Below are 55,955 nucleotides of genomic sequence, written 5' to 3' on the forward strand. Positions count from 1 at the left end.
ATCGAAGCCGAAGAAGACCTCCTCGAAGGCCGGCCACTTGGCGTCCACCAGGCTGTGCTTGAGTCCGGCGCGAAAGATGCGCCGGGTCAGCAGCGACAGATAGCGGTCATCGCCCACGGACGCCAGGGTGGCAGCGTCGACCGGTTGCGGCAGCCGTGCCTCCAGGGCCGCTCGTGAGCCGCAGCGATTGAGAGCGTATTCGAGCAGCCAGGCATAGTCCCGCATCAGAGATTCATCACCTGGACGAAGCGCGGCGTGGCGCTGTCATCGATCCTGAGACTGGCGAAGTCGAACAGCTCGCGATCGGCCAGTTGCGAGGGCACCACGTTCTGCAGGGCGCGGAACATGATCTCGGTACGCCCCGGCGTCTTGCGCTCCCACTCCAGCAGCATCTCCTTGACCACCTTGCGCTGCAGGTTCTCCTGGGAGCCGCAGAGGTTGCAGGGAATGATGGGAAATTCGCGCAGGACGGCGTAGGCCTCGATGTCCTTCTCGTTGCAATAGGCCAGCGGACGGATCACCACGTTGCGCCCGTCGTCGGCGCGCAGCTTGGGTGGCATGGCCTTGAGCGTGCCGCCATGGAACAAATTGAGGAAGAAGGTTTCTACCATGTCGTCGCGATGATGGCCGAGCGCCATCTTCGTCGCGCCGATCTCGTCGGCGAAGGTATAGAGGATGCCCCGCCGCAGGCGCGAGCACAGCGAACAGGTGGTCTTGCCCTCGGGAATCTTTTCCTTCACCACGGAATAGGTATCACGTTCCAGAATGTGGTACTCGACCCCCAGTTCCTTCAGGTACTGAGGTAAAACGTGTTCAGGAAAGCCCGGCTGCTTCTGGTCGAGGTTGACCGCCACGATCTCGAAGCGAATCGGTGCGACCTTCTGCAAATAGAGCAGCATGTCGAGCAGGGTGTAGCTGTCCTTGCCACCGGACAGGCAGACCATGACCTTGTCGCCGTCCTCGATCATGTTGTAGTCGGCGATGGCTTCGCCGGTAAGACGGCGCAGGCGTTTCTGCAGCTTGTTCTGGTTGACCGAAAGGGTGCCCATGGATGAATCCGCGAAAGGAAAAAACGAAAGGCCGGCATTTTACGCGCAAAGCGTCCGCCGCCCTACCCCGAACGTCAGTCCATGGCGACCGGCAGCCATGAGCGAAGCCCAGGCGCTCATGACGGCGCTCCACCAGGAACTGCTCAAGGCCCAGTCCAGCCTGTCGGAGTACGAGTTGCTGCAGGCCTTGCGCCGGGCGGGATCACCGCTGATCCCGCCGCGCCCGGTGACCGACAACTACGAACTCTTCCGCCTGCACTTCCGCGTCTTCAACGCCCTCTATCGACTGCGCGATCAACTCCGCGCCGAGCAGCGCGCCGAACTGGTCATCAGCGCTCTGCGCATCGAATTGCGCCCCTATCTGCGCGCCCGTGCCGGGCTGGTGGTGGCCGATCCGCTACGCGCCTACTACCTCGATGTCACCCAGCTGGAGACCACCACCCCGGAAGACGTGGCCAACCTGCTCAATCACTTCTGGGCCCTGGTCAACGGTGAGTCCGAACTGCTGGAGGCCTTGCGCCTGCTGGGACTCGATCGCTCGGCGGACTATGGCCAGATCCGCCGCCGCTATCGCCAGCTCGCCAGCCGTCATCACCCCGATCACGGTGGCAGCACCGGCCGACTGCAGGCCATCAATGCCGCCATGGATACGCTGAGGCGGCACTACGGCCACCAGCCGACCGCGGACGCTAGGGCGCAGGCACAGGCTTCGGCATAATCACCCGCCTCGCCAGAGGTTGCCCATGCCTGAACAACTCACAGCCCGGGTCGAAGACTGCTATCGGCAGGCCGAGGCCTTCTTCAAACGCCGCTTCCCTCGCCCCGAGGTCAGCCTGGCCCTGCGTGGCCAGCGCGCCGGCGTCGCCCATCTCACCGAGAATCGGCTGAGATTCAACCGGCAGCTCTATCAGGAAAATCGCGCCCACTTCCTCGAGCAGACCGTCGCCCACGAGGTGGCGCATCTGGTGGCGCATCAGCTGTTCGGTGGCGGCATCCGCCCGCATGGCGAGGAGTGGCAGCTGATCATGCGCGGGGTCTATGGCCTGCCGCCGGATCGCTGCCATACCTACGAATTGCCGCAACGGGCGCGCACCCTGTACCTGTATCGCTGCAACTGCCCCGACGGCCGCTTCGAATTCACCGCCCAGCGTCACGCGCTGGTGCGCAAGGGACGGCGCTATCTGTGCCGGCGCTGCCGCGGTCCGCTGGACTTCACCCAGGAAGTCATCCGCGGCTGATCCTGCCGGCCCCAATCCGGGTTCCGGCAGGCAGGCCGCGAAAGCCTTCAGCCCTGGGCGAAGACTTCGTCGAACAGGTTGTGCATCGCCAGGAAGGCGCGCTTGGCCACCACCGGGTGGTACTGCTGCTTGCCCGGATTGTTGGCTTCGGGATCGGTGAAGGAATGCACCGCGCCACCATAGCTCAGCAGTTGCCAGTCCACCTGGGCGGCATCCATCTCCTGGCGGAAACCAGTGAGTTGCTCGTCCGGCACCAGCGGATCGGAGGCGCCGTGCAGCACCAGCACCGGGCCGGTGATCCGGGCGGCATCGGCCGGGTTGGGCGTATCCAGATTGGCGTGGAAGGTCACCACGGCGCTCAGCGCCGCGCCGTCACGCGCCAGTTCAAGCGCCGCGCAGCCACCAAAGCAGAAGCCGATGGCGGCGATCTGATGGACATCCACCGCCGCCGTCTCGGCCTGGGCGACCAGGGCCGCATAGGCCGCCTGCATGCGCTGGCGCAGCAGCGCGCGATCGCCGCGGATCGGCGTCATGGCCGCCAGGGCTTCGTCGGCGTTTTGCGGACGCACGTTGCGACCATAGAAATCCACCACCAGGTAGGCCAGGCCGTCGGCCTCGGCCAGGCCCTTGGCCTGCTCGACGGCGCCATGGGACACCCCCATCCAGTTGGGCGCCAGGAGCACGCCCGGGCGGGTGGGATTGCCGCTGGTGGCATACACCAGCTGGCTCTCGAACGGCTGGCCATCGATTTCGTAGGCGACGGGTTTTACAGTGACTTCGACCATGGGGTCCTCCAGAAGGTGGATAGAAAGAAGCCCGCCGAGGCGGGCTTCTTCGTTGTTAAGCGGACAATTCCACCAGCAGTTTGTTTAACCGGCGGACATAGGCGGCGGGATCCTTGAGGCTGTCGCCCGCGGCCAGCGCTGCCTGATCGAACAGGATGTGCGACAGGTCGGCGAAGCGGTCCTCGTCGGGCTCGCCATCGAGTTTCTCGATCAGCGGGTGCTGCGGATTGATCTCGAAGATCGGTTTGGAATCCGGGGCCTTCTGGCCGCTGGCTTCCAGGATCCGGCGCATCTGCAAGCCGAGGTCCTGCTCGCCGATGGCCAGGATCGCCGGCGAATCGGTCAGACGATGGGAGACGCGGACTTCGCTTACCTGGGCCTCCAGGGCCTGCTTGAGGCGCTCGACCAGGCCTTCCTTGGTCTTGGCGACCTCTTCCTGGGCCTGCTTGTCTTCTTCGCTGTCCAGCTTGCCGAGATCCAGATCGCCACGGGCGACGTCGACGAAATGCTTGCCGTCGAATTCGGTGAGATAGCTCATCAGCCACTCGTCGATGCGATCGGTCAGCAGTAGCACCTCGACACCCTTCTTGCGGAAGACTTCCAAGTGCGGGCTGTTCTTGATCTGCGCGTGGCTCTCGCCGGTCAGGTAGTAGATCTTGTCCTGACCTTCCTTCATCCGGCCGATGTAGTCGGCCAGGGACACGTTCTGGGCATCGTCGCCGTTGTGGGTCGAGGCGAAGCGCAGCAGGCCGGCGATCTTCTCGCGGTTGGCGAAGTCTTCCGCCGGACCCTCTTTGAGCACCTGGCCGAAGTGGCCCCAGAACGACTGGTACTTCTCCGGCTCGCTCTTGGCCAGCTTCTCCAGCATGTCCAGCACGCGCTTGGTCAGCGCCGACTTCATGGAGTCGATCACCGGATCCTTCTGTAGGATCTCGCGGGAGACGTTGAGCGACAGGTCGTTGGAATCCACCACACCCTTGATGAATCTTAGGTACAGCGGCAGGAACTGGTCGGCCTGGTCCATGATGAAGACGCGCTGCACATAGAGCTTGAGGCCCTTGGGCGCTTCGCGCTGGTACAGATCGAAGGGTGCGCGGGCCGGCACGTACAGCAGCGAGGTGTATTCGAGCTTGCCCTCGACCTTGTTGTGGCTCCAGGTCAGGGGATTCTCGAAATCATGGCCGACGTGCTTGTAGAACTCCTGGTAGTCCTCATCCTTGAGTTCGGTACGCGGACGGGTCCAGAGCGCGCTGGCGCGGTTGACGGTTTCCCACTCGGCTGCGGCCGGCTGCTCGTCCTCGCCACCCTGCTGCTCCTTGGGCAGCTCGATGGGCAGGCCGATGTGGTCGGAATACTTCTTGACCACGTTGCGCAGGCGCCAGCCATCGGCGAATTCGATTTCCTCGGGCTTGAGGTGCAGCACGATACGGGTACCGCGCTCGGGCTTGTCGATGGTCGCGACCTCGAACTCCCCTTCCCCCTTGGACGACCAGTGCACGCCCTCGGCGGCCGGCTGGCCGGCGCGACGGGTGTAGACATCCACCTGGTCGGCGACGATGAAGGCCGAATAGAAGCCCACGCCGAATTGACCGATGAGGTTGGAATCCTTCTTCTGGTCACCGCTGAGATTCTTCAGGAAATCAGCGGTGCCGGACTTGGCGATGGTGCCGAGGTGAGCGATCACCTCTTCGCGGCTCATGCCGATGCCGTTGTCTTCGAGGGTGACCGTGCCGGCCTCCTTGTCGAAGCTCAGGCGAATCTTCAGCGTATCCCCGCCTTCGAGCAGTTCGGGCTTGGACAGGGCCTCGAATCTGAGCTTGTCGGCCGCGTCGGAGGCGTTGGAAATCAATTCGCGCAGGAAGATTTCCTTGTTGGAATACAGCGAGTGAATCATCAGGTGAAGCAGCTGCTTCACTTCGGTCTGGAAGCCTAGGGTTTCCTTTTGAGTCTCCACACTCATGCTACGAACTCCGCTATCGATAGGTACGCACCAGATGCCTGGCGATGTCGCGGAGATGGGGGCGCGCGGTGACATTTCAACCTTGGCGCGCTCGGTTCGCGATGCAGGTAGGAATTTGCGCGATGCTGGAGCTAGACGCGGAACTTAACTTTTAACGGTGCGCTCGAACGGCTGTCGTGTAGTTCATAAGGAGAAAACACATGAAAAAGCCCTTCGCCATCGCCCTGCTCTTCACTGCCGCCTTCGGCCTCGCCGCCTGTGACAAGCCTTCCGAAAACAAGGCTCAGGATGCTGCCAAGACCGAACAGAAAGCCCAGGAAAACCTGAACAAAGCCGCTGAGCAGAGCAACAAGGCTGCCGAGCAGCGCAACGAAGCTGCCAACGAAGCTGCCAAGGAGCAATCCAAAGGCGAAGCCACCTCGGTGAGCCCGGCTACCGGGACTACCAACGGCACCGCGCCGGCTACCCAGCCCAAGCCGTAAGCCGATCGGATATGAAAAAAGCCCGCTGCTGCGGGCTTTTTTGTGGGCGACCGATTCAGGAGCGCGAAGGATCCGGCTCGGCTTCACTCTCGGGCGCGCGCCCGCCACGTCTCAGACTTTCCAGGACAAGGGCGGCAAGACCCACCACCACGGCCGGCAACAGCCAGCCCAGGCCCGAGTCGGCCAGCGGCAGCCACTGCACGGCACCACTCAGATAGGGCACCGTCAGGTGCGCGGCCTGCAGGCCATCGAGGATACCGAAGGCCAGGGCCACCAGCAGCACCGGGCCGAGGATGCGCCCGGGCGCCGCCCAGCGGGCAGTAAAGAAGCTCAGCACCACCAGGGCGATGCAGGGCGGATAGATGGCGGTGAGGATCGGCACCGAGATCTGGATCAGCTGCGTCAGCCCCAGGTTGGATACCAGCAGCGAGAAGGCCGCCAGCAGGACCACCAGACTGCGATAGCTGAACGGCAGGAATTCGCTGAAGAACTCCGCGCAGGCGCAGGTAAGGCCCACCGCCGTGACCAGACAGGCTAGGGTGATCAGCACCGCCAGGAAGTCGCTGCCGACGCTGCCGAAGGTATGCTGCACATAGGCATGCAGCACCTCGGCGCCATTGCTGGCATGGGGCACCAGCACCCCGCTGCCGGCGCCGAGCTGGAACAGACTCAGGTAGACCAGCACCAGCCCGACGCCGGCGATCAGACCGGCGATGATGGTGTAGCGCGTCAGCAGCTGCGGCGCGGTCACGCCCCGGGCACGAATGGCGTTGACGATGACGATGCCGAACACCAGGGCGCCCAGGGTATCCATGGTCAGGTAGCCGTTGACGAAGCCCTGGGACAGCGCCCGCGAGGCGTAGTCCGGCGCCGCCGTGACAGGTCCGCCCGCCGGCCAGAACAGCGCCGCACCGCCCAGTACCGCCAGCGCCAGGATCTTCAGCGGACCGAGAAAGCGCCCCACGGTGTCCAGCAGGCGTCCCGGATAGAGCGAGACCACCAGCACCACCAGGAAGTAGGCCAGGCTGTAGAGGAACAGCGGGATCGGACCATTGCCCAGCAGCGGCGCAACGCCGACCTCGAAGGACACCGTGGCGGTGCGCGGCGTGGCGAACAGCGGACCCACCGACAGGTAGCAGACGATGGCCAGGGTGCGGGCGGCGGTCTGGCCGAGCGGCTTGCTCAGGGCGTCCATGCCACCACCCACTCGCGCCAGGGCGATCAGCGTCAGCACCGGCAGGCCGACCGCGGTCAGCAGAAAGCCCAGGGCGGCGCTCCAGACGTGCTCGCCCGCCTGCAGACCGACGATCGGGGGAAAGATGATGTTGCCCGCGCCGACGAACAACGCGAACGTCATGAATCCAAGGGCCAGGACATCCCGGCTTTGCAAAGCTTTCATGGAAGGCAGTACCAGCAATGAGGAAAACGAGGCAGCCCGCCCTCATGGGAGCAGGTCTTGGTGGGGCCACGGTGTGGCCGTTGGAGCGGAAGGTTGCCATCCTAACGAATTACCGGCGAAAAGGCAGCCGGCAGCTGATGAGGCGTCATGGCAGCGCCCATGAAAAAGGCCGCCCGAAGGCGGCCTTTTCTGCAGTCGGTCAGGCTCAGGCCTTCTTGACTTCCCAACCGGTCAGCTCGGCCAGGGCCTTGCCGATGTCGGCCAGGGAACGCACGGTCTTCACACCGGCGTCCTGCAGGGCGGCGAACTTCTCGTCCGCAGTGCCCTTGCCGCCGGAGATGATGGCGCCGGCGTGGCCCATGCGCTTGCCGGGCGGTGCGGTGACACCGGCGATGTAGGACACCACCGGCTTGGTCACGTTGGCCTTGATGAAGGCCGCGGCCTCTTCTTCAGCGCTACCGCCGATCTCGCCGATCATCACGATGGCTTCGGTCTGCGGATCTTCCTGGAACAGCTTCAGGATATCGATGAAGTTCGAGCCCGGGATGGGGTCGCCGCCGATGCCCACGCAGGTGGACTGGCCGAAGCCGGCGTCGGTGGTCTGCTTCACGGCTTCATAGGTCAGGGTGCCGGAACGCGACACGATACCGACCTTGCCCGGCAGGTGGATGTGACCGGGCATGATGCCGATCTTGCACTCGCCGGGGGTGATGACGCCGGGGCAGTTCGGGCCGATCAGGCGTACGCCCAGCTCGTCGCACTTCACCTTGGCATCCAGCATGTCGAGGGTGGGGATACCCTCGGTGATGCAGACGATCAGCTTGATGCCGCCGAAGGCCGCTTCCAGGATGGAGTCCTTGCAGAAGGGAGCCGGAACGTAGATCACCGAAGCATCGGCGCCGGTGGCTTCCACGGCTTCCTTGACGGTGTTGAACACCGGCAGGCCGAGGTGGGTGGAGCCGCCCTTGCCGGGGGTCACGCCGCCGACCATCTGGGTGCCGTAGGCGATGGCCTGTTCGGAGTGGAAGGTACCCTGGCTACCGGTGAAGCCCTGGCAGATGACCTTGGTGTCTTTGTTGATCAGGACGCTCATTACTTACCCTCCGCGGCCTTGACGACCTGCTGGGCAGCGTCGGTCAGGCTGGTTGCCGCGATGATGTTCAGGCCGCTTTCGGCCAGGACCTTGGCACCGAGTTCGGCGTTGTTGCCTTCCAGGCGAACCACGACCGGCACCTTCACGCCGACTTCCTTCACGGCACCGATGATGCCTTCGGCGATCATGTCGCAGCGCACGATGCCGCCGAAGATGTTCACCAGAACGGCCTTCACGTTGCTGTCGGACAGGATGATCTTGAACGCTTCGGTCACGCGCTCTTTGGTCGCGCCGCCGCCAACGTCCAGGAAGTTGGCCGGCTTGCCGCCGTGCAGGTTGACGATGTCCATGGTACCCATGGCCAGACCGGCACCGTTGACCATGCAGCCGATGCTGCCTTCCAGGGCCACGTAGTTCAGTTCCCACTTCTGCGCATGGGCTTCACGGGCGTCGTCCTGCGACGGGTCGTGGAAGGCGCGCAGCTTGGGCTGACGGTAGATGGCGTTGCTGTCGATGTTGATCTTGGCATCCAGGCAGTGCAGGTTGCCGTCCTTCTTGATCACCAGCGGGTTCACTTCCAGCAGGGCCAGGTCGTAGTCCTGGAACAGCTTGGCCAGACCGACGAAGATCTGGGTGAACTGCTTGATCTGGTCACCTTTCAGGCCCAGCTGGAAGGCCAGGTCGCGACCCTGGTAGGGCTGAGCGCCCACCAGCGGATCGATGGTGGCCTTGAGAATCTTTTCCGGAGTGTCGTGAGCGACCTTCTCGATGTCCACGCCACCTTCGGTGGACGCCATGAACACGATGCGGCGGCTGGAACGATCGACCACGGCGCCCAGATAGAGCTCCTTGTCGATGTCGGTGCAGGATTCGACCAGGATCTTGCTGACCGGCTGACCGTTGGCGTCGGTCTGGTAGGTCACCAGACGCTGGCCCAGCCACTTGGCGGCGAATTCCTTGGCTTCTTCCTTGCTCTTGACCAGCTTCACGCCACCGGCCTTGCCACGGCCACCGGCATGTACCTGGGCCTTGACGACCCACTCGTCGCCGCCGATACGGCCGCAAGCCTCGTAGGCCTCCTGGGGGGTGTCGACAGCGTAGCCTTTGGAAACGGGCAGGCCGTATTCAGCGAACAGCTGCTTACCCTGATACTCGTGGAGATTCATGCTTGTCTACCGTCTTCGTTGGGTATTGCGCATTAGACGCTGTGCGTTATCCGTGCCGTCCTCCGGACGGTCGCGGGCACCGCGCCACCTGTGACCCCTGCCCTCGCAAGGGTCCGAGGCGCCTTCCTGCGGTGGAGCCCTCAGGGCCCCACGGCGGTCGGCGACCCCGTGGTTCCGTAAATCTCTTACCGCTTCTTGCGATTCACTGCGTGGATCGCATGACCGTTCACCGCCAGGGCCGCTTCGTGCAGCGCCTCGGACAGCGTCGGGTGCGAGAACACCATCATGCCCAGGTCTTCGGCGCTGGTGCCGAATTCCATGGCGATGGCGCCTTGCTGCACCAGCTCCGCCGCGCTCGGGCCGACCACATGGACGCCCAGGACGCGATCGGTCTTGGCATCGGCCACGACCTTGACGAAGCCGGCGGTGTCGTTGGCCGCCAGGGCACGACCGCTGACCGCGAAGGGGAAGGTGCCGACGTTGACTTCGACGCCTTCGGCCTTCAGGGCCTGCTCGGTCTTGCCGACCCACGCGATTTCCGGGTGGGTGTAGATCACCGAGGGGACCAGATCGTAGTTCATCTGGGCCTTGTGACCGGCGATGCGCTCGGCGACCATCACGCCCTCTTCCGAGGCCTTGTGGGCCAGCATCAGACCGCGAACGCAGTCACCGATGGCGAACACGCCCGGCACGCTGGTGGCGCAATGGTCGTCGACGTAGATGTAGCCACGCTCGTCGCTTTCCACGCCGCTGTCGGAGGCCAGCAGGTCGGTGGTGACCGGACGACGGCCCACGGCGACGATCAGACGATCGAAGGTGATCTGCTTTTCTTCACCGGCTTCGGTGTAGTGCACGGTGACTTCTTCGCCGTTGACCTGGGAACCGGTCACGCGCGCACCCATGCGGATGTTCAGACCCTGCTTGGAGAGGATCTTGTAGGCTTCCTTGGACACCTGCTCATCGGCGGCGACCAGGAACTTGTCCAGGGCTTCCAGCACGGTGACTTCGGCGCCCAGGCGGGCCCAGACCGAACCCAGCTCCAGACCAATGACGCCGGCACCGATCACGCCCAGACGCTTGGGCACGCTCTGGAATTCCAGGGCGCCGGTGGAATCGACGATGACCTTCTGGTCCACCGGAGCCGGCGGGATGTCGATGGGACGCGAGCCGGACGCCAGGATGACGTTCTCGGCCTCGACCACCTGGACGTTGCCGTCCAGACCGGTGACTTCGACCTTCTTGCCGGACAGCAGCTTGCCGTTGCCTTCCAGCAGGGTCACGCCGTTCGCCTTGAACAGGGTGGCCACGCCGCCGGTGAGGTTCTTCACGATCTGGTCCTTGCGGCCGATCATGGTGGGCACGTCGATGGTGACGTTCGGCGCGTCGATGCCGTGGACCTTAAAGCCCTCGTGGGCCTCATGGTACTTGTAGGAGCTGTCCAGCAGCGCCTTGGAGGGAATGCAACCCACGTTCAGGCAGGTGCCGCCCAGGGCGACCTTGCCTTCCTTGCCCTTGTAGCGCTCGACACAGGCCGTCTTCAGACCGAGCTGCGCGGCGCGGATGGCGGCCACGTAGCCACCAGGGCCGGCGCCGATCACCACTACGTCGAATTTGTCGCTCATACACTAATCCCCTTGGAGCAGCTTCAGGCAGGAAAACTTGAAGCGGTGCGCGGCCCCTGCCCCGCACCGCGAGAGCCGGATCAGATGTCCAGCAGCAGACGAGCCGGGTCTTCCAGCAGGTCCTTCATGGTGACCAGGAAGGTCACGGCTTCCTTGCCATCGATCAGGCGATGGTCGTAGGACAGCGCAAGATACATCATCGGCAGGATCACTACCTGGCCGTTCACCGCCATGGGGCGTTCCTGGATCTTGTGCATGCCCAGGATCGCGGTCTGCGGCGGGTTGACGATGGGGGTGGACAGCAGCGAACCGAAGACACCACCGTTGGAGATGGTGAAGGTGCCGCCCTGCATGTCTTCCATGGTCAGCTTGCCGGCCTTGGCCTTCTTGCCGAAGTCGGCGATGGTGCCTTCCACTTCCGCCAGGCTCATGAACTCGGCGTTGCGCAGCACCGGAACCACCAGGCCACGGTCGCTGGATACGGCCACGCCGATGTCCTGATAACCGTGGTAGACGATGTCGTTGCCGTCGATGGAGGCGTTGACACCCGGCTGACGCTTGAGCGCCTCGGTGGCGGCCTTGACGAAGAAGGACATGAAGCCCAGGCGCACGCCGTTGTGCTTCTTCTCGAACATGTCCTTGTACTTGGAGCGCAGGTCCATGATCGGCTTCATGTTGACCTCGTTGAAGGTCGTCAGCATGGCCATGCTGGACTGGGCTTCGACCAGGCGCTCGGCGACCTTGGCCCGCAGGCGGGTCATGGGCACACGCTTCTCGGTGCGGTCGCCAGCGGCGGTCACCACCGGAGCGGCAGCGGCAGCGGGCTTGGCAGCCGGAGCGGCGGCGCCGGACTTCTTGGCCTCGACGGCAGCGACGGCGTCTTCCTTGGTGATGCGACCGCCCTTGCCGGTGCCGACCAGGGTAGCCGGGTCGACCCCGTTCTCTTCGGCGATCTTGCGCGCGGCGGGGGCCAGGATCGGATCCTCTTCACCACCGGCAGCCGGGGCGGCGGCCGGAGCGCTGGCAGCGGCCGGCTGGGCAGCCGGAGCAGCGGCGGCAGCGGCGCCCTCTTCCACGCGAGCGATGACTTCTTCGCTCAGCACGGTATCGCCTTCGTTCTTTAGGATTTCGGCCAGCACGCCATCGGCAGGTGCCACGACTTCCAGCACGACCTTGTCGGTCTCGATGTCGACCAGCAGTTCGTCACGCTTGACCGCTTCGCCGGGCTTCTTGTGCCAGGTGGCGACGGTGCCGTCAGCGACCGATTCCGGGAAGGTAGGGGCTTTGATCTCGATAGCCATTCTATGAATTTCCTTAGTGATCTCTAGTAGTCGCGTGGCGAATCAAACGGAGAAAGCATCTTGCAGCAGTTTTTCCTGCTGCTCGGCGTGCATGGAGGCATAGCCGCAGGCCGGCGCGGCGGACGCATCGCGACCGGCGTATTCCAGACCCAGGCCCTGCTTGTAACCGGACACGGCGCGGCGCATGTGATGCTGGCTGCAGTACCAGGCGCCCTGGTTCATCGGCTCTTCCTGGCACCAGACCACGCGCTCCAGGTTCGGATAGCCGGCCAGTACCTCGGCCAGGTCGTCCTCCGGGAACGGATAGAGCTGCTCCAGACGCACGATGGCGATGTCCTGGCGATTCTCGCTGCGGCGCTTTTCCAGCAGGTCGTAGTAGACCTTGCCGCTACACAGCACCAGGCGCTTCACCTGCTGGGCATCGAGCTGATCCAGTTCGTTGATCACGGTCTGGAAGGAGCCATGGGCCAGGTCTTCCAGAGTCGAAATGGCCAGCTTGTGGCGCAGCAGCGACTTGGGCGTGAGCACCACCAGCGGCTTGCGCAGCGGGCGGATCACCTGGCGACGCAGCAGGTGGTAGATCTGTGCCGGCGTGGTGGGGACGCAGACCTGGATGTTCTGCTCGGCGCACAGCTGCAGGTAACGCTCCAGACGGGCCGAGGAGTGCTCCGGACCCTGGCCTTCGTAGCCATGGGGCAGCAGCATGGTCAGGCCGCAGAGACGACCCCACTTGATCTCACCGCTGGTGATGAACTGGTCGATGACGACCTGGGCACCGTTGGCGAAGTCACCGAACTGGGCTTCCCAGACCACCAGCGCATTGGGCGTGGTGGTGGCATAGCCGTATTCGAAGCCCAGTACCGCTTCCTCGGAAAGGAAGGAATCGTAGATCTCGAACGACGGCTGATCCTCGGCCAGGTGCTGCAGGGGCACGTAGGGAACGGCGTCCTTCTGGTTGTGCAGCACCGCGTGACGGTGCGAGAAGGTGCCACGACCGACGTCCTGACCGGTGATGCGGATCGGATGGCCTTCGTGCAGCAGGGTGGCGTAGGCCATGGTCTCGGCGAAGCCCCAGTTCAGCGGCAGGCCGCCGGCGGTCATCTTCTGCCGATCCTCGAGGATCTTGCCAACCTGACGCTGGACCACGACCCCTTCCGGAATCTGCAGCAGCTTGTTGGCCAGGTCCTGCAAGGTCTTGAGATCGAAGCCGGTGTCGTGACGCGCGGTCCAGGCATGGCCCAGGTAGGGCTTCCAGTCGACGAACAGGTCGCGATTGGGTTCCTTGACCAGGCTGGCCACCACGTGGCGACCCTCGTCGAGGGCGCCGCGATAGGCTTCGAACTGCGCCTGGACCTGCTCGGCGGTAACGACGCCGGCCTGGGTCAGGGCATCCGCATAGAGATCGCGGGTGGTGCGCTGCTTGGCGATCTGCTGGTACATCAGCGGCTGGGTGCCACTCGGCTCGTCGGCCTCGTTGTGGCCGCGACGGCGGTAGCAGACCAGGTCGATGACGATGTCACGCTTGAACTGCATGCGGTAGTCGACCGCCAGCTGGGTGACGAACAGCACCGCCTCGGGATCGTCGCCGTTCACGTGGAAGATCGGCGCCTGGATCATCTTGGCGACGTCGGTGGCGTACTCGGTGGAACGCGCATCTTCCTGGCGGTTGGTGGTGAAGCCCACCTGGTTGTTGATGACGATGTGCAAGGTACCGCCGGTCTTGTAGGCCCGGGTCTGCGACATCTGGAAGGTTTCCATGACCACGCCCTGGCCGGCGAAGGCGGCGTCGCCGTGGATGGCCACGGGTACGACCTTGTCGCCGGTGCGATCGCCGCGGCGATCCTGGCGGGCACGCACCGAACCTTCCACCACCGGAGAGACGATCTCCAGGTGCGAGGGGTTGAACGCCAGCGCCAGGTGGACTTCGCCGCCCTGGGTCATGACGTTGGAGGAAAAGCCCTGGTGGTACTTGACGTCACCGGAGCCCAGCTCGACGAGCTTCTTGCCTTCGAACTCGTCGAACAGATCGCGCGGGTTCTTGCCCAGGGTGTTGACCAGCACGTTCAGGCGGCCACGGTGGGCCATGCCGATCACCAGCTCCTTGACGCCATAGGAACCGGAACGCTGGATGATCTCGTCGATCAGCGGAATCAGGCTCTCGCCCCCTTCCAGACCAAAACGCTTGGTGCCCGGGTACTTGGTGCCCAGGTACTTTTCCAGGCCCTCGGCGGCGGTCAGGCGCTCCAGCAGATGGGTGCGAACTTCCGGCGAATATTGCGGGCGGCCACGGACGCTTTCCAGGCGCTGCAGGAACCAGCGGCGCTCCTCGGAATCGACGATGTGCATGAACTCCGCACCAACCGTGCGGCAATATGTCTCTTGCAGCGCATCCCTGATTTCGCGGAGAGTTGCCTCCTCTTTGCCGATGAACAATTCACCGGTACGGAAGGTGGTATCCAGATCGGCGTCGGTCAACCCATAGTGGTTGAGCAGCAGATCGGCAGGCGGCTGACGCTTCCACAGACCCAGGGGGTCGAGCTGGGCAGCCTGATGGCCCTGCAGACGGAACGCCTGGATCAGACGCAGGACTTCAACCTGCTTCTTCTCGTGTTCGGAACTGACGGTACCGGCCGAGACCGGTTGAGCTCGCCGCTGGTTCTTGCCCAACAGCACGAAATGGTCGCGGATCGCGGAATGCGCGACGTCCGGCGAATTGCCAGTGACCGCAGGCAGTTTCTGGAAGTAGGTGCGCCACTCTTCCGGCACAGCGTTGGCATCGTGCAGAAACAGCTCATAGAGCTCTTCCACATAGGCAGCATTACTGCCGGACAGGTGAGCGCTGTCCCACAGTTGCTGCATCTGACTTTCGTGCATCTAGTTCACCCCTTCGGCAGAGATAGCATCAGCCGATGACCCGTCTCGACGCGAGACCTGGCCTCACTACGGCTGCGCCAATGCCCGGATCGTGTTCCGGGTATCCCTGAATGGACATTGGTTGAATCAAGCTATCAAGGTCGCTAACGAACCCGCCCGGCACAACAGGCCGGGCGGGACGTGGATCAGGTACCGCTCTGCAGCAGCATCGCCCGCACATGGCCGATGGCCTTGGTCGGGTTCAGCCCCTTGGGACAGACCGCCACGCAGTTCATGATCGACCGGCAGCGGAACACGCTGAAAGGATCGTCCATGGCGGCGAGGCGCTCCTGGGTCTTGGTGTCACGGCTGTCGGCCAGGAAGCGATAGGCCTGCAGCAGCGCAGCGGGGCCGAGGAACTTGTCGGGGTTCCACCAGAAGGACGGGCAGGACGTCGAGCAGCAGGCGCAGAGGATGCACTCGTACAGACCGTCGATCTTCTCGCGGTCTTCCGGGCTCTGCAGGCGCTCGATGGCCGGGGCCGGGGTCTCGTTCTGCAGGAACGGCTTCACCTTCTCGTACTGCTTGTAGAAGATGCTCATGTCGACGACCAGGTCACGGATGACCGGCAGGCCGGGCAGCGGACGCACGACCAGCTTGTCGTTCTTGACCACGGCCGACAGCGGCGTGATGCACGCCAGGCCGTTCTTGCCGTTGATGTTCATGCCGTCGGAGCCGCACACGCCTTCGCGGCAGGAACGACGGTAGGAGAAGCCTTCATCCTGCTCTTTGATCAGAGCCAGGACGTCCAGCACCATGAGGTCCTTCCCACCGGTATCGACCTGGAACTCCTGCATGGACGGCAGGCCGTCCTGATCCGGGTTGTAACGATAAACGCTGACTTTCAACATGGTGGTCACCTTTAGTAAGTCCGAACCTTGGGTTCGAACATCGGTACGGTCTTGGGCGCGAAGTTGACTCCACGCTTACTGACCCGCTTTTCACCGGGGAAATAGAGGGTGTGGCACAGCCAGTTCTCGTCGTCACGCTCTTCGAAGTCTTCACGGGCGTGAGCACCACGAGACTCCTTGCGGTTTTCGGCGGCGATGGCGGTCGCTTCGGCCACTTCCAGCAGGTTCTGCAACTCGAGCGCTTCGATACGGGCGGTGTTGAAGCCCTGGCTCTTGTCGTTGATCTTGACCTTGGCGATGCGCTCGCGCAGGTCGGCGAGCTCGGCGATGCCCTTCTGCATGTACTCGCCGGTGCGGAACACCCCGAAGTAGTTCTGCATGCAGGTCTGCAGTTGCTTGCGCAGGCTGGCGACGTCGTCACCGGTAGTGCGCTCGTTGACGCCGGACAGGCGCTGCAGCGAGGCTTCCAGGTCGCTTTCCGAAGCACCGCGGTGCTCGATGCCTTCCTTGAGCGCCTTCTCCAGGTGCAGACCGGCTGCACGACCGAAGACCACTAGGTCCAGCAGCGAGTTGCCACCCAGACGGTTGGCACCGTGCACGGACACGCAGGCCACTTCGCCCACGGCGAACAGGCCTTCGATGATCTTGTCGTTGCCGTTGGCGTCCTGAGTAATGGCCTGGCCATGAATGTTGGTGGCGATGCCGCCCATCATATAGTGGCAGGTGGGGATCACGGGCACCGGTGCGACGACCGGATCGACGTGGGCGAAGGTCTTGGACAGTTCGCAGATGCCGGGCAGACGGCTGTGCAGCACGTCTTCACCCAGGTGGTCCAGCTTCAGCAGCACGTGGTCGCCGTCCGGACCGCAACCGTTGCCGGCCAGCACTTCCTTGACCATGGAACGGGCGACCACGTCGCGGCCGGCCAGGTCCTTGGCGTTGGGCGCATAGCGCTCCATGAAGCGTTCGCCGTGCTTGTTGATCAGGTAGCCACCCTCACCGCGGCAACCCTCGGTGACCAGTACCCCGGCGCCGGCGATGCCGGTTGGGTGGAACTGCCACATCTCGATGTCCTGCACCGGCACGCCGGCGCGCAGCGCCATGCCGACACCGTCACCGGTATTGATCAGGGCGTTGGTGGTAGAGGCATAGATACGACCTGCACCGCCGGTGGCCAGCACGGTGGCCTTGGACTTGACGTAGACGGTCTCGCCGGTCTCGATGCAGATGGCGATGACGCCTACCACGACGCCGTCCTGGTTCTTCACCAGATCCACGGCGTACCACTCGTTGAGGAATACCGTGTTGTTCTTCAGGTTGCCCTGATAGAGGGTGTGCAGCAGGGCGTGACCGGTACGGTCGGCCGCGGCGCAGGTACGCGCGGCCTGGCCGCCCTTGCCATAGTCCTTGGACTGACCGCCGAAGGGACGCTGATAGATGCGGCCCTGCTCGGTGCGGGAGAACGGCAGACCCATGTGCTCGAGTTCGAAGACCGCTTCCGGGCCTACGGAGCACATGTATTCGATGGCGTCCTGGTCACCGATGTAGTCCGACCCCTTGACGGTGTCGTACATGTGCCAGCGCCAGTCGTCGTTCGGGTCGGCCGAGGCGATGGCGCAGGTGATGCCGCCCTGGGCGGACACGGTGTGGGAACGGGTCGGGAAGACCTTGGTGATCACCGCGGTCTTGTGACCGGACTGGGCCAGTTGCAGCGCAGCGCGCATACCGGCGCCGCCGCCACCTACGATGATGGCATCAAACGAAATATGACGAATTGTGGACATAGATCAAACACCCCAGAAGATCTGCACGCCCCAGACGAAGAACGCGAACATCGCGAACCCGCATACCGCCTGGAAGAGGAAACGCACGGCGGTAGCACCCTTGCCGATCGCCATGGTGGTCAGGTAGTCGGTGGAGATGGTCCACATACCAACCCAGGCATGAACGCAGATGGACACCAGCGCCAGCAGGCTGAAGATGCGCATCAGGGTGTGGGAGAACAGGCCGTGCCATTGCTCGAAGGTGAGCCCTGGGTGAAGGATCAGGTAGCCGATGATAAAGAGGAAGTAGACCGCGAGGACGACTGCCGAAACCCGTTGAGCCATCCAGTCATAGAGACCGGAACGCGAAAGATTGGTGACGTTGGTTACCATACCCAAACCCCTGCCAGAATGATCAGAACTGCGGAAATGACCAGCACGAGCTGCGCACCCAGCTTGCCGCCCTGCAGGGTTTCGCCGGCGCCACCATCCATGATCAGGTGCCGAATGCCGGCGACCAGGTGGTAGAGCAATGCAGACAGCAGACCCCAGATCACGAGCTTGACCAGCGGATAGGCCAGAAAAGCTTTCACTTGGCCGAAGCCTTCCGGGCTACCCAGCGACAGGTGCAGGCCATAGAGCATGACTGCGATGCCGAGGAACAGGATGACGCCGGAGATACGGTGAAGAATCGAGGTATAAGCTGTGATAGGTAGTTTGATGGTCCTGAGATCTAGGTTTACAGGTCGTTTGCTATTCACGGCTTCTTTCACACTGAGGGCCCAATTGCGGTCGGGCTAGTTATAGGAGATTCCACATCTGCTACACGCTTCCTGTCGGAGGCGTCTCGACCGCTCGGCATCAGCTCGCCGACCCGGTACGGTCGGGCGAGAATTATAGACAGTTAGCCTACTCATGACAAACGCGGATGCCCGATTCCGACGTCGCCAGCTGATATTCAGAAGCCTGCGTGTTAATGTCTTTTCGCCGCACAATCCGCCCAGAAAGAGCCTTTAGGGTGATATTTTCGTAAATTGACTTTCAAATTTATCCCTCTATAGTGGGCGAGGCCCTGAGTGGAGGGTTTATTGATGATTTCAAAGCAAAATAAGGAGGCCTAATGGCTGACAAGAAAGCGCAGTTGATCATCTCGGGAGCGGATCCGGTTGACCTGCCCGTTATGTCCGGCACCCTTGGCCCGGACGTGATCGATGTTCGCAACCTCACCTCCACTGGTGTGTTCACCTTCGACCCGGGCTTCATGTCCACCGCCTCGTGCGAGTCCAAGATCACCTATATCGATGGTGACAAGGGCATCCTGCTGCACCGCGGCTACCCGATCGAGCAATTGGCGGAGAAATCCGACTACCTCGAGACCTGTTACCTGCTGCTCAAGGGTGAATTGCCGAACGCGCAAGAGAAGGCGCAGTTCGTGGACACCATCAAGAACCACACCATGGTTCACGAGCAATTGAAGAACTTCTTCAACGGCTTCCGTCGCGATGCGCACCCCATGGCCATCATGTGCGGCGTAGTCGGCGCCCTGTCGGCCTTCTACCACGACTCCCTGGACATCACCGATCCGCAGCACCGCGAGATTTCGGCGATGCGCCTGATCGCCAAGATGCCGACCCTGGCAGCCATGGTGCACAAGTACTCCATGGGTCAGCCGATGATGTATCCCCGCAATAACCTGGGATACTCGGAAAACTTCCTGCACATGATGTTCAACACCCCGTGCGAGGAGAAACCCATCAGCCCGGTGCTGGCCCGCGCCATGGATCGCATCTTCATCCTGCATGCCGACCATGAGCAGAACGCCTCCACCTCCACCGTCCGCCTTGCCGGCTCTTCCGGTGCCAACCCCTTCGCCTGTATCGCCGCCGGCATCGCCGCCCTCTGGGGTCCGGCGCACGGGGGTGCCAACGAAGCCGTACTGAAGATGCTGGACGAGATCGGCGATGTCGCGAACATCGACAAGTTCGTGGCCAAGGCCAAGGACAAGAACGATCCGTTCAAGCTGATGGGCTTCGGCCATCGCGTCTACAAGAACTTCGATCCGCGCGCCACGGTGATGAAGCAGACCTGCGACGAAGTCCTGGCCGAGCTGGGCATCAACGATCCGCAACTGGAACTGGCCATGCGCCTGGAAGAACTGGCCCGCAAGGACCCCTACTTCGTCGAGCGCAACCTCTATCCGAACGTGGACTTCTATTCCGGCATCATCCTCAAGGCGATCGGCATTCCGACCAGCATGTTCACCGTGATCTTCGCCATGGCGCGGACCGTCGGCTGGATCTCGCACTGGCAGGAAATGCTGTCCGGTCCCTACAAGATCGGCCGGCCGCGTCAGCTGTACACCGGCGTCGCCCAGCGCGACATCCCGGACGATCGCGGCTGATCGATCCGTCAGGAAGAACCCCGCCTCGGCGGGGTTTTTTGTGTCCGCAGAACCTGAACCAGGGCCGGACACAAGAAACACCAGGCATGAAAAAGCCCGCACTAGGCGGGCTTTTTTGGAGTCTGGATCAGGCGGATTACTTGGCCTGAGCTTCGACTTCGGCTTCTACGCGACGGTTGACGGCGCGACCGGCTTCGGTGGCGTTGTCAGCAACCGGGCGGGATTCACCGTAACCAACAGCGTTCACGCGGCTGCCCTGCACGCCGTACTGGTTGACCAGGACGTTACGCACGGCATTGGCACGACGCTCGGACAGCTTCTGGTTGTAGGCGTCGGTGCCGACGGAGTCGGTGTGGCCTTCAACGGTGGTCGAGGTCTGCGGGTACTGCTGCATGAAGTCAGCCAGGTTCTTGATGTCGGCGTAGCTGTTGGGCTTGACCACGGCCTTGTCGAAATCGAACTTCACGTCCAGCTCGACGCGAACGGTTTCGGCGGCAGCCGGGCAGCCGGTAGCGTCAACGGTGACGTTAGCCGGGGTGTTCGGGCACTTGTCGACGTTGTCGCAAACGCCGTCGTTGTCGGAATCGGTGCAGACGTCAGCAACGGGGGCCGGAGCCGGAGCCGGAGCGACTTCTTTCTTGGTGGAACCACCGAAGTTCAGACCAACACCTACAGCAGCGCTCCACTCGGTGTCGCCGTAGTCGATGTTGTAGTTGGCTTGTACGCCGGTACGGGCATACAGGTTCTCGGTGAAGTAGTACTTCAGGCCGGCACCCAGGTTGGCGTAGGTGGAGTGATCACGACCACCTTCGTTGATGTCGCGGTTGCTGATGGACTGGTGAGCGAAGCCACCGGATACGTACGGACGCAGGCCGACGCCGGGCTGACCGAAGTGGTAGTAGGCGTCCAGAGCAGCCAGGCTGCCCTTGATGTTCTTGTGGCCCAGGTCGTGGTCGCCACGGGCGTTGTGGTACTCGCCGTAGGACAACGCCAGCTCAACGTCGTCGGTCAGGAAGTAGCCAACGGAACCGCCGTACAGGTCAGCGTTGGTCATGTTGCGCTGGCTGTCGGTGAACAGACGGCTGCCGAACAGCTCGGTCTCGACGGCGCCTTGACCTTGTGCCAGGGCGCTCAGCGAGGCGCTTGCCAGCAGGGAGCCGATCACGACGCCCAAGGTGCTCTTCAGTTTCATCCTTTGTATCCCCATTTTAGTGGTACTAATTCCGGCAATCTCCGGAGGCTTCGACAACAAGTTTTCGTGAAGTTCAAAAACTTACGGCTGACACATCCGGTCAGCCCTCAACTTCAGCTGCGAACTTGTCACGCAGTTTGTCGAGTGCCCGCTTGTACCGCATCTTGGTGGCGCTGAGGCCCATGTGCATGATGTCGGCGATCTCCTGGAACTCCAGCTCTGCGACGAAGCGCAGCACCAGGATCTCCCGATCGACCTGACCCACATGGACCAGCCAGCGATCCATCCCTCCCTTTTCTTCCAGCTTCGGCGCCCTTTCCTCGGAGGCTTCCTCCATCGGATCCAGACTTAATGCCTCCACCAGCCGCCGCTTGCGGCGTTCCTTGCGGTACTGAGTGATGCACTCGTTGTAGGTGATGCTGTACAGCCAGGTCTTGAATTTCGATTTCCCCTCGAAATTCTTCAAACCGTAAAGCACCTTCAGCATGATCTCCTGGCAGACATCGTCTGCGTCCCGGTCGTTCCCCAGGTAGCGGGCACAGACGTTGAACAGGGTGCGCTGGTAACGGCGCATCAGTTCTTCGTAGGCTCGCGTCACGTGGAAGAGTTCACCATGCGCGCGCTGGACCAGCTCTTCGTCACTGAGCGTGGTCGGGTCGTAGGCATGAGGGGCGGGCTTGTTCAAGACGGAGTTGGCTACCAAAAAGTGGCGGGCATGATAGCCATCTCCGCGTCGCCTGTCAGCGGCTGCGCACCTGGGCCTCCAGCAATAGACGGTTCGGAACCGAAACGATATCGCCCTCTTCGGTCATGATGAGAGTCTTGGCGGTGCCGATCTCCTCGATCTCGCCTTCGACGTCCGCCAGGGTCACCCACTGGCCGACTTCATAGAGTTCGCGCACATAGATGCCGGCCAGGATCTGCGACACCAGCCCACGGCTGCCGAGCCCCAGGGCCAGGGCCGCCGCCAGGGCGAAGGCGGTGAGCACGATGGCGATGACCAGGTTCAGCAGTTCGGTCTTGATCTCCAGCTGACCGACCGCGACCGAGATCGAAATGATGATGACCAGTCCCTGGGCCAGGCGCCCCAGGCCGGCCGCGTAATCCAGGCCGACGCCTTCGGCGGCGCCATGCACCAGACCGCTGACCAGTTGCGCCAGCAGCACGCCAACGATGAGCACCAGGGCGGCGCCAAAGATCTTGGGCACATAGAGCGCCATGACGTCCAGGGTCGAGGACACGCGCTGCAGACCCAGGGACTCGGCGGCCGAGACCAGGAACACCAGCAGGACGAACCAGTAGACGATCCGGCCGATCAGGGTGGTGACCGGCATGCGGATGCCGATCTTGGCCAGTTGCTTGGTCACCCCGGCTCCGGCGAGGACGCGATCCAGGCCGAGCTTGGCGAGTACCTTCGACAGCACGGTGTCGAGAATCTTGGCGACGGCGAAGCCGGCGAGGATCACCACAAGGGCGCCGAAGACGTTGGGAATGAAGCCGGCCACCTTGCTCCACAGGGTGGTCATGGCGGACAGCAGACTCTGGGTCCAGATATCGAATTCCATCTACTTCAGGATCTCCGGGAGAGATTCGCGACGCGCGGTACGGCGCGTGCGCGGCTTCAGGTGAGGGGCACCGTTGCCCAGTGCCAGCAGCAGCGCCGAGGCCCAGTGCCGCCCGATCAGATCGAACAGTGCACCTGCGCCAACCTGACGGTTGGCGGTCTTGAGCACGCGATGCAAGCGGGCCTGGTCGTCGCCCTCCTCGTCCTGAGCATTGGCCGGGGTATTGAGGAGCGCCTTGAGGGACGCTTCGAAGGGATCGTGCATAAGCACCTCGTTGGTCGTTTCCTCTTGACGCAGCGAGGTGGGGACGGGTCACAGCCAGCGCAGTCGACGGAACAGCCAGACCTGGAAGACCGCCACCGCGCCGATCACCAGGCAGGCGGCCACGAAGCCGAAGGCGGATGACGAACCCGGCATGCCGCCCATGTTCATCCCGAGCAGACCGGTGATGAAGCTGATGGGCAGGAAGAAGCCGGTGATGATGGCCAACAGATAGAGGGTGCGATTGGTCTTGTCGGTGGTCGCCCGCTGCTCGGCGTCCTGCAGCAGCGCGACCCGCTCGCGCATCACCTCGAGTTCTTCCAGGTTGCGCACCAGGCTGTTGTGCAATTCGCTCCAGTAGCCCTGGCTGGCCGCCTCGACGAACCAGGCGGGCTTGCCGCGGGCGAGATCGCCATAGATGTCACGCTGCGGAGCCAGGTACCGGCGCAGCCCGGTCGCGCGGCGCCGGAGGGTCAGCACCTGGGCGTGATCGGGCAGGCCGCCCTCGTCCTGGTCGACCTGTTCCTCGAGGCCGTCGAGCTGATCGGAGAGACCACGTACCAGGTCGTCGACCCGACTGGTCATGTAGCTGGCGAGGTAGAGCACCAGGTCTTCGGCACTCTGGGCACCGATGCCCGCCTCCAGGTCTTCCTGGACCTCGGCAGCGGCCTTCATGGGTCGCATGCGCAGGGAGATCACCCGGCGTTTGTCGACGAAGACCCGCAGCGACACCATGTCCTCGGGCACGGCGCCGGGATTCAGATTCACCCCGCGCAGGAACAGCAGCAGGCTGTCGTCGGGCTGATTGACCAGGCGCGGGCGGGTCGCCTCTTCCAGCAGCAGGTCACAGGCGAATTCGCTCAGGCCGCTGGATTGGCGGAGCCAGGCCTGAGCTTCGGGGACGCTACGGTCCCAGTGCAGCCAGAGCACCTCGCTCGGGCTCGGCTCCACCTCCGCCAGCTCGCGACGACTCAGGCGTCGTCCGCCACCGCGACCATCGAGGAGATAGCCATAGATGAGGCCTTGTTCCACATCGCTGTCGTACTGCTGCATCTGGGGTCTCTTGCAGGGATCGCGACCACGGTGGCCAGGCGATCCGGCGAAGGTGGCCCGAGACAGGGCGCAGGCGCTACCTTCGTGGGGAATGAGAGGGATTAATCCTGGAAAGGATCACCCCGCCGCTGGCCGGCGGGGCGATCCCTGGCCTCAGGCGTTGCCTTCGGCCAGGAAGAACCAGGTGTCGAGCACGGAGTCGGGGTTGAGCGAGACGCTCTCGATGCCCTGTTCCATCAGCCACTTGGCCAGATCCGGATGATCCGAAGGACCCTGGCCGCAGATGCCGATGTACTTGCCGGCCCGGTTGCAGGCGGCGATGGCATTGGCAAGCAGCTTCTTGACCGCCGGATTACGCTCGTCGAACAGGTGGGCGATGATGCCGGAGTCGCGATCCAGGCCCAGGGTGAGCTGGGTCAGGTCGTTGGAGCCGATGGAGAAGCCGTCGAAGTGCTCGAGGAATTCGTCCGCCAGCAGGGCGTTGGAGGGCAGTTCGCACATCATGATCACGCGCAGGTCGTTCTCGCCGCGCTTGAGACCGTTCTCGCCAAGCAGCTCGACCACCCGCGCCGCCTCGTCCAGGGTGCGCACGAAGGGCACCATGAGCTCGACGTTGGTCAGGCCCATCTCCTCGCGCACCTTTTTCATGGCGCGGCATTCCAGCTCGAAGCAGTCGCGGAAGTTCTCGCTGATGTAGCGGGAAGCGCCGCGGAAGCCCAGCATGGGGTTCTCTTCCTCGGGTTCGTAGAGCTTGCCGCCGATGAGGTTGGCGTATTCGTTGGACTTGAAGTCCGACAGGCGCACGATGACCTTTTTCGGCCAGAAGGCGGCGGCCAGGGTGGAGACCCCCTCCACCAGCTTCTCGACATAGAAGCCGACCGGATCCGAGTAGCCGGCGATGCGCTTGTCGACGCTCTCCTTAACCTCGAAGGGCAGGCTGTCGTAGTTGAGCAGCGCCTTGGGGTGCACGCCGATCATGCGGTTGATGATGAATTCCAGGCGCGCCAGACCCACGCCGGCGTTGGGCAGCTGGGCGAAGTCGAAGGCACGATCGGGGTTGCCGACGTTCATCATGATCTTGAACGGCAGCTCGGGCATGGCATCCACCGAGCTCTGGCGGATGTCGAAGTCCAGCTCGCCTTCGTAGATCAGGCCGGTGTCGCCCTCGGCGCAGGAGACGGTGACGGTCTGGCCATCCTTGAGCAGGCTGGTGGCGTTGCCGCAGCCGACCACCGCCGGAATGCCCAGCTCGCGGGCGATGATGGCGGCGTGGCAGGTACGACCGCCGCGGTTGGTGACGATGGCGCTGGCGCGCTTCATCACCGGCTCCCAGTCGGGATCGGTCATGTCGGAGACCAGGACGTCACCGGGCTGGACGCGATCCATCTCGCTGACGTCGCGGATGATCTTGACCTTGCCGGCGCCGATGCGCTGGCCGATGGCGCGGCCTTCCACCAGCACCTGGCCCTTGTCCTTGAGCAGGTAGCGCTCCATGACGGTGGCGCTGGCGCGGCTCTTCACGGTCTCGGGACGGGCCTGGACGATGTAGAGCTTGCCGTCGTCACCGTCCTTGGCCCACTCGATGTCCATCGGGCGACCATAGTGGCGCTCGATGATCAGCGCCTGCTTGGCCAGTTCGGTGACCTCGGCGTCGGTGATGGAGAAACGCGCGCGATCCGCCGGCTCGACATCGACGGTGCGCACGGAGCGACCGGCCTTGGCTTCTTCGCCATAGACCATCTTGATGGCCTTGCTGCCCAGATTGCGCCTGAGGATGGCCGGGCGACCGGCTTCCAGGGTGGGCTTGTGAACATAGAATTCGTCCGGGTTGACCGCGCCCTGCACCACGGTCTCGCCGAGACCGTAGGCGGCGGTGACGAAGACCGCGTCGCGGAAGCCGGATTCGGTGTCCAGGGTAAAGAGCACGCCGGCGGCGCCGGTCTCGGAACGCACCATGCGCTGCACGCCGGCGGACAGGGCGACCAGCTTGTGATCGAAGCCCTGGTGGACGCGGTAGGCGATGGCGCGGTCATTGAAGAGGGAGGCGAAGACTTCCTTGGCAGCGCGAATGACGTTGTCGACGCCGCGGATGTTGAGGAAGGTTTCCTGCTGGCCGGCAAAGGAGGCATCCGGCAGGTCTTCGGCGGTCGCCGAGGAGCGCACGGCCACGGCGAGATTGGGGTTGCCCGCCGAGATCTCGGCGAAGGCCCGGCGGATCTCGGCGTCCAGGCGCTCGGGGAAAGGCGCGTCCATGACCCACTGGCGGATCTGGGCGCCGGTCTTGGCCAGGGCGACGACGTCGTCGACATCCAGCGCGTCGAGGGCCGCGTGAATGCGATCGTTCAGGCCGCTCTGCTCGAGGAAGTCGCGATAGGCCTGGGCCGTGGTGGCGAACCCGCCGGGTACGGAGACGCCCGCGCCGGCCAGGTTGGCGATCATCTCGCCGAGGGATGCGTTCTTGCCGCCCACGCGCTCGACGTCGTGCACGCCAAGCTGTTCCAGTGAAATTACATACTCGTCCAAGGTCTTCTCTCCATCTTGTGTCTTTGTGGGAAAGCAGTACGCCTCGGCGCTCGCCCCATGGACAGTGGACGGCGGTGGGTTACAGTGCAGCGATCCCTGCCCCGTACGCCACCAGGACGTCCCTCCATGCAACGAACCGCCTTTTTCATTTCCGACGGTACCGGCATCACGGCCGAAACCCTCGGTCAGAGCCTCCTGGCCCAGTTCGGGGACATCACCTTCAGAAAGGTCACCCGCCCCTACGTGGATACGCTGGACAAGGCCAGGGCGATGGTACAGCAGATCAATGCCGCCGCCGTCCAGGACGGTGCGCGACCCATCATCTTCGATACCATCGTCAACCGTGACATCCGGGCCATTCTGGACCAGTCGAACGGGTTCATGATCGACATCTTCTCCACGTTTTTATCCCCGCTCGAAAGGGAACTTTCCGCCGAATCTTCGTATTCGGTAGGGAAGTCACATTCGATCATGCACAATAGTCACTACATGGAGCGGATCGAGGCCGTCAATTTCGCACTCGAAAACGACGACGGCGCCCGCACGACCCACTATGCGCAGGCCGATCTGATCCTGGTCGGGGTCTCGCGCTGCGGCAAGACGCCGACCTGCCTCTATATGGCGCTGCAATACGGCATCCGCGCGGCGAACTATCCGCTGACCGAAGAGGACATGGAGCGCCTGCAGCTGCCCGCCTCGCTGAAGACCTACAAGGACAAACTGTTCGGCCTGACCATCGATGCCGAGCGGCTGGCGGCGATCCGTCACGAGCGTCGGCCCAACAGTCGCTATGCGAGCTTCGCCCAGTGCGAATTCGAACTGCGCGAGGTGGAGAGTCTGTTCCGTCGCGAGAACATCTCCTTCATCAACACCACGCATTTTTCCGTGGAGGAAATCTCGGCGAAGATTCTGGTGGAGAAAGGCGTGGAAAGACGGTTTAAATAGTCGACCACCCCTCCTCTTCGGCGCCCGTGCGGCGCACCAGGCGACCGCCATGAACCTCGTCGATGCCCTGCTGTTCTTTCCGGTCGCCCTGCTCATCGCCCTGACCCCCGGCCCCAACAACTTCTGCTCGCTCGGCAACGGCATCCGCCATGGCGCGGTGACGGCGGGACTGGCGGCCCTGGGGCGCGACGTGGCCTTCGTGATCTTCCTGGTGATTTCGGCGGTGGGCCTGGGCGCCATGCTGCTGGCTTCGGAGACGGCCTTCACCATCATCAAGTGGATCGGCGCGCTCTACCTGCTCTACCTGGGCGTGAAGAGCTGGCGCAGCCGGGCCTTCGACGGCCTGGACCTGGCCGAGAGCGGCGCGGCGCAACCGCGGGCGCTGCACCGGCTGATGCTGCAGGAATTCCTCATCGGCATCAGCAATCCCAAGGCGATCCTGCTGTTCGCCGCGGTCTTTCCGCAGTTCATCGATCCCACTCAGCCGACGACCCAACAATTCGTCTACCTGGGCGGCACCCATCTGTTCGCGGAGCTGGTCGCGGCCGTGATCTATGGCCTATTCGGCCGCCAGATCCGCCGCTTCATCCGCGGACCCCGTGGGGTGCGCCGCCTCAATCAGGCCACCGGGGCCTTCTTTGCCGGCGCAGGCGGTCTGTTGCTGACCGCCCACCGCTGATTCAGGACGACACCAGACCGGACTGGGCGGCGCCCAGCTTGGCCAGGGCCGCTTCGATCGCCGCCCAGGGCTGTTCCCTGGGCGCTAGCGACGTGTCCATCCCGGCCTGGTGTGCGGTTCGCACCAGGGTGTTGAATTCGGCCGTCAGTGCCGCGGCCTGGGCCGTGTCGACAGCTCCGGAAAAGGCCGCGGGCGACAGCCAGAGGCGTTCCTGCAGGCGCTCGCCGACCTGACGGGCGAATTGCAGCCGCCGCTGCTGACCGATCGGCCCGGCTTTGGTGTCTTCCACCAGACCCAGCGACAGCGTCTTGTAGGCCGGCAGCCGATCGAGCAGCCCCTGCTGGGCCTGGACCGACCGCGGCCAGTCGACATGCAGCCCCTCTACCGGCAGACCGGCAGCCAGCCCCAGGTTGTCGAGCAACTCGCCCTGACGCACACCCAGCAGCTTCTTCAGCGGTTCGCGTTGCAGCAGGTTGTAGGCCCTCTCGAAGGCGGTGCGCCAGGCCAGCGGCAGTTCCAGCGTCAGCAAAGGCTCATCGAGCTGGACCCATTCCACGCCCTGGGCGGCCAACCGCGCGAATATCTCGCCATAGACCGGTAGCAGCGCTTCCAGCAATTCGAGGCGGTCGAAGGCCGGATCGAGCGAGCGACCGAGCCATAGATAGCTCAGGGGTCCGAGGATCACCGGCTTGGCCACCAGACCGAGCGCCTGGGCCTCGGCGACCTCGTCGAACAACTGCTCCCAGCCGATGGCAAAGGACTGGTCCGAGGTGAATACCGGGACCTGACAGGGACCGGCGAATAGATGATCGTCTGCCGCCTCAGTGCGAGCGGCGGCGCCGACCAGATACGAATGCGCCAGAACCCGATCGCCCCAGCCGAAGTCGCCTACCGCGAGCCACTCACAACCCGCGGCCTGCTGGGCGCGCCAAGCCTGCTGACGCTGCTGGCGCCCCTGGGCGATCAGGGCGGTCCGGTCGCAATCGTCGAGAGACGCCAGCGTCGCCAGGGACGCGTCACCCTGTTGCGCGCGCCGCGCGGAACCCTGGGAATGAATCTTGACCATTGCACACCTCCACCTGACAGGATGGAGATTGTCGTCGCGCATGAACCATGAAACAAACTCAGGTTTCTTGTGATGAACTCAAGTTTCTCTCATACACCGCGATCAGGGTTTGAAGCGCGCCATGCTGTAGGCGTTGACGAACACCCCATCGCGCAGGGCATAGCGACGCAGCAGCCCTTCCTCTTCGAAACCCAGCTTGCGATAGAGCGCCATGGCTGGCTCGTTGTCGCTGAAGACGGTCAACTCGACCCGATGCAGATTCATCCAGTTGTCGGCGAGGTCGAGCAGGGCCGTCAGCAGCTGGGTGCCTATGCCCTGCCCCTGGAAATCCCGGGCCACGCCCATGCCAAGGGCGCCACAGTGCTGGCGGCGAATGCGTTGCTGCTGTTCGAGACTGGCGCTGCCCACCACCCGCCCCTGCTGCAGGGCGACCAGTCCTATCCGCCCTTCGCGTTCGCCGCTCAGACGCTGCCGCCATTGTTCGGCGCTCTGATAGGGTAGCTGCAGCACCTGCCGCGCCACGGCCGGATCGCCATAGAGGGCAGCGAGGCCCTCGGCATGGCGGTCGGCATAGCGTTCCAGGTGGACGGTGGAACTGGACATGGGCGGCACTCCTTGGCGGAAGTCCGCAGCTTCGCCCAGGTCCGGGGGTCCGGACAAGGGCGAAGCGCAGGCGTCACGCGCCGGTCACAGCGTCCACTTCAGGCTGAGCATGACATTGCGGGGATCGCCGTAGGTGCCACTCCCGGTACCTGTCGGGATGCCCTGCCAGTATTTCTCATCGAAGATGTTGTTGAAGTTGACCCGGCCATCCCAATGCTCGTTGAAGCGGTAGCCGGCCATCAGCCCCACCAGGGCATAGCTATCCTGCTTGGCTTCGCCGGTACCGACGCGCTGGAAGGTCTCGCTTTGGGCCTGCAGATCGCCACCGATACGCCAGTTGCTCAGGCTACCCGTGAGTTGATAACTGGTGGCGGCCTTGAACAGGTGCTTGGGCTGCTCGGGCGCGAAGCGGCGATCCTCGTAGGTGACATCCTTGGTGTATTGGCTAAGCACCAGGGTATAGGCCGCAGACGCCTGCCAGTTTGGCGTCAGTTGGCCGGAGATTTCCGCGTCGATACCGCGACTGCGGACCTCGCCCGCCGCGCTGTAGCAGCTCTGGGCGGGATAGCCAGGGCAGAAGGTGGCCTGGTTGGCTGGCAGGTAGGCACGATTCTCCTGAATGGTGTCGAACAGCGCCACGGACGCGTTAAGCGCGCCATCGAAATAGGCGCCCTTGAGACCGATCTCGTAGCTTTTGCCAGTCATGGGCTCCAGGACCGAACCTCCGGAGTTCTGCTCGCTTTGCGGCTTGAAGATCTCGGTATAGCTGGCATAGACCGAATAGGTGTCGTTCAGGTCGTAGATGATGCCGGCATAGGGCGTGACTTCGCGGGTGGCCTTGTAGTCGTTGTCGCTGTAAAGGTTGTCGAAGTCATACCAGCTGACTCGTCCCCCGACGATGACGTGCAGCGGATCTATGGGGTTGAAGCGCGCCGCCGCGTAGATCGCCTCTTCGGTCGTGGTGTTCTTGCTGGCATAGGGCGTCAGCGTGTCCTTGGCCGGTTTGGGGATGCTGCTGGGACGGAAGTTGTAGATGTCCACCGGAGTGGCACCGGAATAGCCGCCACGCTGATAGAACTTATCCTGCCGCCGACTGATCCCGGCCATCAGTTCGTGCTCGCGACCCATCAACTGGAAGGGACCACTGACCGAGGCATCGATGTTGAGCTGATCGGAATCGGTGCGATAGGCGCCGGAAGCGGTACCAAAGTCACTGACCGAACTGTAGCTGAAGTCCGCGGCCGTCGACGTCAGGTAGTTGGAGTAGGTATCGGAATTGGCCCAGACCTGCTGCGCCGCCAGCTTGGCCTTCCAGCCGTTGTCGAAGGTGTGGGTGATGTCGGAGAACAGGGTGTAGTTGTCCTGATCCCAGTAGGCCCAGTCGCCGCTCAGGAAGGTGGAACGCGACAGGTGCAGGTTTTCGCCGTTGGGACCGCTGGGCAGGCTGCCCCAATCGGAGGTCTTGTCTTCACGCTGCTTGGACGCGCCGATGGTCCAGGTGGTGGCGTCGCTGAGATCCGCTTCGAGGACGCCATAGAAGGTCTGGCGCTTGCGCTCGCGCACGTCCTGGAAGCTGTTGCCGTCTTCGTAGGCGGCCACGGCGCGACCGCGCAGGGTGCCGGCTTCGTTGAGCTTGTTGGAGGCGTCGACCTCGGTACGGTAGCGGTCCCAGCTGCCGGCGCTGGTGGTGACGCTGACCTGAGGGAAGGCGGTCGGGCGCTTGCGAACCAGATTGAGGGTGGCCGAAGGATCGCCGGCGCCGGTCATCAGGCCGGTGGCGCCACGCACCACTTCCACCCGGTCGTAGATGGACAGGTCGGCCGAGGACAGACTGTCGAGGGTGAAGGTCCCGGCCGTGGTGGGTAGGCCGTCGTACATGACGTTGTCGATGCGGAAGCCGCGGGAGAGGAATTCCTGACGATCACCCCCGAATTTGCGTAGCGTCACGCCCGGGGCGTAGCGGACCACATCGTTGAGATCTGTCATGCCCTGGTCTTCCATGCGCTGCCGGGTGATGACGCTCACCGACTGGGGCGTTTCGCGGATGGACAGCGGCAAGCCGGTGGAGGTGCTCATGGCGCCGGTGGTGTAGGAGCGGGTCCCTTCGGTGGTCGTCCGGCCCGTCAGGGAGCCATCGTCCGCGCTGATGGTGGTGGCATCCAGGGCCACGCTGCCGGCCGCCGCCTGGGTGGCCACCGGGGCAACGGTCGCGACCGAGCCGCTGACCGAGGCCGCCAGGCCGCTGCCCGCCAGCAGACGTTGCAGGGCGACATCCGGCTCCATCCGCCCCGCCAGTGCCGGCGCCCGCTTGCCCACCAGGGCGGCGGGATCGTAGTTCACCTGCAGGCCGCTGGCGCGCGCGAAGCTCTGCAAGGCATCGGCCAGCGGCTGCGCCGGTTGCGACAGCGCCACGGGAGCGGCCTGGGCGAGGGTCGCCACGCCCAGGGAAACGGAAAGCGCGATGAGGCGAAGGGAGAAGAGCTGCATGTCGTTGGTCGTCCTCTAGGGAAACACCGACCCGTCCGTACCCCACGTAAGGACTCGCTGGAGATTTTCCAGGGACCGGTATCCGATGCCGTCTTGCGCGGCGGAACGCAGGCTATGCAACCTGGATGCATCTGTAAATGCAAATTAATATCATAAGCGACCGCAAGTCGATGACTGTACTGCCCGAAGCGGTCAAGGACGGGGATTTCCAGACATCAGCCTTCCATCGCTCTGATTCGGCAATTTTCGAGGGAATGTTTCAAGAAATGAGCGGCTGCCCTCCCCGCCTTGTGCAGCGGTAGGCAAACCAGCCGGATGACGAGCTGGATGCCGGCGAGAGGGAGAAGGCACCAGGAATCGAGGAGCGAGGCGGCAGGAAGGGGGACGGATTCAAACCAGACGCCGGGTCCCTCCCACCCCTTCATCGTGAAAGCGCTGGGCGATGGCGCAGATCTGCGGTTCGATGGCCAGGAAGGCATCGAGCACCAGGGGATCGAAGGTGCTGCCGCGCATCTCGCGCATCATCTGCAGCGAGTCTTCGTGGCTGAACGGCTCCTTGTAGCAGCGCCGGCTGATCAGGGCGTCGTAGATATCGGCCACCGCCATGATCCGCCCCGCCAGCGGGATATCGGTACCGGACAGTCCGTTGGGATAGCCGCTGCCATCCCACTTCTCGTGGTGGGTGCTGGCGATCTCGGCGGCCAGGGCGAGGAAGTTGTCATCCTCCAGGTGGCTGGCGGTGCTGAGGATGATCTGCCGACCGAATTCGGCATGCCGCTGCATCACCTGCATCTCCTCCGGCGTCAGCCGCCCGGGCTTGAGCAGGATGGCATCCGGCACCCCGACCTTGCCGATGTCGTGCAGGGGCGCGGACAGGAACAGCAGCTTGATGTAGTCCGGCGTGAGCAATTCCGGCGCCTGGCCGGCACGGCGCAGCTCCTCGGCGATGGCGCGAACATAGTGCTGGGTGCGCTTGATATGGGCGCCGGTCTCGGGATCCCGGGTTTCGGCCACCGCCGCCATGGACTCGATGGTGACCTGGCGCGAGCGTTCCAGTTGCCGGCGCCAGCGCTCTTCGTGCTGGCGCGCCAGCACGATCCGCGTGACCAGCGCCAGGGCCGTGAGCAGCCCTACCAGCACCAGGGGTGCGGCCAGCGGCAGGAAGATGTCATGGCGAACGAACAGCCAGGCGCCCAGCAGCTGCGGCAGGACGATCGACGCCGCCGCCAGGAGGACGAAGCGCCGCTGGCTGCGGTTGAAGAAGAAGCCGGCTGACAGCAGCAGGCCGCCCAGCAGGCACAACGCCATTTGCAGCACACCGGAGAATTGCGGGACCCGTACCAGGGCATCGTCCAGCAGGTCCTGGGTCAGGGCCGCCTGCAGCCTGACGCCGGAAAAGGTCTGTCCCAGCGCCGTGGCGTGCAGGTCGTTGAAGCCTGCGGCCGAGACGCCGACGAAGACCACCTTGCCCTTGAGCGTGGCCGGTGCCACCGCGCCGCTGAGCACCGCCAGGGCCGAGACCTCCGGATAGTGTTCGGCGGCGCTGTGCAGCCGCAGCAGCGCCTGGCCTTCGCGATCAAGCGGCAGGCGGTGCTCGCCAAGCCGCAGTATCGGACCCGCCAGGCTGGTCTCCACCACGCCCTCGTTCAGCCCCAGGGCGCGCAGGGTGGCGGCCAGTGCCAGACTCGGATGGATGATGCCCTGATAGCTGAGCAGCAGCGGCACGCGCCGCAGGATGCCGTCGCTGTCGCGCTGGCTGTTGATGAAGCCGCTGAAGCGCGTCTGGCTGGCGATGGGGGCCACACTGTCCAGCGCGCCGCTGGCCTTGGGCAGCCTGAGGGCGTCAAGGGCGCCGCTGAAGCCCACCCCTGGCCGCAGCGCGGCAGCGACGGGTTGCTGCAGATCGAGGAAAAAGAAATGGGCGCCGACGGCGCCCGTCTGCCCCATGACGTAACCGAGATAGCCGTCGTTGTCCTGCAACTCCGGCGGCACACCGGAAAAGCTCAGGTGCATGCCGAAGTCGTCCTGGAAACTCTGTTGCAGGGCCTTGAGCGAGGTACGGTCCGGCTCGCTGAACAGGACGTCCACGGCGATCGCCGCCGGCTCGGCCTCGGCGATCCGTGAGAGCAGCTGGGCAACCCGATAGCGCGGCCAGGGCCACTGCCCCAGCGCCGCCAGGCTGGCCTCGTCGATGCTGACCACCTGGACGTCGCGGGCGTCCTCGTTGCTGGCCGCCAGGCGGCTGAGCTGGTCGTAGGCCAGGCGATCGAGGTACTGCAGTGGCGTCCATTGCAACAGCGCGGCGAGGCCGAAGGCCAGCGACAGGCCAAGGCTGACCAGGAACATCCAGGGCGCGCGCCGGCGCAGCAGGGTCGCAACGGAGTTCATGCCCGCGACCCTAGAGAATCAGGATTTCGACACGCCGATTGCGCGGCTCGGATTTGCCGGGACGGGTCGGAACCAGGGGCACGGTATCGCCGAAGAATTCGACGTTGATGCGCAACTTGGGATCGAGTCGCTGCAGCAGACCGGCCACCTTGCGGGCACGCTGCCCCGAGAGGTCGAGGTTGTAGGAAGGCGCACCCGAGCCGTCCGCATGGCCGAATACCGAAATCTCGGTAGGGATGCGCTGCCGTGCCGTTTCCAGCACCTCGGGCAGCAGCGCCTTGGACTGCGGCGTGAGCTCCATGCTGTCGGAGAGGAAATTGAGGATGAAGGTCTTGGGCGGCGACGGCTGCGCCGCCAGCACCTGACGATGCTGCTGTTCGAAGAGGGGTTGGGCCACCGCCTGGGCCGCGGTCGGCGCCTGACCCGGGCCGGCCACCGTGACCTCGGCGAACCCCTGGTCGATGGCCTGGCGGCCCGCCGGGCTGGTCACCGAGACGGCGCCGACATGCCCATCGGCGTCGGGCATCAGGATCACCCGCGTCTGCGGTGGTGGAGGGCTGGCACAGCCGCCCAGCAGCAGCGTGGACAGCAGCACGCTCAGCAGCAGACGACCAGGGGACGCGACAGCGATCAGGGCAGTCATTGGGCCTGGACCAGGAAGCGGGTGCCGCGCACGCCTATGGTGGCGGTCGGCGTCTCGATCTTGACCGTGTCGGGCGCGACCTTGCCGATCTTGCCGGACGAGTAGATGGCGGAGCCCTTGGTCAGGTACAGCGAGAAGCCGTAACGACTGCTCTTGGGTTCGAAGAGATAGTCACGCAATTGCACGTCGGCGCCGTTGCCCAGGGTGAGCAGGGTACCGTCGAGAAAGACGATGGCCGCGGTGGCGTCCGGGCCGGCCTGCAGGCGATCGGCCACCTGCAGGGTGGTACCGGCCTGGGCGTCCAGGCTGGCGGTCTGGCGCAGCACCTTGACGCTGCCCGAGACGCTCTTGATCAGGGCCACGTGCTCCTCCTCCGCGGCCGTGACCTGCGGGGAACCCAGCAGCTGCAGCCCGAGCAGCGCCAATGCGAACAGTGTTGTCTTCATGCTTTCCTGGTCCCTGGATGGAAAGGCGTGGCCGTCGCTGGGGCGACGGATTGCCGGCAGGACCTCGGATGGCATCTTGAAGCGGCCTGCTGCGCAGCGGTCAGGGCTCCAGACTCGTGAGCCCAATCACCTTCTACCAGATAAACAAGCCAAGCGGCACGCAAAGTAGTACGAATGGCACCTGGCCACTACCCATGCCATCACGACCCAGCGAGACGAACGGCACGGGCAGTGGTCTAGTGAGCATCTTTCCCAGGTAACCTTTTCATGCAGATCATTCTGGTGCGTCACGGCAAACCCGATCTTTCCAGCAAGGCTCGCTGCACCCCGCGGGAGATGAAGGACTGGGTCGCGCGCTACCAGAAAGCCCCGGTGCCCGCCGGCCTGGAGCCCGCGGAGACGCGGCGACTGGCCCAGGAAGCGGGCTATGTGGTGAGCAGCCCCCTGGGCCGCTGCGTGCGCTCGCTGGAGTACCTGATGGGGCGTTCCGGCAGCCCGGTCGATGACCGCTATGCCGAAGCCCATCTGCCCTATCTGGAACTGGATGCGCCGCGGCTGCCGGTCAAGGCCTGGCGCCTGCTCTTCAGATCCGCCTGGTTCCTGGGTTTCGCCGCCCACACCGAATCCATCGGCAGCTCCTCGGTGCGTGCCGGCCAGGCGGCCGATCGCCTCATCGAACTGGCCGAACGCCATGGTTCGGTGCTGCTGCTGGGGCACGGCATCATGAACGTGCTGATCGCCTGGCAGTTGCGCAAGCGTGGCTGGCGCGGGCCGCTGCATCTGCTGCTCAAGGACTACTGGAAGCCGAGTATCTATCGCAAGGAGAGGCGTTGAGTTCGATCAGCGGCTCGCCTTGGCGCGGGCCTCTTCCAGCTCACGGCGGGCCTCGGCCAGCTTTCTGCTCCGCACCCGGATCTTGTCGGCGTCGCCCTTGGCCTGGGCGTCGCGCAGATCCCGTTCCCGTTCGGCCACCTCGCGACTGCGGGCCTGGATGACTTCCAGCCGCTGCTGGCGCAGGCCGGTATCGGTGCAGTGCGCCTGCACCGCGTCGAGTGCTCGCCGCAATCCTGTCAGCCGTCCGGCATCGCCTTGCGCCTGAGCCTGGGCGATCTGCCGTTCCAGCGTGAGGCGTTTCGCCGCGCAGCCCCCGTCGGCTACAACTGCCACGCCAGGTAGCAGCAGGCTTGCCGCCACGAGCACTGCCTTGGCTCGGTTTGTCATATGTCTTCCTCCGGGCGTTGAAATCCGCCAGCGCCTGACTCTTCCCGTTCAACCGTCCAGCGACGGTCCGACCAGGGCGGCGAGCTGGTCGTAGACGCCAGGCGCCGCAACCAGCAGCGGATTGCCATTGACCAGGCCGTCGTTGCGCAGGAAGGCGTTGTGACGACCGCCCGCCTCCCGGATCAGGACCAGGCCCGCCAGGCAGTCCCAACCATGGATCAGGGTCTCGTAGTAGCCGATCAGCCGGCCGGCGGCGACGTAAGCGGTCATCAGCGCGCCCGAGCCATTGCGGAAGAACTGCCCCCCCTCGGCCAGCAGGCCGGTCACGAACGGCAGGAAGTGTTCCTTGCCGCGTCTGTGGGTGGTGCCCAGTCCGGTCAGGCCCTGGCGGATCTCGGTGGCCGCATGGACGCGCAGCGGCTGGTCGTTGACGAAGGCGCCGTGCCCGCGCAGGCCATGGAAGAGTTCGTCGTGATTCGGATCCATGATGGCGCCGAGCAAGGGATCGCCCTCGTGCATCAGGCCGATGGACACGCACCAGTTGTGCAGGCCGTTGAGAAAGGGCGCGGTGCCGTCGATGGGATCTATGACCCAGAGGTAGGGCGCGGAGAGGTCGGTGGCACCGCCCTCCTCGCCCAGCAGGCCATCTTCCGGAAAGCGTTCGCTCAGGCGTTGGCGGATGAGGTCCTCCAGCGTCTTGTCGGCGATGCTCACCACGTCCTGCAGGTCGCTGCCCTTGTGGTCCACCTGCAGCGCCGCGCGCCGACGATAGAAGTCGAGGCCGAGCTGCGCCGCCTCCCGGGCGATGTCCTGGACAGCGCGGTAGCGTTCAGCGATGGCGGGGGCGATGGCGGTCATGGACACTCCTGGAACGGGGAAAAGGCGCCAGGGTGCCAGTTCCGCCTGAGGAAAAGAATAGTCGCGAGCCTGGCGCACACCAGGGTTGCAGCGGACCGCTGTCAGGCCGCGGCGGCACCCTAGCCATTTTTGGCCGATGTCGGCAAAGGTCCGACTAGAGGCCCCTGGTAATGGCCGTGTCATCTCGGGAGCGCAGGCTGTCGGGTATTGGCAGTCAGGACGGCGAAATGCAGCGGCGGACCGCACCAAATCCGCGCGCGGCCGTCAGAACTAGTGAGAGCTCGTTGTACCGGGAGGACGCCATGACCGCACAAACTTCGCTATTCCACGGCAATGGTCAGCTGCAGCAATTGCGGCGACTGATACCTAGACAGCATTTCGAATGTCTGGAACGCCACCTCGAGTTGCTGTCGCGCGAATTTCCGCTGTTCGATCATCCGCCGCTGAGCATCGACTGCGCCGTCGCCGAAACCCTGGAAAACCTCGGAATCCGCGCCTTCCAGTGGCAGGGCAGTTGCAACCTGCCGCAGCGAATGGCCCTGGGCAGTGCGCTGATGGGCGAGGGATTCATGGCCCAGTCCAGCACCCCCGAATACACCCTCTATCTTAATGCCCGGGGTGAAAAGGTGCTGTTGCGGCAAGAGCCCGCCGCCGGCCAGACCCTGGTCAGCCTGGTGTCGGATTGCCCGCCGCTGTTCGCCTATCTGGCGGCCAAGCACCGCGACGCGGTACCCGTCGCCTAAGTGACGCGCCATCGCCTTGTCAGTCGTGTGATCCGCTCGAAAACAGAATGACGAACAGGATCACAACTGCGCTTTAACGTCGGACTAACCGGGAACCAAATAGGCAGTGGAATGGTAGATTCGCGCTTCGGATCTACCAGGAGACCCAAGGAATGGGAATTCGTATTCTGGCCAGTGTCGTCGTGACCTTTGCCGCCCTCAATGGCGAAGCAGCCTCCCTCCCCGCGATACCCCCGCTCAAGCTGGCGGACCTCACCCTTCAGGTCCCCCAGTTAAGTACCGATGCCATCCCTACCAAAGTTGACGCCCAGCTGCGTGACAGTCGGCAGCCAGTCAATAGCGCCCGCTGGCTTAACGACCATCAGACCTTTGCTCAAGAGCAACGCTGGGTATTCTAGTCCGTTGGATTGATGTCGACGGATGGCTTCCCTTTCGTATGCTTTTTCATACCGCGCGGGGAATGAATCCCGTTTTTGCAGGTCCGTCTGGTTCTACGGGCAGCTCAACTCCTCTGCCCTTTCAACCTGCACGCGGAGCCGTCATGAAACGCCTGTCCTTTCTCCTGTTCGCCGCCCTATCGGCCTGCAGCTCGGCTCCCACCCCGCCCCCGGCCGATCCGTCGCAATTCGGCGGCCGTACCCAGGAACAGCTCCGGCAGAGTTTCGGCGCACCCCAGCGGGTCGCGCAGCTCGATCGCCTGATGGTCTACGAATACCGCAACCTGCGCGCGCCGGGCAGCGCGACGCCGGTCTATTCCTTTCTCATCGAAAACGAGCGGGTGATCGAATCCACCCCCGGAACCTTGCAGCTTTATCGCGAAGACGGCATCACCAAGGTCAAGGCGGAAAGCCTCTAGGCAGAGCCGCTGGCCGTGCCGGCGGTCCCGCGCAGCCCTGCAGGGATGTGCAAAAAAATACCGATTTTGGTGTCTTTCAGCATTTGTTTCCCGGGCGGCAACGGGCTGTAATCGGTCCGTGGCTTCCGCTGCAAAGGCCGTCACAGCCGGCCGCGTGGTGGGTTACAACAACAAGAAAAGCGTCTGCTGCAGTTGCACAGGACGCGGAGTGCAAGATGAAAACAACACCAAAAGCGCTTTTATTGTCCGCTGTTACCCTCTCTGCAGGCCTGACCTTCTCGCTGGCCCTCCAGGCCGCCGAAACGGTCACCATCGCCACCGTCAACAACAGCGACATGATCCGCATGCAGCGGCTGTCCAAAACCTTCGAAGACCAGCATCCCGACATCAAGCTCAACTGGGTGGTGCTCGAAGAAAACGTGCTGCGTCAGCGGCTGACCACTGACATCGCCACCCAGGGCGGCCAGTTCGACGTCCTCACCATCGGCATGTACGAAACCGGCCTCTGGGGCGCCCAGAACTGGCTGGAGCCCATGAAGGACCTGCCCGCCAACTACGACCTGGACGACCTCTTCCCGTCGGTTCGCGAAGGCCTGTCGGTCAAGGGCACCCTCTATGCGCTGCCCTTCTATGCCGAAAGCTCCATCACCTACTACCGCAAGGATCTGTTCCAGCAGGCCGGCCTGACCATGCCCGCCCAGCCCACCTGGACCCAGATCGCCGAATTCGCCGGTAAGCTGCACCAGCCGGACAAGGACCAGTACGGTCTGTGCCTGAGAGGCAAGGCCGGCTGGGGCGAGAACATGGCCCTGGTCACCACCATGGCCAACGCCTTCGGCGCGCGCTGGTTCGACGAGAAGTGGCAACCGGAATTCACCGGTCCGGAATGGACTGCGGCGGCCAACTACTACGTCACCAACATGAAGAAGTACGGCCCGCCCGGCGCCTCCAGCAACGGCTTCAACGAAAATCTGGCGCTGTTCAACAGCGGCAAGTGCGCCATCTGGGTCGATGCCAGCGTCGCCGGCTCCTTCACCATGGACAAGAGCCAGAGCAAGGTCGCCGACAGCGTCGGCTTCGCCGGCTCGCCGCGCGAGGTCACCGACAAGGGCTCGTCCTGGCTGTATGCCTGGTCGCTGGGTATCCCCACCTCCTCCAAGCACAAGGACGCCGCCAAGACCTTCGTGACCTGGGCCACCTCCAAGGACTACGCCAAGCTGGTCGCGGACACCGACGGTATCGCCAACGTGCCGCCGGGCACCCGCAAGTCCACCTACAGCCAGGCCTACATGGACGCGGCGCCCTTCGCCAAGGTCTCGCTGGACATGCTGCAGCACGCCGACCCGGCCCATCCCTCGGCCAAGCCGGTGCCCTACGTGGGCATCCAGTACGTGACCATTCCCGAGTTCCAGGCCATCGGCACCTCGGTGGGCAAGCTGTTCGCCGCGGCCCTCACCGGGCAGATGTCGGTCGAGCAGGCCCTGCAGGCGGCGCAGCAGTCCACCGCCCGGGAAATGAAGCGCGCCGGCTATCCCAAGTAGCGCTGGAGCCCGGGGTCCGCACCACGCGGCCCCCGGCCTAGCGGCTTTCCCTGCCTGATCCGTCGCTGGCGTCGCGAGACGCCAGCGCCTCGTCACGGCCCACTGCCTTGCGGAGCATCGCCATGCAGACCTCCACCCTCAAGACGCCCGTCGTCGAATCCCCTGCCGCTCCCGCCCGTCGTCAACGCCGTCGCGCCGGTCCCGGCTGGTTCCTGATCAGTCCTTCGGTGGCCCTGCTGCTGGTGTGGATGCTGGTGCCCCTGGGCATGACCATCTGGTTCTCGCTGATCCGCTACAACCTGCTCTACCCCGGCGAGCACGCCTTCGTCGGCCTGGAAAACTTCGAATACTTCGTCACCGATGCCGGCTTCTGGCCCGGCATGACCAACACCCTGCTGCTGGTGGGCAGCGTGCTGCTGATCAGCGTGGTCTTCGGCGTGCTTATCTCGGCGCTGCTGGAGGCCAGCGAATTCTTCGGTCGCGGCATCGTCCGCGTCCTGCTGATCTCGCCCTTCTTCATCATGCCCACGGTCAGCGCCCTGATCTGGAAGAACCTGATCTTCCATCCGGTCTCCGGCATCCTCGCCGCGATCTGGAAACTGTTCGGCGCCACCCCGGTGGACTGGCTGGCCACCCACCCGCTCCTGTCGATCATCCTGATCGTGTCCTGGCAGTGGCTGCCCTTCGCCATCCTCATCCTGATGACCGCCATGCAGTCGCTGGATCAGGAGCAGAAGGAAGCGGCCCGCCTGGACGGCGCCGGTCCGGTCGCCATCTTCTGGCACCTAACCCTGCCGCACCTGGCGCGGCCCATCGCCGTGGTGGTGATGATCGAGACGATCTTCCTGCTGTCGGTGTTCGCCGAGATCTACACCACCACCAGTGGCGGTCCGGGCTTCGCCTCCACCAACCTCGCCTACCTGATCTACAACCAGGCCCTGCTGCAGTTCGACGTCGGCCTGGCCTCCGCCGGCGGCCTGATCGCCGTGCTCATCGCCAACATCGCCGCCATCATCCTGGTGCGGATGCTTGGCAAGAACCTGACCCAACAGTGAGGACCCTGACATGCTGACGCTCAAGCAATCCCGGCGCCTGCAGAGCCTGCTGCTGGGCCTGCTCGCCTGGCTGGTGGCCCTGGTGCTGTTCTTCCCAATCTTCTGGATGGTGCTGACCAGCTTCAAGACCGAGATCGACGCCTTCGCCACGCCGCCGCAATTCTTCTTCATGCCCACGCTGGAGAACTACCTGACCATCCAGGCGCGCAGCGACTACTTCCACTTCGCGCTGAATTCGGTGGTGATCTCCTTTGGCGCCACCCTGCTCAGTCTGTTGCTGGCGCTGCCGGCGGCCTACTCGATGGCCTTCCACGAGACCCGCAACACCCAGCGCCTGCTGCTGTGGATGCTGTCCACCAAGATGCTGCCGGCGGTCGGGGTGCTGGTGCCCATCTACCTGCTGGCCAAGCAGTTCGAACTGCTCGACAGCCGACTGCTGCTGATCGCCGTCTACACCCTGATCAACCTGCCGATCGTGGTCTGGATGGTCTACACCTACTTCAAGGACATCCCCAAGGACATCCTCGAGGCGGCGCGCCTGGATGGCGCCACCACCTACCAGGAAATCGTCCGGGTGCTCTTGCCGATCAGCAAGGGCGGCATCGCCTCGACCATGCTGCTGTCGCTGATCCTCTGCTGGAACGAGGCCTTCTGGTCGCTGAACCTGACCTCGTCCAACGCCGCCCCGCTGACCGCGCTGATCGCCTCCTACTCCAGTCCCCAGGGACTGTTCTGGGCCAAGCTGTCGGCCGTCTCGACGCTGGCCTGCGCACCCATCCTGATCTTTGGCTGGATCAGCCAGAAACAACTCGTCCGCGGCCTGTCGTTCGGCGCGGTGAAATAAGAACAAGAGGACTCCTGTCATGGCCAATCTGAAAATCCGCAGCCTGCGCAAGGGCTTCGACTCGCTGGAAATCATCAAGGGCGTCGACCTCGACATCAACGACCGCGAATTCGTGGTCTTCGTTGGCCCGTCCGGGTGCGGCAAATCCACCCTGCTGCGGCTCATCGCCGGCCTGGAAGAGGTCACCAGCGGCACCCTGGAACTGGACGGTCGCGACATCACCGAGGTGTCGCCGGCCAAGCGCGACTTGGCCATGGTGTTCCAGACCTATGCCCTCTATCCGCACATGAGCGTGCGCAAGAATCTCTCCTTCGCCCTGGACCTGGCCAAGATCGACAAGCAGGAAGTGGAGCGCAAGGTCACCGACGCCGCCCGCATCCTCGAGCTGACGCCGCTGCTGGAGCGCAAGCCGCGCCAGCTCTCCGGTGGCCAGCGCCAGCGGGTGGCCATCGGCCGCGCCATCGTCCGCCAGCCGAAGATCTTCCTGTTCGACGAACCCCTGTCCAACCTGGACGCCGCCCTGCGCGTGCAGATGCGCCTGGAACTGGCGCGCCTGCACCAGGAATTGCAGGCCACCATGATCTACGTGACCCACGACCAGGTGGAAGCCATGACCCTGGCGACCAAGGTGGTGGTGCTCAACGGCGGCCGCGTCGAGCAGGTCGGCTCGCCCCTGGAGCTCTATCACCATCCAGCCAACCTCTTCGTCGCCGGCTTCCTGGGTACGCCGAAGATGGCCTTCCTCAAGGGCAAGGTGGCGGCCACCGACGCCCAGGGCGTCGAGGTGGAGCTGGCGGCCGGTCCGCGCCTGCACCTGCCGCGCCGCGGCGACGACCTGGCGGTCGGCAGCCCGGTGACCCTGGGCATTCGTCCGGAACACCTGCGCCTGGCCGCCGACGGCCAGTTGCCGGTGATCAGCGATGTGGCCGAGCGCCTGGGCAGTGACACCTATTGCCACATGGTCACCGAGGCCGAGGAGCCGCTGACCGTGCGCGTGCCGGGTGATTGTGCCGTTGCCTACGGCGAACGCCAGCGCCTGGCCCTGGACGTCGACTTCTGCCACCTGTTCGACGAGCAGGGCCGCGCCGTGGCGCCGCTGCTGCGCAAAGCCGCCTGACCCCCCTCCCCTTTCCTGCCCCGTCGGCGCCCTACGCGCGCCCGGGGCACCGCCTTGCAGGATCGCCATCGTGAAACTCAATCGCCAGCACCTCGAACAACTACCCGACTACATCGCCAAGCCCGGCTACGCCGCCTGCCAGCTGCGCCAGGGTATCGTCCATATCGGCGTCGGCGGCTTCCACCGCGCGCACCAGGCCATCTACACCGAGGCCCTGCTGAACCAGGGGCGCGACCTGGACTGGAGCATCTGCGGCGTCGGCCTGCGCGCCGAAGACCGCGCCATGCGCGATGCCCTGGCCGGCCAGGACTATCTTTACACCCAGGTGGTGCTGGCCGACGAGCCGGACACCGAGGTGCGCGTCGTCGGCGCCATCAGCGGCATGCTGCTGGCCGAGGACGGCACCCAGACGCTGATCGACAAGCTGGCCCATCCCAGCACCCGCATCGTCTCCCTCACCATCACCGAGGGCGGCTACTGCATGGACGACAGCACCGGCGAATTCAACTTCAAGCTGCCGCTGATCCAGCACGACCTGCAGCATCCGGGCGATCCGCGCAGCGTCTTCGGCTTCCTGCTGGCGGCCCTGGCCAAGCGCCGCGCCGAGGGCACCGGGCCCTTCACCGTGATGTCCTGCGACAACCTCCCGCACAACGGGCAAGTCACCCGCAAGGCCCTGCTGGCCTACGCCGCCCTGGTGGATGAAGAGCTGCACGGCTGGATCGCCGAGCACGTCAGCTTTCCCAACGCCATGGTCGATCGCATCACCCCCATGACCAGCACCGCCCATCGCGAGGCGCTGCTGGCCGAACACGGGGTCGAGGACGCCTGGCCGGTGGTCTGCGAGCCCTTCCTGCAGTGGGTGCTGGAAGACAAGTTCGTCGCCGGCCGTCCGGCCTGGGAAGACGTCGGCGTCCAGTTCACCGATGACGTCACCCCCTACGAGGAAATGAAGATCAAGCTGCTCAACGGCAGCCACCTGGCGCTGACCTACCTGGGCTTCCTCAAGGGCTACCGCTTCGTCCACGAGACCATGGCCGACCCGTTGTTCGTGCGCTACATCCGTACCTACATGGACAAGGACGTGACGCCGCAGCTGGCCCCGGTGCCCGGCATCGATCTCGACCAGTACAAGGACACCCTGATCGAGCGCTTCTCCAATCGCGCCATCGCCGACCAGCTGGAGCGGGTCTGCTCGGACGGTTCGTCGAAGTTTCCCAAATTCACCGTGCCGACCATCAACCGGCTGATCGAGGACGGCAAGGACCTGGATCGCGCCGCCCTGGTGGTGGCCGCCTGGGCGGTCTATCTGCGGGGCGTGGACGAGACCGGGGCGACCTATCGCATTCCCGATCCGCGCGCCAACTACTGCGAAGAGCTGGTGCAGGATCAGAAGAATCTCACCGAGCGCCTGCTGGGCGCCGAGGAAATCTTCGGTAAGCACATCCCGAAATCCGCGGCCTTCGTTGCCGCCTTCGAGCGGCAGCTGTACAACTTGCGTACCCATGGGGTCAGCGCCACCTTGCAGACCCTGCTCGGCGACTAGCCTTGGCAAAAAGCTGCCTGGGCAGCGTCGATGATCAATACGAGCCCAAACAACAACAAGGAGCGGCCAGGCATGAAGTTTCTCGGGATAGACTGCGGCACCCAGGGCACCAAGGCGGTGATCCTGGATGTCGAGCGCGGGGTGGTACTGGGTGAAGGCAGTGCGCCTCACCCCCTGACCGAGGGCGCCAATGGCCGCCGCGAGCAGAATCCGGCAGACTGGATCCGGGCCCTGGTGGCGGCCACCCGCGCCGCCCTGGCGCAGGCCGGCAGCGATGGCCAGGACATCCTCGGCGTCGGCGTCTCCGGCCAGCAACATGGTCTGGTATTGCTCGACGACAGCGGCAAGGTCCTGCGGCCGGCCAAGCTCTGGTGCGACACCGAATCCACCCCGGAAAACCAGCGCCTGCTGGAACACCTGGGTGGCGTGGAAGGCTCCATCGAGCGCCTGGGCCTGGCCATCGCGCCGGGCTACACCGTCTCCAAGCTGCTCTGGACCAAGGAACAGCACCCGGAGGTGTTCGACCAGATCGCCCAGGTGCTGCTGCCCCACGATTACCTGAACTTCTGGCTGACCGGACGCGCCGTGGCCGAATACGGCGACGCCTCGGGCACCGGCTATTTCAATGTGCGGACGCGCCAGTACGATCTGGAGTTGCTGCGCCACATCGACCCCAGTGGGCGCCTGGAGCGCGCCCTGCCGGTGCTGATCGAAGCCGACCAGCCGGTCGGACGGCTGCGGCCGGAGGTCGCCAGCCAACTGGGCATCAATCCCCAGGCGCTGGTCTCCAGCGGCGGCGGCGACAACATGATGGGCGCCCTGGGCACCGGCAACAGCCGCGCCGGCCAGATCACCCTGAGCCTGGGCACCTCGGGCACCCTCTATGGGTATTCCGACGAACCTCGCATCAGCGACCATCCCGCCGTGGCGGGCTTCTGCTCGTCCAACGGCGGCTGGCTGCCGCTGATCTGTACCATGAACCTGACCAATGCCAGCGGCCAGATCCGCGAGTTGCTCGGCCTGGACCTGGCGGAATTCACCCGTCTGGTGGCGGAGTCGCCCATCGGCGCGGAAGGGGTACTGATGCTGCCCTTCCTCAATGGCGAACGGGTCCCGGCGCTGCCGACCGCCACCGCCAGCCTGCATGGCCTTACCGCCACCAACCTGACCCGCGCCAATCTGTGCCGGGCGGTGGTCGAGGGGGTGAGCTTCGCCCTGAGATATGGCTTCGATCTGCTGCGCGACCTGGGCATGCCCGGCGACACCCTCAGACTCATCGGCGGCGGCGCCAGGAGCCCGGTGTGGCGGCAGCTGATCGCCGATCTGATGAACACCCCGGTGGTCTGCCCGGTGCACGGCGAAGCCGCGGCCCTGGGGGGCGCCTTGCAGGCCGCCTGGTGCTGGAGTCGCGAACAGGGCCGCCCGGAGTCGCTCGACAGCCTCACCGAGCGCTGCGTGCACCTGGACCCGGCCAGCCGCGCCGAACCGGACCCGGCGCGGGTCGCCGAGTACGAGGCGGCCTACCAGCGCTATCGGCAGCAACTGCGCGAGAGCTACGGGATCGCCTAGCGGGCGGATGGGGTGGAAAACGCCAGGCGGTTTTCCACCCTACTGAATTTCGGCAACCAACCCGTCGTAGGGTGGACAACGGCGCAGCCTTGTCCACCACCAGCCTGATGGCGCGAGGAAAACGCTACGCGGTTTTCCACCCTTACCCGACAGGCAGGCGCTCAGGCCTTGCCGATAGGCACGAAGGGCGCGTCCAGCAAGCGGGCGAGGTCCGCCGGGGCCAGGGCGACTTCCAGCCCCCGGCGCCCGGCACTGACATGGATGCTCGGCAACACCGCCGCGGAGTCGTCGATGAAGGTGCGCAGCCGCTTCTTCTGCCCCAGCGGGCTGATGCCGCCCACCAGGTAGCCGGTGCTGCGCTGGGCCTGGTCGGGTTTGGCCATCTCCAGTTTCTTCACCCCGGCCGCCTGGGCCAGGGCCTTGAGATCCAGGGTGCCGGCGACGGGCACGATGGCCACCAGCAATTCCTGTTTCTCGCTTGCCGCCAGCAGGGTCTTGAACACCGTCTCCGCTGCCAGACCGAGTTTCTCGGCGGCTTCCAGGCCGTAGGAGGCGGCCTTGGGGTCATGGTGGTAGCTCAGCACCTCGTGGGGCACCTGGCTCTTCTTGAGCAGTTCTATCGCCGGGGTCATGCCAGCACTCCTTGGGGATCGGCCACCTCCGCCCGCCCGCGGCCCTGCGCCTTGGCGCGGTAGAGAGCGAAGTCGGCCGCCTGCAGCCAATGGGCGACGTCATCGTAGGCGCGGTCGAAGCCGGCGATGCCGCAGCTCAGGCCGACACGTACGTTCTGACGGTCGCCGGGGCCGCCTGCCTGCATGTCGTGCAGACGCTCCTGCAGCCGCCGGATCAGGTCCAGGGCCCGCTCGGGCGAGGTGTCGGGCAAGAGGATACCGAATTCATCGCCGCCAAAACGACCGGCGAGATCGCTGGTGCGGATGGTGCGCGCCAGCAGACCGGAAAACTGGCGCAGCATCTCGTCGCCGGCCTGATGGCCGAAGCGGTCGTTGATGAGCTTGAAGTTGTCCAGGTCGATCATCACCAGGCTGGCCTCGGCGCCGCTGCGTTTGCAGCGGGCGAATTCCCGGTGCAGCAGCTGATCCCAGTGGGTTCTGTTGTGCAGCCCGGTCATGCCGTCCTGCTTGCTGATCAGCTCCAGCTCCTGCTGGCGCCGCGACAACTGCTGCGCCAGGCGAAAGCTCACCAGGCCCAGGGCCCAGGGATAGGCGATGATCATCGGCAGGCAGGCATAGATCTGTGCGGTGGAGGTCTCGATGGCGACCGGATGGCGCAGCACCACGAGGCCGACCAGGATGCCCGCCAATTGCGCGACCAGCCCTCGGCGCCAGAACGCCAGGCCACCGGCGCCGAGCATGTTGAGACCGGTCATGGCGAGCAGCGTCGCGCTGGGCAGGAGGTTGAAGCCCATGCTCGCCGCCCAGAAGCCGGCCGAGCCGCAGTCCAGTAGCAGATTGCCCAGTTCGGTGCGATAGGGATCGCGCGCACGGACGGCGCGCCAGTAGGCCAGCGGCGACCAGAGCAGCGCATTGGCCAGCAGCAGGATCCACAGTCCGATGGACACCGGCTGGGTGAGCTGCACCGAGACGATGCAACTCAGGCTGAGCAACAGACCAATCGCACGGGGTAGCCAGAGCCGCCGGGCAAAATTGCGGCCACGGGTGAGCACATCTGGCATTGACGATCCCCACTGCGACGGACGATGAAAGGTCGCGCATTATCAGTGGACAAGGGCAAAACGCCAGCGACCGCGACCTGAACGTCGTGTTCCGAACCTTACGACGCCCCTAGACACTGCCAGAAGGAAACATCGGGTGACACGCACACCGGACGAACAGCCTTGAACCTCGGCCTGACCGGCCTCATCCAATGGGCAGGCCCGTCAAAAAGAGGAAGCCGCATGCAAGTCCAAGTCAACAGTGACCACAACATCGAAGGCAGCGCCGGTTTGCAGAATTGGGTGGCGTCCGTGGTGGAAGACCGCCTGGATCGCTTCGACGAACTCCTGACCCGCGTCGAGGTGCACCTCAACGACGAGAACGCCGGCAAATCGGGCGCCCAGGACAAGCGGTGCCAGATGGAGGCCCGCATCAAGGGCCATCAGCCGCTTTCGGTGACGCACAAGGCCGAATCCCTGGAACAGGCGGTGGATGGCGCAGCCGACAAGCTGCACCGGGCCATCAGCAACCTCTCCGGCAAGCTGGAAAAGAAGCGGCTGTCGGGCGGTGAACTCAATGACCCCCTGGCCCTGGAAGATTCCGAAGAATTCCAGGACTCGCTGCGGCAGGACGAATTCCTCGAACGGGAGCAACTGGCTCACGATCACCAGTTGAAGTGATGCGCCGTTAGACGCTAGCGTTCAACCGAGGCCGCTCCCTGAGCGGCCTCGCTGTTTTCCACCCCGGCACAAGGAAGCCCCATGCCCTCCCCCTTTCGCGTCGCCCTGATCGGTTACGGCTTCGTCGGTCAGACCTTTCATGGCCCCCTGCTGAGCTCCATCCCTGGGCTCTCCCTGGAGCTGGTGGCGTCGCGGGATGCCGCGCGTGTGCAGGCCGATCTGCCCGGGGTACGCGTCACCGCGGATTACCTGGCGGCCGTGAGGGATCCGGCCATCGACCTGGTGGTGATCGCCTCACCCAACCAGACCCATGCGCCTCTCGCCAGCGCCGCCCTGGCCGCCGGCAAGCACGTGGTGGTCGACAAGCCTTTTACCGTGACCCTGGCCGAAGCCCGGCAACTGGCCGCGGAAGCCGAACAGGCCGGCCGGTTGCTGTCGGTGTTCCAGAATCGTCGCTGGGACAGCGATTTTCTCGGCTTGCAGGCAGTCCTGGCCAGCGGCGCCCTGGGTGAATTGACCAGCCTGGAATCCCGTATCGAGCGCTTTCGTCCCGAGGTGCGGACGCGCTGGCGCGAAGCCGCGCTGCCCGGCAGTGGCCTCTGGTTCGATCTCGGTCCCCATCTGCTGGATCAGGCACTCTGTCTGTTCGGCCTGCCCGAGCGCCTGCAGGCGCAGCTGGTGCGGCAACGACCCGGCGCCCTCACCGACGACTGGTTCCAGGTGCAGCTGGACTACGGCACCCGTCAAGTGACCCTGAGAGCCGGGATGCTGGCTGCCGGCGGTGTGCCACGCTTTCTTGCCCAGGGCACCGCGGGCAGCTGGATAAAACAGGGTGCGGATCGTCAGGAGGACGCGCTCAAGGCCGGCGTGCGCCCCGGTGGTCCCGACTGGGGCCAGGATCCGGATCCGGGCTGGCTGATCGACGCCAGCGGCGAGCGCCAGGCCCTGCCGACGCCGGCGGGCGATCACCGTCGCTACTACCTCGCCTTGGTCGAAGCCCTCGCCGGTCGCGCCGGCAATCCCGTCAGCCCGGCCCAGGCTTGCGCCCTCATGGCCCTGCTGGAAGCGGCGCAGCGTTCCTCGGCGGAAGGTCGGGCGCTGATGCCCGAACTCAGCGCGGCGGAACGCGCGGCCTACTGACCGGCCACCCACTGCGGGCGCCGTCCGGCCAGGCGCTCGCCCAGCTGGCGCAGGGTGCGCGACAGGCGGCGCTCGATCCACTCGTAGCTGGCCCAGGCCAGCAGCAGGATCACCGGCAGGCAGACCATCAGGGTCTGGTAGGGACTGAATCCCCACTGCTGGTGCAGCCAGTAGTCGCCCAGCCAGAGCACGATCACGTGCACCAGATAGACCGAATAGGACCAGTCCCCAAGCGCCTTGCACAGCCGCGAGCCGGCGAACCAGGGTTCGAGGATCACGCAGGCGCCGACCAGTACCGCACTGGGCACGCCCCAGGTCAGCAGGCGCCAGGGATGATCGGCGGGAAAAGCCACCAGGCAGGTCAGTGCCGCCAGGGCCGCCACCAGGGCCAGGGGTTTGGGTCCGCGCAGGGCGCCACGGCGATAGAGCGCCGCCAGGCTCACGCCTAGCAGGAATTCGAAGATGATCGGATTGCGATAGAAGCTGCTGACAAAGGACTCGCGGGCCAGCACCAGGCTGACCAGGATCACCAGCAGGCTGACCATCCCGATGCGCCAGCGCTCGGCCACACCAAAGGACAGGGCGAACAGCAGGTAGAACAGCATCTCGAAGTTGAGCGTCCAGCCCACCGGCAGGATCGGATAGTGGCCGAAGCCCGCCGGATTCTCGCTGGGAATGAAGAACAGCGAGAGCAGCAATTCGCGCGCGGCGACCCCATAGATCGGCATCACGTCGCTGGCCAGATAGAGGATCAGCGCCGTCACTGCGGTGTACAGCCAGTAGGCCGGGACGATGCGGGCGATGCGATGCCAGAGGAAGGTACTGCGCCTGAGTGGCCGGCCCGCGGTGGACAGGTGGATCACGAAGCCGCTGAGCACGAAGAAGATGTCGACCCCGACCTGCCCCCGGGTGGAGAGCAGATGGCCGCCGAGGCTGTCGGCGTGGAAATCGAAGAACACCTGCATGAAGTGATGAAAGACCACCAGCCAGGCGGCCAGGGCCCTGAGAGCCTGCAGTGAAACCAGCATCGTAGAACCTTTCCCTCCTCGTCCGCCAGGCACGACCCAGCGCTGCGCCGTCATTGTGGACGGCATGGGCTGCTGGGGCGTTCGTGGGAAAAGGCTGGATTGCGCCGGTTCACAGGCTGAACGGCTCAGTGCCCGACCCGTTCAGCGGCAGTTCAGGCGGCTGACCTCATTGCAGGCTGAACCGCCAGGCGCGATGGATCTTGGGATTGCGCGCGAAATCCGGATCCAGGGTGCTGGCGCTGATCTCTTCGACGCGATAGCGCTCGGCCAGACTCGTATCCAGTTCGAACTTGCGGAAGTTGTTGGAGAAATACAGCACGCCGTTGCGACTCAGGTGGGCCATGGCCGAGTCGAGCAGGGCGACGTGATCGCGCTGGACGTCGAACACCCCTTCCAGGCGCTTGGAGTTGGAGAAGGTCGGCGGGTCGACGAAGATCAGATCGTATTCGCCGCGATCGTTTTCCAGCCAGTGCAGGACATCGCCCTGTTCCAGGCGGTGCCGCTCGGAAAAGCCGTTGAGCGCCAGGTTGCGCCGGGCCCAGTCCAGGTAGGTGCGCGAGAGGTCGACGCTGGTGGTGCTGCGTGCCCCGCCCACTGCCGCCTGCACCGTGGCGGCGCCGGTGTAGCAGAACAGATTGAGGAAACGCTTGCCCTGGGCTTCCTGGCGCAGCCGCAGACGCAGCGGACGGTGATCGAGGAACAGCCCGGTATCCAGGTAGTCGGTGAGGTTGACCAGCAGCTTGGCGCCCGCTTCTTCCACTTGCAGAAATTCACCCTGGGCGGCCTGGCGTTCGTACTGCTTGGTGCCGCTCTGCCGCTCACGGCGCTTGACCACCACCAGTGACGGATCGATGTTCAACGCCTGGGGAATGGCGGCCAGGGCGTCGAGCAGGCGCGCCTGGGCCTTGTCCGGGTCGATGGAGCGCGGCGGTGCGTATTCCTGCACGTGCACGCGATCGCCATAGAGATCCACCGCCACCGCGTACTCGGGCATGTCGGCGTCATACAGGCGATAGCACTGCACGCTCTGGCTGCGGGCCCACTTGCCGAGCTGCTTGAGATTCTTCTGCAGCCGATTGGCGAACATCTGCCCGCCTTCGCTGAGCTTGGCCGGCTCCGCCGCCTGGGCATTGGCCGGGCGTTCGCCACTGCGACTGCCGGTGACGAACTGGCGGGTCTCCACCTCGAACATCAGCAGCTTGCAGGGCAAGGCGCCATTCCAGAAGGCGTATTGCTTGTGACTGCGGATGCCCATGCGCTTGCCCAGCTCGGGCGCGCCGGTAAAGACCCCTGCGCGCCAGCCCAGGCAGGCCTGGCGCAGGCGCTCGCCGAGATTCTGGTAGAGGTACAGCAGGCTGGCTTCGTCACCCAGGCGCTCGCCATAGGGCGGGTTGCAGATCACCAGGCCGGTCTGGCCCTTGTCCGAACGCGGCTCGAAGCTGGCGACCTCGCCCTGGTAGACCTTGATCCACTCGGACAGCCCGGCCCGCTCGATGTTGTTGCGCGCCGGCTGGATCAGCCGCGGATCGGCTTCGTAGCCGCGGATCCAGACCGGCGTCCTGGCCAGGCCCGCAGTGGCTCGCGCTTCAGCCTCCTGGTGCAGTTGCTGCCAGAGGGCGGGCACATGGCCCAGCCAGCCGGAAAAGCCCCAGCGCTCGCGGCGCAGGTTGGGGGCGATGTCCGCGGCCATCAAGCCGGCCTCGACCAGGAAGGTGCCCACCCCACACATGGGGTCGGCCAGGGCGCCACCGGCCGCGGCCAGGGCCGGCCAGCCGGCACGGATCAGCACCGCGGCCGCCAGGTTTTCCTTGAGCGGCGCCGCGCCCTGCTGCAGGCGATAGCCGCGCTGGTGCAGGCTCTGACCGGAGAGATCCAGCGAGAGGATGGCCTGGCCGCGCTCCAGGTGCAGGTGGACGCGCAGATCCGGAGCAACCTTGTCCACCGTGGGCCGCTGCCCGGTGCGCTCGCGCAGGCGGTCGACGATGGCGTCCTTGACCTTGAGCGCGCCGAAGTGGGTGTTGTCGATGCCCGCGCCCTGGCCGCTGAAGCCCACCGCCAGGGTGCCGGTGGGCGCCAGGTGCTCTTCCCATTCCACGCCATGCACGCCCAGGTACAGCCCCTGGGGGTCTTCCACCGGGAAGCGCGCCAGCACCAGCAGCACCCGGTTGGCCAGGCGCGACCAGAGGCACAGGCGGTAGGCATCCGCGAGACTGGCTTCGCCGCGCACCGCCGCGGTCTGGCTGCGGGCCTCCTGCAAGCCGAGGCCCTGGGCCTCTTCCAGCAGCAGGGTCTCGAGTCCCTTGGGACAGGTGAGGATGAGTTGTTGCATCGCGGACATCGTTGAATCCATAGGTTAGCGCAAGGAACTTTCTGCCTTTGGTCGGATTGACCGATGAGGACAGCCCCTTGCGTGAAAGTTTGACTGCGTCTCAACAAGCCGCAGTGACGGCATTCCAGCGGCGGTTTATCGCCATTTCATTTCGATTTGATTACGGCTTATAGCTAAAAGGTCGTTCCCAGCCAGAGCGCCATTGGTTAGTAATTGACCACCCGCAGCGCGAAGGTGCGGGGCGGATGTCAGGACGCCGGCTCTGGCATCCAGGCCTGCAACGGGCCATGGACAATCTGCAAGTCAACCTACGAGGGCACTACCCTATGAGAAGACTCAAGCGTAATCCAATGGAACGAGCTTTCCAGCGTGGTTATCAGCACGGCATCGTGGGCAAATCGCGGGACCTCTGCCCCTTCACCCAGGACGCCGTCCGGCAGGCCTGGCTCAATGGCTGGCGTGAGGGCCGTAGCGACCAATGGGACGGCTACGTAGGCACCGCCGGTCTTCAACGCATGAATCAACTTCAAGCCGTAGGCTAATTCGATTTCACTAGCGGAAGCCCAGGGCTTCCCATAGCGTTCTGGTTGTTTTCCAGTCAGATCCTCTCCCAGGATCAGGGACCTGGTCCCACGGGGGCTCCCAGCGAGCCCCCTCCCCCTCAGGGGCGCGCTGCTGCAATGGCATCCACGGCTTCGCGGATCAAGGCCGGTCCGCGATAGATGAAGCCGCTGTAGAGCTGCACCAGACTGGCACCCGCCGCGATCTTCTCCGCCGCATCCTCGCCCGACAGGATCCCGCCCGCCGCGATGATCGGCAGCCGACCACCCAGCTCACCAGCCAGCACCCGCACCACATGGGTGCTCTTCTCGCGTACCGGGGCGCCCGACAGGCCGCCGGCCTCGGCGGCATAGGGCAGATTCTCCACCCCTTCCCGGCCCAGGGTGGTGTTGGTGGCGATGATGGCGTCCATCCCGGCATCGCGAATCGCCTGGGCGGTCAGCACGATCTCTTCATCGGTCAGGTCCGGGGCGATCTTGATGGCGATGGGCACGCGGCGGCCGTGCTGGACCGCCAGGTCTTCCTGGCGCTGGCGCAGGGCTTCCAGCAGGCTCTTGAGCGCGTCGCCGAATTGCAGGCTGCGCAGGCCGGGCGTATTGGGCGAGCTGACGTTCACCGTGATGTAGCTGGCATGGGCATAGACCCGGTCCAGGCCAATCAGGTAGTCCTCCACCGCCCGCTCCACCGGAGTAGTGGCATTCTTGCCGATGTTGATCCCCAGTACGCCCCGGAAGCGGGCGGCCTTGACCCGTTCGATCAGCGCATCCACGCCCGCATTGTTGAAACCCATGCGGTTGATGATGGCGTCAGCCTGCTCCAGGCGGAACAGCCGCGGCTTGGGATTGCCCGGCTGCGGCCGCGGCGTCACGGTACCGATCTCGATGAAGCCGAAACCCAGGCCGGCGAAGCCGTCGATAGCGGCGCCGTTCTTGTCGAGTCCGGCGGCCAGGCCCACCGGATTGGGAAACTCCAGGCCCATGACCTGGACCGGTAGCCGACCCGGCCGCCGGCCGAGCCCGGTCAGGCCCAGACGACCCGCGGCACCGATCAGGTCCAGCGCCAGATCGTGCGATCCTTCGGGAGACATTTTGAAGAGCAGAGGACGGAGCGCGTCGTACATGGCGGACTCACAGGCGATTCGGAAAGCGCGCATTATACAGGCTTGCCACCGGCCATACGTCGCTCGCTCCGGAGGCGAACGGTCACTCGCACAAAAGATCCTACCTTTCGGGAATCATTTGACGATAGCGCGGTCTTTGCCACGCTAGACTCGGTCGTGCAGTTCCTATCCGCCCCGGAGACCTCATGAGCAACAGTGCC

The 55,955-nt window shown here is 64.6% G+C and carries 53 protein-coding genes (2 of these 53 only partly in view); 20 read left to right on the top strand and 33 right to left on the bottom strand.

The annotated features are described in order from the left end of the window. A protein-coding gene (locus ACZ5R1_RS15820; RefSeq protein ID WP_027596943.1) for a DNA-3-methyladenine glycosylase I crosses the window boundary here: on the bottom strand, nt 1–225 show its 5' portion. It extends 447 nt beyond the left edge of the window; 225 of the gene's 672 nt are visible here — the first part of the coding sequence; its start codon is at nt 223–225; the stop codon falls past the left edge of the window. Then, nucleotides 225–1,049 carry a tRNA 2-thiocytidine(32) synthetase TtcA gene (gene ttcA, locus ACZ5R1_RS15825; RefSeq protein ID WP_027602682.1) on the bottom strand — a complete coding sequence of 275 codons (825 nt, stop codon included), beginning with the start codon at nt 1,047–1,049 and terminating at the stop codon, nt 225–227. The genes ACZ5R1_RS15820 and ttcA overlap by 1 nt, the downstream gene beginning before the upstream one ends. Nucleotides 1,050–1,146: 97 nt before the next feature. Between ttcA and ACZ5R1_RS15830 the strand changes: the two genes are divergently transcribed. Together ACZ5R1_RS15830 and ACZ5R1_RS15835 are read left to right on the top strand one after the other, a co-directional pair. Further along, the gene (locus ACZ5R1_RS15830; RefSeq protein ID WP_042135877.1) at nt 1,147–1,767 is read left to right on the top strand and encodes a DNA-J related domain-containing protein; all 621 of its coding nucleotides are present in this window, start codon (nt 1,147–1,149) and stop codon (nt 1,765–1,767) included. A 25-nt stretch (nt 1,768–1,792) separates the two neighbouring features. After that, on the top strand, nt 1,793–2,287 hold the full coding sequence (locus ACZ5R1_RS15835) for a SprT family zinc-dependent metalloprotease (RefSeq protein ID WP_027596946.1): 495 nt from the start codon (nt 1,793–1,795) through the stop codon (nt 2,285–2,287). Between the two features lie 47 nt (nt 2,288–2,334). On the opposite strand, the gene ACZ5R1_RS15840 is transcribed toward ACZ5R1_RS15835, so the two are convergent. Together ACZ5R1_RS15840 and htpG are read right to left on the bottom strand one after the other, a co-directional pair. Continuing rightward, nucleotides 2,335–3,072 (bottom strand): dienelactone hydrolase family protein, encoded by a 738-nt coding sequence (locus ACZ5R1_RS15840; protein ID WP_027596947.1) that lies wholly within the window; start codon nt 3,070–3,072, stop codon nt 2,335–2,337. A 55-nt stretch (nt 3,073–3,127) separates the two neighbouring features. Further along, a complete protein-coding gene (gene htpG, locus ACZ5R1_RS15845) occupies nt 3,128–5,032 on the bottom strand; it encodes a molecular chaperone HtpG (RefSeq protein WP_027596948.1) in 1,905 nt (634 codons plus the stop codon). 200 nt (nt 5,033–5,232) lie between these two features. Here htpG and ACZ5R1_RS15850 point away from each other — a divergent pair, with 200 nt between their 5' ends. Next, on the top strand, nt 5,233–5,514 hold the full coding sequence (locus ACZ5R1_RS15850) for a hypothetical protein (RefSeq protein ID WP_027596949.1): 282 nt from the start codon (nt 5,233–5,235) through the stop codon (nt 5,512–5,514). Nucleotides 5,515–5,569: 55 nt separating this feature from the next. On the opposite strand, the gene brnQ is transcribed toward ACZ5R1_RS15850, so the two are convergent. The 10 genes from brnQ to sdhC form a co-directional block, all read right to left on the bottom strand. Then, nucleotides 5,570–6,913 carry a branched-chain amino acid transport system II carrier protein gene (gene brnQ / locus ACZ5R1_RS15855; protein ID WP_027596950.1) on the bottom strand — a complete coding sequence of 448 codons (1,344 nt, stop codon included), beginning with the start codon at nt 6,911–6,913 and terminating at the stop codon, nt 5,570–5,572. 205 nt (nt 6,914–7,118) lie between these two features. After that, nucleotides 7,119–8,006, bottom strand: a complete 888-nt coding sequence (gene sucD, locus ACZ5R1_RS15860) for a succinate--CoA ligase subunit alpha (protein ID WP_027596951.1) — start codon at nt 8,004–8,006, stop codon at nt 7,119–7,121. Continuing rightward, entirely contained in the window at nt 8,006–9,172 is a 1,167-nt protein-coding gene (gene sucC / locus ACZ5R1_RS15865) for an ADP-forming succinate--CoA ligase subunit beta (protein WP_007159249.1), read from the bottom strand. Before sucC ends, sucD begins: the two co-directional genes overlap by 1 nt. A gap of 185 nt (nt 9,173–9,357) precedes the next feature. Next, a complete protein-coding gene (gene lpdA / locus ACZ5R1_RS15870; protein WP_007159250.1) occupies nt 9,358–10,794 on the bottom strand; it encodes a dihydrolipoyl dehydrogenase in 1,437 nt (478 codons plus the stop codon). An 80-nt stretch (nt 10,795–10,874) separates the two neighbouring features. Next, nucleotides 10,875–12,095, bottom strand: coding sequence for a 2-oxoglutarate dehydrogenase complex dihydrolipoyllysine-residue succinyltransferase (gene odhB / locus ACZ5R1_RS15875; protein ID WP_464712535.1), 1,221 nt, complete (start codon nt 12,093–12,095; stop codon nt 10,875–10,877). A gap of 42 nt (nt 12,096–12,137) precedes the next feature. Then, the gene (locus ACZ5R1_RS15880) at nt 12,138–14,969 is read right to left on the bottom strand and encodes a 2-oxoglutarate dehydrogenase E1 component (RefSeq protein ID WP_027596953.1); all 2,832 of its coding nucleotides are present in this window, start codon (nt 14,967–14,969) and stop codon (nt 12,138–12,140) included. 185 nt (nt 14,970–15,154) lie between these two features. Next, the gene (locus ACZ5R1_RS15885; RefSeq protein ID WP_007159253.1) at nt 15,155–15,859 is read right to left on the bottom strand and encodes a succinate dehydrogenase iron-sulfur subunit; all 705 of its coding nucleotides are present in this window, start codon (nt 15,857–15,859) and stop codon (nt 15,155–15,157) included. An 11-nt stretch (nt 15,860–15,870) separates the two neighbouring features. After that, nucleotides 15,871–17,643 (bottom strand): succinate dehydrogenase flavoprotein subunit, encoded by a 1,773-nt coding sequence (gene sdhA / locus ACZ5R1_RS15890; RefSeq protein WP_027602679.1) that lies wholly within the window; start codon nt 17,641–17,643, stop codon nt 15,871–15,873. Nucleotides 17,644–17,646: 3 nt separating this feature from the next. Next, entirely contained in the window at nt 17,647–18,015 is a 369-nt protein-coding gene (gene sdhD / locus ACZ5R1_RS15895) for a succinate dehydrogenase, hydrophobic membrane anchor protein (RefSeq protein WP_027596955.1), read from the bottom strand. Beyond that, nucleotides 18,009–18,395 (bottom strand): succinate dehydrogenase, cytochrome b556 subunit, encoded by a 387-nt coding sequence (sdhC, locus tag ACZ5R1_RS15900; RefSeq protein ID WP_026083585.1) that lies wholly within the window; start codon nt 18,393–18,395, stop codon nt 18,009–18,011. Before sdhC ends, sdhD begins: the two co-directional genes overlap by 7 nt. A gap of 347 nt (nt 18,396–18,742) precedes the next feature. Between sdhC and gltA the strand changes: the two genes are divergently transcribed. Beyond that, nucleotides 18,743–20,023 carry a citrate synthase gene (gltA, locus tag ACZ5R1_RS15905; protein WP_027596956.1) on the top strand — a complete coding sequence of 427 codons (1,281 nt, stop codon included), beginning with the start codon at nt 18,743–18,745 and terminating at the stop codon, nt 20,021–20,023. Nucleotides 20,024–20,159: 136 nt separating this feature from the next. On the opposite strand, the gene ACZ5R1_RS15910 is transcribed toward gltA, so the two are convergent. The 6 genes from ACZ5R1_RS15910 to ppsA all read right to left on the bottom strand — a co-directional run bounded on the left by ACZ5R1_RS15910 (nt 20,160) and on the right by ppsA (nt 26,617). Beyond that, nucleotides 20,160–21,215: an OmpA family protein gene (locus tag ACZ5R1_RS15910; protein WP_007159258.1), complete on the bottom strand. Its 1,056-nt coding sequence runs from the start codon at nt 21,213–21,215 to the stop codon at nt 20,160–20,162. Between the two features lie 100 nt (nt 21,216–21,315). Beyond that, nucleotides 21,316–21,900, bottom strand: coding sequence for an RNA polymerase sigma factor SigX (gene sigX / locus ACZ5R1_RS15915; protein ID WP_007159259.1), 585 nt, complete (start codon nt 21,898–21,900; stop codon nt 21,316–21,318). A gap of 55 nt (nt 21,901–21,955) precedes the next feature. After that, entirely contained in the window at nt 21,956–22,780 is an 825-nt protein-coding gene (locus tag ACZ5R1_RS15920) for a mechanosensitive ion channel family protein (protein WP_027596957.1), read from the bottom strand. Continuing rightward, a complete protein-coding gene (locus tag ACZ5R1_RS15925; protein WP_007159261.1) occupies nt 22,781–23,044 on the bottom strand; it encodes a hypothetical protein in 264 nt (87 codons plus the stop codon). A 48-nt stretch (nt 23,045–23,092) separates the two neighbouring features. Then, on the bottom strand, nt 23,093–24,094 hold the full coding sequence (locus tag ACZ5R1_RS15930; RefSeq protein WP_027596958.1) for a zinc transporter ZntB: 1,002 nt from the start codon (nt 24,092–24,094) through the stop codon (nt 23,093–23,095). Nucleotides 24,095–24,247: 153 nt separating this feature from the next. After that, on the bottom strand, nt 24,248–26,617 hold the full coding sequence (gene ppsA / locus ACZ5R1_RS15935) for a phosphoenolpyruvate synthase (RefSeq protein WP_007159263.1): 2,370 nt from the start codon (nt 26,615–26,617) through the stop codon (nt 24,248–24,250). A 126-nt stretch (nt 26,618–26,743) separates the two neighbouring features. On the opposite strand from ppsA, the gene ppsR reads away from it, so the two are divergent. Further along, nucleotides 26,744–27,562, top strand: coding sequence for a posphoenolpyruvate synthetase regulatory kinase/phosphorylase PpsR (gene ppsR / locus ACZ5R1_RS15940; RefSeq protein ID WP_007159264.1), 819 nt, complete (start codon nt 26,744–26,746; stop codon nt 27,560–27,562). Between the two features lie 49 nt (nt 27,563–27,611). Further along, nucleotides 27,612–28,241, top strand: coding sequence for a LysE family translocator (locus ACZ5R1_RS15945; RefSeq protein ID WP_042135882.1), 630 nt, complete (start codon nt 27,612–27,614; stop codon nt 28,239–28,241). Nucleotide 28,242: 1 nt separating this feature from the next. Here the strand turns inward: ACZ5R1_RS15945 and ACZ5R1_RS15950 are convergent, their stop codons facing one another. The 6 genes from ACZ5R1_RS15950 to ACZ5R1_RS15975 form a co-directional block, all read right to left on the bottom strand. Continuing rightward, a complete protein-coding gene (locus ACZ5R1_RS15950) occupies nt 28,243–29,307 on the bottom strand; it encodes a 5-methyltetrahydropteroyltriglutamate--homocysteine methyltransferase (RefSeq protein WP_052382654.1) in 1,065 nt (354 codons plus the stop codon). A 102-nt stretch (nt 29,308–29,409) separates the two neighbouring features. After that, on the bottom strand, nt 29,410–29,910 hold the full coding sequence (locus tag ACZ5R1_RS15955) for a GNAT family N-acetyltransferase (RefSeq protein ID WP_042135885.1): 501 nt from the start codon (nt 29,908–29,910) through the stop codon (nt 29,410–29,412). Between the two features lie 84 nt (nt 29,911–29,994). Beyond that, nucleotides 29,995–32,397: a TonB-dependent siderophore receptor gene (locus ACZ5R1_RS15960; protein ID WP_042135887.1), complete on the bottom strand. Its 2,403-nt coding sequence runs from the start codon at nt 32,395–32,397 to the stop codon at nt 29,995–29,997. A gap of 390 nt (nt 32,398–32,787) precedes the next feature. Then, nucleotides 32,788–34,785: a CHASE2 domain-containing protein gene (locus ACZ5R1_RS15965; RefSeq protein ID WP_464712536.1), complete on the bottom strand. Its 1,998-nt coding sequence runs from the start codon at nt 34,783–34,785 to the stop codon at nt 32,788–32,790. Between the two features lie 10 nt (nt 34,786–34,795). Continuing rightward, on the bottom strand, nt 34,796–35,428 hold the full coding sequence (locus ACZ5R1_RS15970) for an OmpA family protein (protein ID WP_027602672.1): 633 nt from the start codon (nt 35,426–35,428) through the stop codon (nt 34,796–34,798). Then, complete coding sequence (locus tag ACZ5R1_RS15975) at nt 35,425–35,874, bottom strand: FecR family protein (RefSeq protein WP_007159271.1); 450 nt, start codon at nt 35,872–35,874, stop codon at nt 35,425–35,427. The genes ACZ5R1_RS15970 and ACZ5R1_RS15975 overlap by 4 nt, the downstream gene beginning before the upstream one ends. A 267-nt stretch (nt 35,875–36,141) precedes the next feature. On the opposite strand from ACZ5R1_RS15975, the gene ACZ5R1_RS15980 reads away from it, so the two are divergent. Beyond that, a complete protein-coding gene (locus ACZ5R1_RS15980) occupies nt 36,142–36,708 on the top strand; it encodes a histidine phosphatase family protein (RefSeq protein ID WP_027596965.1) in 567 nt (188 codons plus the stop codon). 6 nt (nt 36,709–36,714) lie between these two features. Here ACZ5R1_RS15980 and ACZ5R1_RS15985 read toward each other — a convergent pair whose 3' ends face one another. Together ACZ5R1_RS15985 and ACZ5R1_RS15990 are read right to left on the bottom strand one after the other, a co-directional pair. Then, complete coding sequence (locus tag ACZ5R1_RS15985) at nt 36,715–37,041, bottom strand: DUF1090 domain-containing protein (protein WP_464712537.1); 327 nt, start codon at nt 37,039–37,041, stop codon at nt 36,715–36,717. Nucleotides 37,042–37,143: 102 nt separating this feature from the next. Then, nucleotides 37,144–37,953, bottom strand: coding sequence for an inositol monophosphatase family protein (locus tag ACZ5R1_RS15990; RefSeq protein WP_115946015.1), 810 nt, complete (start codon nt 37,951–37,953; stop codon nt 37,144–37,146). Nucleotides 37,954–38,255: 302 nt separating this feature from the next. Between ACZ5R1_RS15990 and ACZ5R1_RS15995 the strand changes: the two genes are divergently transcribed. From ACZ5R1_RS15995 to xylB, 9 genes are all read left to right on the top strand, one after another. Continuing rightward, nucleotides 38,256–38,696, top strand: a complete 441-nt coding sequence (locus ACZ5R1_RS15995) for a hypothetical protein (protein ID WP_042135893.1) — start codon at nt 38,256–38,258, stop codon at nt 38,694–38,696. A 152-nt stretch (nt 38,697–38,848) separates the two neighbouring features. Beyond that, the gene (locus tag ACZ5R1_RS16000; RefSeq protein WP_115946013.1) at nt 38,849–39,094 is read left to right on the top strand and encodes a hypothetical protein; all 246 of its coding nucleotides are present in this window, start codon (nt 38,849–38,851) and stop codon (nt 39,092–39,094) included. Between the two features lie 143 nt (nt 39,095–39,237). Continuing rightward, nucleotides 39,238–39,552 (top strand): hypothetical protein, encoded by a 315-nt coding sequence (locus ACZ5R1_RS16005; protein ID WP_027602668.1) that lies wholly within the window; start codon nt 39,238–39,240, stop codon nt 39,550–39,552. A gap of 215 nt (nt 39,553–39,767) precedes the next feature. Continuing rightward, nucleotides 39,768–41,093 carry an ABC transporter substrate-binding protein gene (locus ACZ5R1_RS16010; protein ID WP_027602667.1) on the top strand — a complete coding sequence of 442 codons (1,326 nt, stop codon included), beginning with the start codon at nt 39,768–39,770 and terminating at the stop codon, nt 41,091–41,093. A gap of 122 nt (nt 41,094–41,215) precedes the next feature. Next, the gene (locus ACZ5R1_RS16015) at nt 41,216–42,148 is read left to right on the top strand and encodes a carbohydrate ABC transporter permease (RefSeq protein ID WP_007159280.1); all 933 of its coding nucleotides are present in this window, start codon (nt 41,216–41,218) and stop codon (nt 42,146–42,148) included. Between the two features lie 10 nt (nt 42,149–42,158). Beyond that, a complete protein-coding gene (locus ACZ5R1_RS16020) occupies nt 42,159–42,992 on the top strand; it encodes a carbohydrate ABC transporter permease (protein WP_007159281.1) in 834 nt (277 codons plus the stop codon). Nucleotides 42,993–43,011: 19 nt separating this feature from the next. Then, on the top strand, nt 43,012–44,109 hold the full coding sequence (locus ACZ5R1_RS16025) for an ABC transporter ATP-binding protein (RefSeq protein ID WP_007159282.1): 1,098 nt from the start codon (nt 43,012–43,014) through the stop codon (nt 44,107–44,109). Between the two features lie 70 nt (nt 44,110–44,179). Then, on the top strand, nt 44,180–45,655 hold the full coding sequence (locus ACZ5R1_RS16030) for a mannitol dehydrogenase family protein (protein ID WP_115946004.1): 1,476 nt from the start codon (nt 44,180–44,182) through the stop codon (nt 45,653–45,655). 72 nt (nt 45,656–45,727) lie between these two features. Next, a complete protein-coding gene (gene xylB, locus ACZ5R1_RS16035; RefSeq protein WP_042135897.1) occupies nt 45,728–47,224 on the top strand; it encodes a xylulokinase in 1,497 nt (498 codons plus the stop codon). 161 nt (nt 47,225–47,385) lie between these two features. Here xylB and ybaK read toward each other — a convergent pair whose 3' ends face one another. Together ybaK and ACZ5R1_RS16045 are read right to left on the bottom strand one after the other, a co-directional pair. Continuing rightward, nucleotides 47,386–47,856: a Cys-tRNA(Pro) deacylase gene (ybaK, locus tag ACZ5R1_RS16040; protein WP_058792367.1), complete on the bottom strand. Its 471-nt coding sequence runs from the start codon at nt 47,854–47,856 to the stop codon at nt 47,386–47,388. Next, nucleotides 47,853–48,917: a diguanylate cyclase gene (locus ACZ5R1_RS16045; RefSeq protein ID WP_464712538.1), complete on the bottom strand. Its 1,065-nt coding sequence runs from the start codon at nt 48,915–48,917 to the stop codon at nt 47,853–47,855. Before ACZ5R1_RS16045 ends, ybaK begins: the two co-directional genes overlap by 4 nt. A 222-nt stretch (nt 48,918–49,139) precedes the next feature. Here ACZ5R1_RS16045 and ACZ5R1_RS16050 point away from each other — a divergent pair, with 222 nt between their 5' ends. Next, entirely contained in the window at nt 49,140–49,577 is a 438-nt protein-coding gene (locus ACZ5R1_RS16050) for an HPF/RaiA family ribosome-associated protein (protein WP_007159287.1), read from the top strand. 81 nt (nt 49,578–49,658) lie between these two features. Beyond that, complete coding sequence (locus ACZ5R1_RS16055; protein ID WP_464712539.1) at nt 49,659–50,717, top strand: oxidoreductase; 1,059 nt, start codon at nt 49,659–49,661, stop codon at nt 50,715–50,717. On the opposite strand, the gene ACZ5R1_RS16060 is transcribed toward ACZ5R1_RS16055, so the two are convergent. Further along, on the bottom strand, nt 50,711–51,745 hold the full coding sequence (locus ACZ5R1_RS16060; RefSeq protein ID WP_042135903.1) for an acyltransferase family protein: 1,035 nt from the start codon (nt 51,743–51,745) through the stop codon (nt 50,711–50,713). The two genes, ACZ5R1_RS16055 and ACZ5R1_RS16060, sit on opposite strands and share 7 nt — an antisense overlap. Nucleotides 51,746–51,911: 166 nt before the next feature. Beyond that, on the bottom strand, nt 51,912–54,083 hold the full coding sequence (gene rlmKL, locus ACZ5R1_RS16065) for a bifunctional 23S rRNA (guanine(2069)-N(7))-methyltransferase RlmK/23S rRNA (guanine(2445)-N(2))-methyltransferase RlmL (RefSeq protein ID WP_464712540.1): 2,172 nt from the start codon (nt 54,081–54,083) through the stop codon (nt 51,912–51,914). A gap of 317 nt (nt 54,084–54,400) precedes the next feature. On the opposite strand from rlmKL, the gene rmf reads away from it, so the two are divergent. Further along, nucleotides 54,401–54,616 carry a ribosome modulation factor gene (gene rmf / locus ACZ5R1_RS16070; RefSeq protein WP_464713291.1) on the top strand — a complete coding sequence of 72 codons (216 nt, stop codon included), beginning with the start codon at nt 54,401–54,403 and terminating at the stop codon, nt 54,614–54,616. A 119-nt stretch (nt 54,617–54,735) separates the two neighbouring features. Here rmf and ACZ5R1_RS16075 read toward each other — a convergent pair whose 3' ends face one another. Then, nucleotides 54,736–55,755 carry a quinone-dependent dihydroorotate dehydrogenase gene (locus tag ACZ5R1_RS16075; protein WP_115945975.1) on the bottom strand — a complete coding sequence of 340 codons (1,020 nt, stop codon included), beginning with the start codon at nt 55,753–55,755 and terminating at the stop codon, nt 54,736–54,738. Between the two features lie 185 nt (nt 55,756–55,940). Here ACZ5R1_RS16075 and ACZ5R1_RS16080 point away from each other — a divergent pair, with 185 nt between their 5' ends. Further along, nucleotides 55,941–55,955, top strand: partial view of a hypothetical protein gene (locus ACZ5R1_RS16080; protein ID WP_115945973.1) — the 5' portion only. It continues 861 nt past the right edge of the window; the window shows 15 of its 876 coding nt (coding positions 1–15); its start codon is at nt 55,941–55,943; its stop codon lies beyond the right edge, outside the window.

This window comes from Pseudomonas sp. Pso3 (assembly GCF_055393275.1).

What these genes read in the sequence shown, in the direction of transcription:
- ttcA (WP_027602682.1), bottom strand. Translation starts at nt 1,049, where the DNA reads ATGGGCACCCTTTCGGTCAACCAGAACAAGCTGCAGAAACGCCTGCGC.
- ACZ5R1_RS15830 (WP_042135877.1), top strand. Translation starts at nt 1,147, where the DNA reads ATGAGCGAAGCCCAGGCGCTCATGACGGCGCTCCACCAGGAACTGCTC.
- ACZ5R1_RS15835 (WP_027596946.1), top strand. Translation starts at nt 1,793, where the DNA reads ATGCCTGAACAACTCACAGCCCGGGTCGAAGACTGCTATCGGCAGGCC.
- ACZ5R1_RS15840 (WP_027596947.1), bottom strand. Translation starts at nt 3,072, where the DNA reads ATGGTCGAAGTCACTGTAAAACCCGTCGCCTACGAAATCGATGGCCAG.
- htpG (WP_027596948.1), bottom strand. Translation starts at nt 5,032, where the DNA reads ATGAGTGTGGAGACTCAAAAGGAAACCCTAGGCTTCCAGACCGAAGTG.
- ACZ5R1_RS15850 (WP_027596949.1), top strand. Translation starts at nt 5,233, where the DNA reads ATGAAAAAGCCCTTCGCCATCGCCCTGCTCTTCACTGCCGCCTTCGGC.
- brnQ (WP_027596950.1), bottom strand. Translation starts at nt 6,913, where the DNA reads ATGAAAGCTTTGCAAAGCCGGGATGTCCTGGCCCTTGGATTCATGACG.
- sucD (WP_027596951.1), bottom strand. Translation starts at nt 8,006, where the DNA reads ATGAGCGTCCTGATCAACAAAGACACCAAGGTCATCTGCCAGGGCTTC.
- sucC (WP_007159249.1), bottom strand. Translation starts at nt 9,172, where the DNA reads ATGAATCTCCACGAGTATCAGGGTAAGCAGCTGTTCGCTGAATACGGC.
- lpdA (WP_007159250.1), bottom strand. Translation starts at nt 10,794, where the DNA reads ATGAGCGACAAATTCGACGTAGTGGTGATCGGCGCCGGCCCTGGTGGC.
- odhB (WP_464712535.1), bottom strand. Translation starts at nt 12,095, where the DNA reads ATGGCTATCGAGATCAAAGCCCCTACCTTCCCGGAATCGGTCGCTGAC.
- ACZ5R1_RS15880 (WP_027596953.1), bottom strand. Translation starts at nt 14,969, where the DNA reads ATGCACGAAAGTCAGATGCAGCAACTGTGGGACAGCGCTCACCTGTCC.
- ACZ5R1_RS15885 (WP_007159253.1), bottom strand. Translation starts at nt 15,859, where the DNA reads ATGTTGAAAGTCAGCGTTTATCGTTACAACCCGGATCAGGACGGCCTG.
- sdhA (WP_027602679.1), bottom strand. Translation starts at nt 17,643, where the DNA reads ATGTCCACAATTCGTCATATTTCGTTTGATGCCATCATCGTAGGTGGC.
- sdhD (WP_027596955.1), bottom strand. Translation starts at nt 18,015, where the DNA reads ATGGTAACCAACGTCACCAATCTTTCGCGTTCCGGTCTCTATGACTGG.
- gltA (WP_027596956.1), top strand. Translation starts at nt 18,743, where the DNA reads ATGGCTGACAAGAAAGCGCAGTTGATCATCTCGGGAGCGGATCCGGTT.
- ACZ5R1_RS15910 (WP_007159258.1), bottom strand. Translation starts at nt 21,215, where the DNA reads ATGAAACTGAAGAGCACCTTGGGCGTCGTGATCGGCTCCCTGCTGGCA.
- ACZ5R1_RS15920 (WP_027596957.1), bottom strand. Translation starts at nt 22,780, where the DNA reads ATGGAATTCGATATCTGGACCCAGAGTCTGCTGTCCGCCATGACCACC.
- ACZ5R1_RS15925 (WP_007159261.1), bottom strand. Translation starts at nt 23,044, where the DNA reads ATGCACGATCCCTTCGAAGCGTCCCTCAAGGCGCTCCTCAATACCCCG.
- ACZ5R1_RS15930 (WP_027596958.1), bottom strand. Translation starts at nt 24,094, where the DNA reads ATGCAGCAGTACGACAGCGATGTGGAACAAGGCCTCATCTATGGCTAT.
- ppsR (WP_007159264.1), top strand. Translation starts at nt 26,744, where the DNA reads ATGCAACGAACCGCCTTTTTCATTTCCGACGGTACCGGCATCACGGCC.
- ACZ5R1_RS15945 (WP_042135882.1), top strand. Translation starts at nt 27,612, where the DNA reads ATGAACCTCGTCGATGCCCTGCTGTTCTTTCCGGTCGCCCTGCTCATC.
- ACZ5R1_RS15950 (WP_052382654.1), bottom strand. Translation starts at nt 29,307, where the DNA reads ATGGTCAAGATTCATTCCCAGGGTTCCGCGCGGCGCGCGCAACAGGGT.
- ACZ5R1_RS15955 (WP_042135885.1), bottom strand. Translation starts at nt 29,910, where the DNA reads ATGTCCAGTTCCACCGTCCACCTGGAACGCTATGCCGACCGCCATGCC.
- ACZ5R1_RS15960 (WP_042135887.1), bottom strand. Translation starts at nt 32,397, where the DNA reads ATGCAGCTCTTCTCCCTTCGCCTCATCGCGCTTTCCGTTTCCCTGGGC.
- ACZ5R1_RS15965 (WP_464712536.1), bottom strand. Translation starts at nt 34,785, where the DNA reads ATGAACTCCGTTGCGACCCTGCTGCGCCGGCGCGCGCCCTGGATGTTC.
- ACZ5R1_RS15970 (WP_027602672.1), bottom strand. Translation starts at nt 35,428, where the DNA reads ATGACTGCCCTGATCGCTGTCGCGTCCCCTGGTCGTCTGCTGCTGAGC.
- ACZ5R1_RS15975 (WP_007159271.1), bottom strand. Translation starts at nt 35,874, where the DNA reads ATGAAGACAACACTGTTCGCATTGGCGCTGCTCGGGCTGCAGCTGCTG.
- ACZ5R1_RS15980 (WP_027596965.1), top strand. Translation starts at nt 36,142, where the DNA reads ATGCAGATCATTCTGGTGCGTCACGGCAAACCCGATCTTTCCAGCAAG.
- ACZ5R1_RS15990 (WP_115946015.1), bottom strand. Translation starts at nt 37,953, where the DNA reads ATGACCGCCATCGCCCCCGCCATCGCTGAACGCTACCGCGCTGTCCAG.
- ACZ5R1_RS15995 (WP_042135893.1), top strand. Translation starts at nt 38,256, where the DNA reads ATGACCGCACAAACTTCGCTATTCCACGGCAATGGTCAGCTGCAGCAA.
- ACZ5R1_RS16000 (WP_115946013.1), top strand. Translation starts at nt 38,849, where the DNA reads ATGGGAATTCGTATTCTGGCCAGTGTCGTCGTGACCTTTGCCGCCCTC.
- ACZ5R1_RS16005 (WP_027602668.1), top strand. Translation starts at nt 39,238, where the DNA reads ATGAAACGCCTGTCCTTTCTCCTGTTCGCCGCCCTATCGGCCTGCAGC.
- ACZ5R1_RS16010 (WP_027602667.1), top strand. Translation starts at nt 39,768, where the DNA reads ATGAAAACAACACCAAAAGCGCTTTTATTGTCCGCTGTTACCCTCTCT.
- ACZ5R1_RS16015 (WP_007159280.1), top strand. Translation starts at nt 41,216, where the DNA reads ATGCAGACCTCCACCCTCAAGACGCCCGTCGTCGAATCCCCTGCCGCT.
- ACZ5R1_RS16020 (WP_007159281.1), top strand. Translation starts at nt 42,159, where the DNA reads ATGCTGACGCTCAAGCAATCCCGGCGCCTGCAGAGCCTGCTGCTGGGC.
- ACZ5R1_RS16025 (WP_007159282.1), top strand. Translation starts at nt 43,012, where the DNA reads ATGGCCAATCTGAAAATCCGCAGCCTGCGCAAGGGCTTCGACTCGCTG.
- xylB (WP_042135897.1), top strand. Translation starts at nt 45,728, where the DNA reads ATGAAGTTTCTCGGGATAGACTGCGGCACCCAGGGCACCAAGGCGGTG.
- ybaK (WP_058792367.1), bottom strand. Translation starts at nt 47,856, where the DNA reads ATGACCCCGGCGATAGAACTGCTCAAGAAGAGCCAGGTGCCCCACGAG.
- ACZ5R1_RS16045 (WP_464712538.1), bottom strand. Translation starts at nt 48,917, where the DNA reads ATGCCAGATGTGCTCACCCGTGGCCGCAATTTTGCCCGGCGGCTCTGG.
- ACZ5R1_RS16050 (WP_007159287.1), top strand. Translation starts at nt 49,140, where the DNA reads ATGCAAGTCCAAGTCAACAGTGACCACAACATCGAAGGCAGCGCCGGT.
- ACZ5R1_RS16055 (WP_464712539.1), top strand. Translation starts at nt 49,659, where the DNA reads ATGCCCTCCCCCTTTCGCGTCGCCCTGATCGGTTACGGCTTCGTCGGT.
- ACZ5R1_RS16060 (WP_042135903.1), bottom strand. Translation starts at nt 51,745, where the DNA reads ATGCTGGTTTCACTGCAGGCTCTCAGGGCCCTGGCCGCCTGGCTGGTG.
- rlmKL (WP_464712540.1), bottom strand. Translation starts at nt 54,083, where the DNA reads ATGTCCGCGATGCAACAACTCATCCTCACCTGTCCCAAGGGACTCGAG.
- rmf (WP_464713291.1), top strand. Translation starts at nt 54,401, where the DNA reads ATGAGAAGACTCAAGCGTAATCCAATGGAACGAGCTTTCCAGCGTGGT.
- ACZ5R1_RS16075 (WP_115945975.1), bottom strand. Translation starts at nt 55,755, where the DNA reads ATGTACGACGCGCTCCGTCCTCTGCTCTTCAAAATGTCTCCCGAAGGA.